Raw genomic sequence first — 57,671 nt, forward strand, 5'->3', positions numbered from 1 at the left:
GTCCGAGTTTTCAAAGATGTTCTCAATCTCCCGGCTGGCTAACAGGTCTTTTACGTTCTGTGTGATACCCGTAGGGATACCACCCCATTTACGGAAACGCTTCCAGATCTCCACACTGTATGCTGCCGTCTGCTCCTCTTTTAAGAGCAGATGGAACTCATCAATGTAATATCTGGTACTCTTATTCGCAGAACGGTTGACCGTTACCCTGTTCCACACCTGGTCCTGCACGATCAGCATACCCAGTTTTTTCAGCTGTTTTCCCAGATCCTTAATGTCAAAACATACGATACGGTTACTCAGTTCCACGTTGGTTCTATGGTTAAACACTTTTAAGGAACCATTGACATAAATCTCCAGTGCCGTTGCCAGACGCTGTGCTTCCTGCTCTTTCTGATTACGGAGAAGATTATATAAATCCTCTAAGATCGGCATTTTTTCCGGTACCGGGTCAGAAAGGAAATCCTGATAGACCAGCCTTACGCATCGGTCAATGACGGTCTTTTCAACCGGCTCCAGTCCGTTCTTTCCGCCTACTACCAGCTCACAAAGAGACAGGATGAAGTCCGATTTTAAGGAAAGCGGGTCATCATCGTCAGCGTAATCCAGGTTAATATCCATCGGATTGATATAATCGTGGCTGGTCGGGGAAATACGGATCACCTGTCCATGAAATGCCCGGACTAACGGATAATACTCCCCCTCCGGGTCACAGACGATAATGTCATCTTTCGTCACGATAAATGCATTTGCAATCTCTCGTTTTGCCGCAAACGACTTACCGGAACCCGGTGTACCAAGAATCAGTCCGTTCGGGTTCTTCAGTTTCTTCCTGTCTGCCATGATAAGGTTATTGGACAGGGCATTTAATCCATAATAAATAGATTCCCCAGCCATAAATAATTCCTGTGTGGTAAACGGGACAAAAATTGCCGTGGATGTCGTTGTCAGTGCCCGTTTGATCGGTACAAAATTCACCGCAAGCGGCAGGCAGCTCATCAGTCCCGTCTCCTGCTGGTAATCCAGCCGTTTCAATGCACAGTTATATTTCTGTGCGATACCGGCAGTCTGGAACACCACATTTTCCAGTTCCTGTCTGGTCGGTGCAGTATTTAAGAACAATGCTGTTACAAGGAACATTCGCTCATTTCTGGACTGTAGATCTTCCAGAAGCCTTTTTGCTTCCCCACCGTATGTATTTAAGTCCGAAGGGATAATGTCCATGTCATAGCCTGCCCGGACTGCTTTTTTCTGTTCCTCGATCTTCATACGGTTAATATCCGTCACCTTGCTTTTTACCAGCTTGATTGCCTTCATCTGGTCGATGGACTGGATATGGAAATTCACCATCAGGTTGCTGTCCATCTCCAAAAACTCTGCCAGCATCTTGTCGGTAAGTTCCGGTGCAAGGATCTGTAAATAGGAAACAGCTCCCATCGTGCCGCCCATCTCAAAATCTTTTCCACTCTTAAATACAAAACTGGTCGGTGCGACATAATCCTTGGTACTAAGCCCTGTCCGAAGCACATCATCATAAGAGAAATGGAACGGAACTTTGCTGTCCTGGTTAAAGGTTTCATACATGATCTGTAACCGTTCCTCCCCATTCAGCGGATAAGCAGATACCCCAAGAATCTTAAAATTGTTCAGAATATCCGACTCGATACGTTCCAGTTTTGGTCGTGCTTCCCGGATATTCTCCGCTTCAATCCCAAATGTGATATATTTGGTACGCATCAGCCCGTTATTTCCTTTTGCCAACTGATTATTAAGCATCTGGGCAAACTCCATACGCAGGTCATCAAATTCATCTTCCTGCGGATTGATATGGATGACTTTCTCATACTCTGCCATGTTGCTGTGCTGGTTGATAAAGGACAGCTGAAAATGAATTGTGCTGTCAAAGTAATTCAGGAAATCACACCAGTTTTCAAAGATGGCGTTCTTATCTTCATTCTGTGCCAGCTGATAGTTGATGTCATAAAAACGGATCGTCTTGGAATAAAACTTGTCCTGCACCCGACAGATACCGTCCCTTCCCATCTCATGGTATGGAATCGACTGCTGTGCAGTGATCCTCTTATCCCTGGCACTATCCGATGTTTTCTTTCCTGTTCCACTGCTTTTCGTTCCAGAAACCGCTTTTCCTGCCGGACGCTGCCCCGGCGGTGCTGCGGCAGGTCTGTTCTTTTTCTTCTTCGCATTTTTCTTTGCGTCACGCACTGCCTGCTTTTCTGCTTTGGCTGCCAGTTTTGCTTCCTTTTTCGCATTTTTCTTATCCGCTTTTTCATGTTCCTTATGCAGTTTTTCTTCATATTTCTGTGCCCTTTTGAGGGCTTTCTTTTCCCTGCGTGTCAGTTTCCGGTTCGGTCTGCGGACACCTCTTTGGCGTTCCAGTGCTTCATACCCTGTCACCATTGGCTCATCGTGCAGTCTGCCGCTTACTGATTTCTTTTTCATTGCGGGGTCTGGAAGTTCTTCTTCTCCATCCTCCTCATCCAGCCAGTAATCATCCGGATATAATTCATCTAAGCTCTGTGGCGGCTGTCTATCGTTTTTTCTTTTTAACACCCTTCGTTCCCCCTTTCTTCTTTCTGACCACGGTATACTTTTTCTCGTACATATTTTCCATCTGGTACTTGCGTACCGGAGGACGGATAAATTTTACGGTGATCATGTTTTTTAAGACCTTTTCTAACGGAAGTCCATCCTTCTCATACATGGCAAACAAAAATGCCGGAAGCATAAGAAGGCACATCCCGGTCGCTGCGTTACTGGAACCAATGATTCCCCTGCTTAAGAAATAAAACGGAAGCCCTACTGCCGCCGCAATCCCAAAGCAGATCAGCTGCCGTTTCGTCAGGTTGAAAATGATCTTATTCTTGACCTTGGTTAAGTCTTTAGGCACAGATACAAATGCCATTGCCAGTTCCTCCTTTCTTAGTGGGCGTTAAAGATACTGCGGGCAAAGTTTCCTGTTTTCATCAGACTGAAACACAGGATCACCGTGTATGCCATCACGCCGAACAATGCAGAATGTATGTTATCTGACATCTGGATGTTTGCGACCAGGACCGCATAGATTCCCACGCAGACCATCATAAAAAATCCCTGGAATGCCAGTGCAAACAATCCACGAAGATAGTTGTTCCCGATCTGCCCCCATTCCCGGTTGGACATGGTTGCAAACGGGATCGCTCCAACGGACGAATAGAGATAAATCTCAATCATACGTCCATACAAAATCACTGTAATAAAGACTGAGATAATCTTCATACACAGGCTTACAAGCATCGTTTCCAGTGCCAGTATGACAAGTTCACCAATCTCCATCGATTCCATCGCTGTCTCCATCGTAGAGATCATCGTATCTATATTGATCGCTGTATCAGAACTGATAACCCCAGCTGCCCGGCTGACTACGGACTGCCCGACATCAAATACCGCCATCGTGATCGTAAAGGTATGGCTGACAATCCAGACTGCCACCCACATCTTGAAAAAGTATTTAAAGAACATCCAGGTGTCGATGTCGTGCATGTTGTTCTTTTCCGTCAACATGGAGATCAGCTCATAACAAAGTACAAATGTGATAATCATACCGGCAATCGGTACAATGACCGACTCGGAAAGATTCTGTATCATGCTGTAAATGCTGCCATTCCAGCCCTGCGGTGTCTGCCCAACCTGAGCAGCAATCTGACCGGTCTTTTCATTGACATCGGTATACATTGTTGTCAGGTTGGAACTTACCATGCCTGTCAGAAGATTCCTCATCCATTCTTCAATCGCTTCAAATATCCGATCCATGAGTCATCTCCCTCCTGCTTCTCTCAGCTGAACAATCCGGACAGTAACGGTACCAGCTGGGTGCCGATCAGAACGACACCGCCTCCTGCCATCAGCTGCTTGATCCCCTGGGACTTTGCACCTGGGTTGTCGTTTCCATATCCTTCTAACAGGTTGATAACACCCCATACTGCAAGTCCGGCTCCAATCGCCACCACAAGTGTCTGTAAAATATTGATTGCCTGATTAAAAAACGCCATATTCGTTGTCTCCTTTCAAATCTCTGTATTTCTCTGGTTTCTATCTTTAAGAAGTCTTTTCCGGCTCTGCCCTTACGGGCGGCCTTTCATGATCTCTCAAATCCATCACCTCCCAAAAGGGTAAAGAAAAAAGAGCTATGTGTCTGAATCTTTCACATGCTCTGCTTCCTTGTTTTCTGTATTTAATTCTTCTGCCAGACTCTCTTCCGAAAACTCATACAGGTCAAATTCCTGTGTCCTCGTCAGTTTCACTTCCATCCGATGCCGCATATACGCTTCCACATCAAACTCATTTTTCTTATCGTAGTCTGACAGCTCCTTATACCGTTTGTGTCTGGTAATATCGAACTTGTCACTGAAAAATGGTCTTACACCCCGAAGCTGCAAGATACATTTGCTGCCATCCATGACCGCAAGTTCGTCCCGGCTCATCAATTCCTTTCCTGTTTTCTGATAGTTCATCCCGTAAGAACGGCTCTGTCCACGGGTGTCCGAAGTGTTATATAAATCAATCGTTTCTTTTCCCAGCGTCTCGGAAATCTCCTTTAAGGTCGAACTTTCCTTACCGCCAAGGAATAACATCGTATCGCAGTTGCCTAGGATTGTCTCAGCTGCATCTTTGTAGATCGTCTTTAACTGGGACTGCGACTGGAGGATAATGGATGCAGAGATTTCCCTGCTACGGATGGTTGCGATCAGCTTGTCAAACTTTGGAATCTGACCGATATTTGCGAACTCGTCACAGAGGATTCTGACGTGATATGGCAGTCTGCCATGATGTACATCGTCTGCCCTGTCACATAACAGGTTGAATAACTGGCTGTACATCATCGCCACAACAAAGTTAAAGGTATCATCCGTATCGGAAATGATAATAAACAGTGCTGTCCTCTGGTCACCTACCATATCCAGTTCCATCTCATCATAGCTCATGATCTCACGAAGCTCTGCAATGTCGAACGGTGCAAGCCTTGCACCACAGGAAATCAAAATACTCTTTGCTGTCTTTCCTGCCGCCAGCTTATATTTCTTATACTGACGTACTGCAAAATGCTCCGGTTCTTCCTTTTCCAGTTCCTCAAACAGCATATCTACTGCATTTTTAAATGTCTCATCATCTTCCCTTGTTTCGGAAGCGTTGATAAACTCAAGCAGGGTCGCAAAGTTCTGTTCTTCTTCCGGTGCTTCATACCAGATATAGCCGATCAGGGCACAGTACAGAAGTCTCTCTGCTTATAGTGATAGGTAAGGTTTTGATATTATCTCCACCTTTTCCCCCACTTCACACCGGACATGCGACTTTCACCGCATCCGGCGCTCCATCGATTGTCTTCACGAGACATTTAATCAGTCACCAAATTTAAGTTTTATATTATTGCTGACAGGTTCGCCTGCTCTCGCAGACTATTGATTTTCACGAGCATCTTTTTTGTGATATTGAGTGTTTTTATCAGGTCTTTTATTACTGCTTGGGGCAGTTCTTGTAACAGAATCAGATATTTTTTGTGAATCAGAACCATGTTTTTATATCTTTCAAATCCACCAAGTGCTCTTGGTACTTTGAGCCATACAGCTACATGTTCCGCATCTGCGAATTCTTCTCCACTGATTGCACATTTTCCCTTTTGAGCAGAAAATAAAGATATTTTACTGTCATGGTATTCTGTGCTATGACCAACGGATATTTTTTCTCTCAGTCCTTTCAGAACATACTGATTAAGGTTAAGTTCTGTATGAATCGGAGCACGACCTTCTTTTGTATAACTACAAACGATTGATCGCTTCGCCATCGGTATTTTATTTTTGATGAATGCAATCGGATAGATCATCTGGTCAATTCCTGAAACATATCGAATCATTTTTGACTGTCCGAATCTTTCCTTTTCTGCTTGGGTGATAGTTCCACCCTCATGTTTTAGCATACTTCCTGTTTCTGTATTTAACCTGTTCGTCAAAACTGTCATTACTCGCCTATGGAGTTCTCTGCAATCAATACTGATACAGGTGGCAAGCTGATAGTAATTCTGTATGCCTAACACCATAGAGTTATATAGCTGAATTTCTGATAAACAACTTTTTTTCTCTCTGGGTTTTGCGATGTTTTTCGCTTGTTCCACTAGCTTTGCTCTTTCAATTTCAACCTTTTTGTCACAGATTGCCGACTGCACCACATATTTATGATGCTTCAGCCTTACCCTTATTTTGAATCCAAGAAACTCTGACCACCGTTTTCTGGTGTTCACAATCCTTGTTTTCTCAGGGGACACCTCTAATTTCAACCTCTCTTCAATCCACGCCGTAGCCGCTTCTTTTGTCCTGACTGCGTCCTCTTTCGTTCTACAGAAAATCCTAAAATCATCCGCATACCGAATGATATGCATTTCTTTCATTTCTGTGTTTTTCATAATCCTATAACCATGGCTTTTATCAAAAACTTTAGTTTTTCCGATTATTCTTTCTCGCCCTCTGCTTATAGCAATCGGATTTTCCTCCCATTGACTAGCTATCCACCAATCCAATTCATTTAGAACGATGTTTGCCAGTAGTGGTGAGATAATTCCTCCCTGTGGTGTACCCTTGTTGGGCAGTACCGTTGTATTATCGGGCATTTTAATTGGAGCTGTTAGTATTCGCTTGATAATAAAAATCAGCGTTTTATCATGGATACCCAGCGACCATATCTGTCTGATTAACTTGCTATGATTTACGTTATCGAAAAATCCTTTAATATCAAACTCAATAACATAATGAAGATTCATCATTTGAAGCATGGTGTAGGTTCTGTTAATGGCATGTTCAACGGATCTATTCGGACGAAATCCATAACTATTATTGCAGAACTTTGCTTCGCAGATTGGTTCCATGATCTGCTTGATACATTGCTGTATCAACCTATCCCATATGCATGGGATTCCCAGCGGACGTGTTTTTCCGTTTGGTTTCGGGATATCTTTCCGTCTTACAGGCTTTGGTCTGTAGCCGTGTTCGCTTCCCGTAACAATAAATCTCACTCTTTTTACCACATCATCAGGAGTTTGACTCCCAATATCTGTGATGTTCTTTTTGTCTGTTCCTGCCGTGTAGCTGCCTTTGTTCGCTTTGATGTTTCGGTACGCAAGTAAAATGTTATCCCTGCTCAGTATCAAATCCATAAGATTCTCAAATACTTCACCGTTCTGACTTTTTTGATATAGTTCATCAAAAGTACCTTGCATTCCGTAGTACTCCGCATGACGCAGGTCATCTACACATAATGTTTTACTTTTCTTTGGCATAAGGCATCACCTCCTCTCGAAAGTGACCCTTTTGGTCTTACTCGTAATCCTTATCATTAGACTGAATAATGCCTGTTTATTTCAACCGACTTGTGACCATTCCTCCGAGTTCCTCTTTTTCGCAGAACTCATCATAAGTTCGATCACGGCTTTTCAGCACCAGTTCACCTGCTTATTTTCTTCGTCAGGCTATCCTCTAATGGAATCTGGTGCCTTTCCACGTTCCGATAATCCTATCTGTACATATATCCTTAGATCTCTGCTATAGTCCTGTCAGCTTGGATGTGCCTGTAACACAACATGGTCGTTCGTAGGGCGAATTTCTACTGAACCACACTGACTGCGCTTTAACGCACCCATACATTTCTATATGGTCTTCTTTTAGAACCGTACATTCGCAGTTTTCGTCAGTTTACTCGCCAAAGTAAACATTCTAATCATAGATATTTTATAGATCCTAGACCTATAGGTAGCGCACCCCACCTCTGGGGCGTTTTCGAGAATCTTTTGGCAGATTCCTACGACTACTCTCGGTCGTTGTCACGGAGCTTCTCACCCCAACCATTACAGCTGACGCAAGTCCGTCAAGGATAGACGTTTCAGGGCGTTACCCCATCATTCCACCTATCGGATTACCAGTTCACAGACTGGTTATGATTTAATAAACCAACACTGTGCGCAGACTTTTTACCGCCTGCGAACGTGTCGCACTCGTCCAGAAATCCTCACTGGACTTCTCGCCTTCCCCTTTTGTGTTTACCATAATCGTATTTACCAGTTTCAAAATATCCTTTTCTGAATGGATATAGTGGAAGGGGTTATAATGCATACTCTTGGAAAAATTGATCGTATTCAATACTTTCACTTTATATCCATGCCGTACCAGCATCTTTCCGCACTCAATGATGATCGATAGCGATAGGTAAGGCTTTGAAGTAATCTCCACCTTTTCCCCCGCTCTACACCGTACATGATGCTTTCGCATCATACGGCGTGCCATCATACTCAAGTAAATTTATAAGTTATCTTTTCTTAATTGGTAGTAATCCATAATTTTCACGCAATCGGTTGAATCTCCGTCTTTGCTTGTCGTCCATATTGAATTTCTTCATTATTTTGATAGTTTCTGAAATATCCTCTGTCATAACAGCTTGCCATATTCCCTCTGAAATAAATGCGATATTAGTATGCTTATCTGTACCACCTTCACCTACTGGAATTTTCCTTATACATTTCATTTGATGTACATTCAGCCTATTTCCCATGACATAGCAGTTCCCCTGTTGCACGAGGTATGCAGAAATACTATTATCATTAAATTCAATGCTTTCATTAGGATTCCTATACTTCATCACATTTCGTAATTCCTGTATTTCTACACATTGGACAGATTTATGAATCTTTTCTCTTCCTTTTGCTGTATAGCTGGTAATATCTTGTGAGAAATTTATAGGATGTTTGTGATGAACTCCTGTAAGTGGCAGTAGTGGCATTTTGCCTACTGTTATAATTTTGGTTTCTTTCTTGATTCCTACAGTTTTCTGTTGAAATTCATAGGGCGTTTCCGCAAACGGAATTGTACTTCCAATACATGATAATCTGGTTCTAAAGGTTGGTAAGAGAGCGTAATTAACATCCGTTAGATTGTTATATATGTTGGTAGCAATACAGTAATAATTCTGTATCCCTATCACTGCCATGTTATAGGCATTGATTCTACCAACAGTTGTGTGTTTCCTTATATTAATCACTTTTGCCTTTAATTCAGCAGTAACCTTTTTGATGGCTTTATCGCTCATATCAGTTTTAGCAATGTATCCATATCTGGTCTTGCCTTTTGGCAGGACTTTAATTTTGAATCCCAGAAAATCAGAAGAGTTCTTTCGGAGATTAACAACTTTGGACTTCTCCGGACTAATGTCGAGTTTTAATCTTGACTTTAAAAAGTCTATTGTCGCATGATAATATCTTTGTGCATCAGTATAACTTCTGCACATAATTTTAAAATCATCAGCGTAACGCACCACATACCCATCTTTTAGATTTGTATATTTTCGTGCATAACTCAACCAGCCCTTACTTCCTTTCATGTTGCCTTCCTTCACTCCATTTGGTGTAAAAGTCTCCCACTGGCTACTTACCCACCAATCAAGTTCATTCAGCACAATGAGCGAAAGTAGCGGACTAATCAGCCCACCTTGCGGTGTACCCTTGTCCGGTATTCCTTCTCCTTCAATTTCTGATTTTAATATTTTGCTAATGATACATAGCAATCGTTTATCTCGTATACCTAATGTCCATATCTGTTTTAGCAGCTTTCCGTGGTTTACATTATCAAAGAAGCCCTTGATGTCCACATCCACACAATAATAATGTTTATACATATTTACCATGCTGACAACTCTGCTGACCGCATGGTGGGCATCTCTATTCTGCCGGAATCCATAGGAGTGATTATGAAACTTAGGTTCACAAATCGGCTCTAACACCTGTAAGATACACTGTTGTATCAATCTATCCCAGATACATGGAATCCCTAACGGACGCTTTTTATCGCTTCCGGGCTTAGGAATAAAGACCCTCCTGACTGATTGCGGATGATAATCTGCTAATTGTTTCCTGACAGTTTCAATTACTTCCCTGCCCGATAGACCTTTGATATCCTCGATTGTTTTACCATCTGTACCAGCGGTTTTACTTCCGCTATTGGTTTTTAGGTTTCGGTATGCCAGGCAAATATTCTGCTCTGAACCGATAATTTCTAATAACTTATAAAAGTTGTTACCATTTTTGCTCTGCTGATACAACTCATCGAATGCTTTCTGCATATCGTAATATTCGTTGTACCGGAGCTTAGCTTTCTTTTGTATGGTCTGTAACCTCCTATCTGGGAGTTATTACATCTCTTAGTCTTACTCGAACCCATACCATTTGTAACTTATTTACTCTAATGTATGACTAGTGGCTATCCCTCCACCGCTAGTTATCACGGTTTCATCGGTACTATGCCACCGCTTTCACTGACATTATCTCCCTTATATCATCGCTAATCTCACGATGACTTTCCCGTTCGATACGTTTCATAGACAGTAAAATCTCCACGCTGTCAGCTTACGACGTTCCGAATGCGTTATCTGTTCATATATACCCGTAGGTTCCCATCTCTGAGCCTGCTACCACATCAATGCCTGTAACATTGCACGGATTTTCATAAAGGCAGAAGTCTTACTCACCCGCAGTAGCAACACTAGTTGTGTTACTAAGCATTTCTACTTAGTCCCGATATAGACCCGTACATTCGAGGGTTCGTCAGTGGATTATGTAACATCCACCATTCTAACCATAGGTATTTTTTAGACTCCCGGCATATAGGATACACCATCCACCTCTGGACAGCTTTCGTCAACTACTATTGTTACGGTATCTCTCTGCCGACTTCACCGGGCTTCTGACATTTCAATGTTTACTCATTTCCCTGCCAGCCGGAGTATTAGAGTAGCCTTTCAGGGCGTTACCCCTTCATTCGACTATTCACGCATTCAGTTCTCCAACTCGAACTAATTTCATTACAATAAACAATGATTCAGTTGAGATGTGCCAGTCCTTTTCAGACTGGAACGTCTCGCACTCCCTTTCGGGTCCGTGACCACATAACTGATGTATTTTCCCATCTGCATCAAGTTGGGCTTTACATAAAAACGTGTCTTTCCTGAGCCAGATCCGCCAATCACGATCACGTTCTTGTTCCTCGCAAATTTCGGATTCTTTGGTCTGCCATTCATGGTCAGCCGTTCCGTCATAGTCAGCAGGATATTGTTCTCAAATACCGGGTCGATAAAGGGTGCAATGTCTTTTGCCGTCCCCCATCTTGCCGAACCATACTCCACTCCCTGCCGGAACTTTTTGGCATTTTTCCCTTTCATATAGACCAAGAGCTTCACCGCCACGGCTCCTGTAATCCCAACCAGCAATTCATTTTTATGCATACTTGGAAGAATCCTGCTGAATGCCATCTGGAAATTTAAGACCAGTACCATCAGTCTTTCTATCATAGAATCACCCACACAGTATTGATATAACCATGCCAGCTTATTTCCCACATAAAAGATTACGATATACGGAAGATTCATCAGAACAATCCGAAGCAGCTTATGTACATCCACCGGCGGTAACCTCTCCAGGTATCCTTTTCCTACACCAAGCAATTTCTGTAATCTGCTCATAATGACGGCTCCTTCTCCTTTCCTTTTGTTTTCTCCAGTTCTCTGTGCTTTGCAAGCGATTTGGTGATTGCCTGCTGTAACTTCTTCCTCACGGATGGTTTTTTGTCCTTATTGAGAGACTTGCCCGTGTATTCCTTAAAAGCGGCAGTCATCACATCGGCATCCCTTGCCTTAAAGAACACATAGTATCTTGGCGGGTCAGCAGTCACATCTTTTTTCAGACTGAAATCAATGCTGTACTTCTTTGCTACCTGTTCAAAAGACTTGATGTTTCCATCTGTGATCTCAATGTTGGACAGCTGTACATTCTGCTTCATCAGCTTATCAAGGCTCTGTTTTCCCTTGTAGGTCTTATCCTCCTTTTCCTTCTGGGACTGTTTCTGGTTCGTTTTCTGTCCCTGCTGCTTTTTCTCCTGCTCCATCTTTGCAAGAGCCTTTACCATGGCAGATTTCAGCAGGTTGGCAGTGACCTTGCCACAGCGGATACAAAGTGAGACTGTTTTCTCATTCACTTCATCCTGCAATCACACCACGCCCTTTCTTCTCTCACTGCTGTCTTATCCTTATTTATCACATTGCTGCTCCTTTCCTCTCTTTTCTGCCAGTTTCATATATTCTTTTTCTGATTCCGCCCCCACTTTGATACAGCACCAAAGGACAAATCCATATACCAGAAATACTGCAGCTGCAGCAACGATCAATACTGTTTTTGTCATCTTCTTTTCTCCCTTCACTTCTCTTGAAATTTTATAAGAGGGCATCTATGAATCCTGTGTCCATAAATGCCCTCATCCATTACTAAGAAATCTTATGCTTTCTTATTTCTTCTTTTTGCGAAGAATCACTGTTCCACCAAGACCAGCCATTCCAGCCCCTGCAAGCAGAATCCAGAACAGAATCGGAGTATTATCTCCTGTCTTTGGTGAAGTCGATTTCTTTGTTTCTTCTGTGGTTTTCGTCTCCGGTGTTGATGTGGTTTCTGGTGTTTCCGTCGGTGTCTCTGTTGGAGTTTCCTCCGGTTTCGCCTCATCCTTCATCACAACCTTCTGGATTTCTCCAGTATCTTTGACCGTAAACTTCACATCTTCTGCAACCAGATAACCGTCTGGTGCAGTTTCTTCACGGAGGGTATATTTCCCGATTGGAAGCATCTCAATGTAGTGTGGTTTTTTCTCAGATGTCCAGCTTTCTACGGTCTTTCCATCTTTATCAAGGATCGTCAGTTTCGCTCCTGGCAGCTCCTTACCGGAAATATCGGTCTTGGAAATCTGCACTTTTGTCACATCATCCTTCATTTCCACTTTCTGTACTTCACCGGTATCTTCCACCGTAAAAGTGATGCTCTCTGCTGTCACATAACCGTCCGCAGGAAGTGTTTCTGTCATGGTGTACTTCTTGCCAGCGGTCAGTTCTTTGATGATATGTGGTTCTTTACCAGAAGTCCATTCATCCACAGTGTTTCCACTCTCATCTGTAACTTTCAGTTTTGCTCCCTCAATCTCCTTTCCGTCTGTCAGGGATGTTTTGGTAAACTCTACGGTTGTCGGCTCATCTTCAAAAGTAAACACATAAGACAGTGTTTCCTTATCTGCCCCACCATATTCAAAAGTAAATTCCTGTACCTGGTCTGTTGTCGCAAATCCCGGTGCCGGAGAAGTTTCTTTCACATAGTAGGTATAGCCAAGTGGCAGATCTGCCGTAAAGGTCAGTTTTCCTTCCTTATCCGTAGCCTGCTCCTCAATAACCGTATCCGCTTTCAAGATCACATCGCCCTTTGCATTGACAATATTTTCTTTATTGCACAGGGCAAATACAGCCCCTTCCAGTACACGGTCGGAATCTTTTTCTTTCTTTAACACGTTTACTTCTGCTCTCTGGCGTTTGTTCTGCCAGTCAGCAGAATAAGTAACAACTGCGGTATTCTGGTCACGGTAAGTCAGATCCACTTCACGAGCTTCTCCATCCAGGACATATCCATTTGCTGTCTCTTTCTCTTTGACACAGTATTTGCCAAGAGGAAGGTCTGTCAGTTTCGCCACTCCTGTTTCATCCGTCGTGATCGTTGCTACCAGTGCATCCTTTTTGTAGTAATCTTCACTCTCACCATCCGCCGCTTTTATATCTTCTAAGGCATAAACCTCAAAAGTAACGTCTTTCAGGGAACCGGAAAGATATTCAAACAGATGCTTCATCCATCCGCCAATGGAATCCAGTGCAGATATTTTCTCCAGGAACTCACCTTTTTTATTGATGATAAGTGTTCCGGTTGGCACTGCATCTTTCATCTCTACCTTCTGGATTTCAGCAGTATCGTCCACAGTAAAGGAAACTTCTTCCGCCATCAGATAGCCATAAGGAGCCATTTCTTCACGAAGAGTATATGTCTCCCCGGCTGTGAGTCTTTCAATCAAGTGTTCCTCACCCTTTACAGACTTCCATGTATCTACCACATTTCCATCCTTATCAAGCACCGTAAGCGTTGCCCCGGAAAGTTCCACGCCTGTCGTAATATCGGACTTCGTAAAGGTTACTTTTGTCGGCTGGTTCTTAAATACAGCTTCCAGCTCTACCATTTTCACATCCTGTCCCTGATATTTGGCAGTCACTTCCAAAGTCTCAAAAGAAGAGACATACCCTGCCGGAGCTGCAAGTTCTTTGATATAGTAAGTACTAAATGGAAGGTCAACGTCAAATACTGCCTTTCCATCTTCCCCACTGACTGCTTTTCCAAGTAAGGTATCTGCCTTCACAATCACTTCTTCATGTGCCAAAATATCTTCTTTTGCATAGATACCAAACTCTGCACCCGCCACAACCGTTTTTGTCTCTGCATCCTGTTTGACTACGGACACTTCCACTTTCTGGCGGTCATTCTCAAAGGTTGCTGTCTGCTCAATAACTGGTGTTTTCTGGTCTTTGTATTCAAATGTTACTGTCTGTGCTTCTTCATTTAACACAAAGCCCTCTGGTGCTATCTTTTCAACAATCTTATAGGTTCCAAGTGGAAGGTCAGCGATCTGTGCCTTTCCATCCTTATCCGTGGTAACAGTTCCTACCAGTTCCCCAGAAGCATACTCCAGGATACGGTTTCCATTATCATCTTTCTGGAAATCTGCTGTATAAATATCTTCGGCAGCATATACCTCAAAGACTGCTCCCTCCAGAGTTTCTTTCTGATAAGTAAAGTCATCTTTATAACCATTTAAGACCTCACCCTGTTTTACGATGTTCAGTTCTCCCTTAACCGGATGATTCTCGTATGCGATCTCAATGATCACATCGCCGGAAGTTCCGTCCATCTGATATGCTGTATTGGAATCTACATCTACCTCATAGTAATTCTCATTGAGCGTATATCCATAAGGTGCGTTCACTTCCTCAATACGGTAATGTCCAATCTTCAGATTCTGTGGAAGGATTAAGTATCCCTGCTCATCTGTAAAATAAGATTTGTGTTTTACCGTCGTCGGATACGTTGTTACCTGCTCCACATACTTTTCTGTATCCAGGTTAAAAATCTTAAACTCCGTATTTTTCTGAAGGACTGCTTTCTTTGTCTCATCGTCCTGTTTGATGATCTTCAGCTTCGCTTCAAACTCTTTGTCAAGCAGCACCCTCCATACCTGCGGTGTAGTCGGATGATTCTCTGTAATCTGTACGATGAAATCATTGACCGGAGTGTAATTATGTGGTGTGGTTGTTTCACGGACGATGTAAGTTCCATACGGAATCGCAATACTGCGGGCATACCCTTTCTCATCTGTAAAGATCTCTGTTGCACCATTTTCTCCGATCACTACCGGCTTGGCAGAACCAAAGTCATAGCTGCCATCTTCTTTTACTGTCAGGGAAGATACCAGATAAGCGGTAAATCCTGCACCTTTCAGTAAATCGGCATCTGTCTTTCCGTTGTTCGCTGCCTTGATGATTTCAAATGGCTGCTTCATTACCTGTTCCAGAGACAGACAGTCACGTTTTACTTCCGCTACAAAATCACCCTCATAGTTGCAGACCAGATCATGTTCTTCTTCATCTGCCAGGTAACCCGTTGGAGGAGTAATCTCTTTTACATAGTAATTGCCAAGATATAATCCATCTACAGAAGCCTGTCCATTCTTATCTGTTGTAAGAGTGGCAACCTGCTCACCCGCTTCGTAGATCACACCAGTTGCTCCATCCGGATGGACAATATCCTCGCGGGCATATAGTCCATAGACTGCCTTTTCTAAAGTAGCATCTCCCTGTGGAACAGCCTTCTTTGTTTCTTTGTCCTGCTTCTGTAAGGAAATCTTTGCTGTCACACGCTCGTTTTTGAAGGTATGCTTAAATGTCAGTTTCGCTTCCTTATCGTTTGTATAAGAAAAAGTAAACGTATAGACATCATCCGCATTTCTCAGATAGCCTTCCGGAGCCTGTACTTCCTTTACATCATAGGAAAATCCCAGCGGCAGATCTGCGGTAAACTTCGCCGTTCCATCATTTCCAGTTGTCACTTTCTCAATCAGAGTGCCTTTCTTTACAACAACCGTTCCATCTGCATTTTTAATGTCACTGGCTGCATAAAGTCCAAAAATTCCTCCATCCAGAGGATTTTCTGTATCCTTATCCTGCTTTGTCACAACTACTTCTGCTTTCTGTCTGTCATTCGTAAAAGTTGTCTCAGAAAAAACAACATCTACATTCTGTCCTGCATAAGAAAGAGTGACTGACTTTTCTTCCCCGGCATTATAAAATCCGGTCGGAGCCTGTTTTTCTTTGATGATATATGTACCAAGATGCAGGTTTTTCAGAATGACTGCCCCATTCGAGTCTGTTGTCAGATTCTCTTTGACCAGATCACCCTTGCTGTAAACCTTGGCACCATAAGCAGTTTTAATATCTGCTCCGGCATACACATCATAAATCGCACCTTTCTGTCTGCGTTTCTCATACTTAAATGTTGTTCCATTCTCGGTGACATCTGCACCTGTCAGAACCTGACCTTCTTTATAAACAGTCAGCTGTCCCATCTGTTCTTCATCCGGAACAGTCACAGTCGTTGTTTTGCTGACTTCCAGTTTTACATTGTAGGCAGTTGCATTGATACGGTATCCTGTCGGAGCTGTAATCTCTTTCAGATATACAGTGTCCTGTGTCTTAATGATCTGTACGGACGATTCCCCGTTCGCATCGGTTGCCGGTAACTTTGTGATCAGCTTTGTACAGTTTGCATCACTGTATAAACCAAACACTGCACCAGACAGCTTTGCGTCTGCTTTTGCATCTTTTTTAATCACCTTCACACTTGCGTGCTGCACCCAGGTTACTTTGAAGTCCACATATTTCTCATCATCAACACCTTCACCAAATACCAGGGCCAGGTCCTGTGAACCAGATCCGGTACTGATCTTATATGCAGAATAATCTTTTGTTACACTGCCTTTCATCGTTGCCGACCAGCTTCCTGCGACATCCTGTACCTGTGTAAGAGGTGCAGATAAGTAAAACTTGGTTCCACCACTGATTTCCACTGCTTCACCAGCTTTGCTTGTCTTTCCGGTTGTCACGTTGTGAAGTTTCACACCACTTGGAAGTTTCATTGTGATACTCTGCAGTTCATCTGCTTTAAAAATGATTTCCTTTGTTCTCTGGCTGTTGCCATCTACATAAGCTGTCACATCCGCATCTGAAAAAGACATTGCCACATCCGGAATATCTGGCTGAGAAATACAATAATTATAAAGTTTTTTCGCAAGATTCTGTGCAGTAGCGTTTGCACCAGAAAAAGCATCTGAACTGCCATTCGCATATGACGCAGCAAGATGTACCAGAATAAATCTGGCTCCTGCACTCAGGTTTCCATAGCCATTTTCTTCTGTAAAAAATCCATCATCGCCAGAAGCCTTTGTGCCATAGTAACATACTTTAGCCAGTGCTTTACCATCTCCAACCTTATTGATTGTATATGTTCCTGTGCCAGGTCCCGGTTTGGACGGCTGTACACAATAAGCTGTGGCGGACACATTACCGAATTTTACGGTATACTGATACGTCAGATAAGTTCCATAACCATAATCCGCATATCGGTATTCGGCACCTCTTGTCACTGAAACCTGTTGTGAACTTCTTGCATTTCCTGCTGCCGCCATAAATGTCACTGTTTCACCCGGCTCCATCTCATACAAGTCAATTCCTTCATTTTCTGCCTGATCCATTACTTCTGAAACAGTCAGACCAGATTCTTCATCTGTTGTTACTTCCTGTCCATCTGTAAGATCAGTTACAATCTCTTTTGACCCGTCCGAATCAACATCTTCCTCCGCATTACCGGAATCTTCTGTTTCACCGGCATTTCCTTCACCAACTGTATTTTCAGAAGAACTCTTTGTCTGTGCTTCTGTTTCCGGCTCTTTTACCGTAATGTTTCTGCTTACTCTGTAAGCTGGGTGACCGCTGACTGGTTCTACTGCATAGACAGCTTTGTAGGTATCCGGTGTATGTGCATCAAAATCTGTACCGGCTTCACTCTTTGCTTCATGGAATAAAACTTTCACCTTTTTTTCATTCACGCCCTCTATACCGGACAGATCGACTTCCACCTCAAATTCTTCTCCATAGGGAATCTCAATATCCTTTGCTTCCACAATTTCGTCTTTGTCAAGAGTATCCTGCACATCCTGCAGTTCCGGATATTGCTGTTCAAATGAAGTTGTCTCCGGTTCTAATTCAGAAGCAGAAACCGTGACTGGTTGAACGATAACAGACGCCAAAGTTGCAACTGCCATAAATCCCGACAAGAATCTTTTAAATCGCATTTTCATTTTGACTGAGTCCTCTCTTTCTTCGATAATTTACTCCACTTTCGTTCAGGCTTACACCTGCATGAATCAATCATAGAAACCACCTCCCTTGTGTCTTGGATTGACTTTTAAATAAAAACAGGATTGAGCTATTAAGCCGCAAGAGGTAATTCGTAATCATTCCTGCCAAGGGTGCCTCTCATCCATTGCCCTTCACGTTGCCACCGAATACCCGCCGCCAGATGCGTAGCTGGGAAATTCAGGTATCCTCTTGCTGCTGATATGAAATTGTCAAGGTTCACTTTTAGGAGGGAATTTATTGTTTTGAATTAAAATAGACATTTGCCCCTCCACTAACCGCATGTGTGAAAGGGCAAAAATTAACCTGTTTGAAATTTTTTTAGAAAATTTTTTGAAACAGCAAAAACTTACAAAGTTTCCAGCCTGTCTTTTAGTTTCTGCAATACTTTGTTTTTCCTGTTTCTGATTGTCTTTGTACAACACCCGAAATACTGTGCTGTTTTTTTAACTGTGTACTCTTCAAAAAATAATAGTCTTATCAATTCCATTTCTTCTTCAGACAAATATTTCAGTGCTTCCTGCAGCTCTTGTATTTCTGACACCCTGATGACTATTTCTTCTGGTGATAATATATGCAAATAACTGTTGTAACTCGTTTCTCCTACTTTTTCTATTCCGCATACACCATTTTTCTGCATTTTTTCAAGCTGGTATCTTTCTTTTCTTCTTGACTGGTACCATGCCAGATATACGTCTCTGGTAACTTCTACGAGAGTTTCATTTACACGCAGCACATACCGTTGTCTTTCCTTTGGTTTTTTACCACGCATCTTTTATTCTCCCTTCTGAAGCACTCCGGTCAGTCTGCCTGCATTTCTTCTCATTTTCTGCTTTGCCTGTGAAATACATTTTGATACTGCCGGTTCTGTAATTCCAAACACCCGTGACACTTCTCTTTGTGTCCGTTGCTGAAAATAAATTTGATGGATCACCTGTCTCTGCCGGTCAGTCAGCAGATCCATGAATTCTCCAATAGCTTCTTCTATAATCAGTTTTTCAAGTACATTCTGCCTTTTATCCACCAATTCGCACCAGCCTTCTGAAATATGGCTGTATGAAATGCAATTATTATGTTCTCGTACCTCCCTGTTCCTGCACAGCCGATCTTCACCTTCTAATATCAACCGCACATACCAGGGCTGATTATCAAAAAAATCTTCCTTAACAACTGTTATTTTTCTTCCTGCTTCATATACATAATCTCGACAGGTAAATAAAGGAAAAACCGTTCCATAATCACCTGCACAATAGAAAACATATCCTGTCTGATACGCAATAATTTCCGCACCATCTATCAGTCTATGCTTTACAACTGCCACATCGTTTTCTCTCAAATACCTGGCGGACGGAACCTTTCTTTTTTCTTTCCTGTTACCTACAACCTGTTTCAATTCCTGCAATGTCAGCATAATTACCACCTTTCTGCCTACTGGCAACAGGAGCCCATCAGCAGAAAGGATAGGATTATTACTGATTTACTGGCAAAAGGGCAGTAAAAAACAGCTTCCGGCACACCCGTTTTTTTTAACGAGAGCCTGAAACTTCCTTACTGCCCTTTCTGCTAATTTACAGCATCCTCTATTTTATTTTCCGTCTGATGTCCCGGTCAGACTTCTTTGCATTTCTTTCCGTTTTTATGTTCTTTTCATTTTCCATCAAAACAGAATAGTCTCCCATTGCATCATAGGGACACTGCTTCCGATAGATTAAATTTTCTTGTCTGGTCATCAATCCTGTCTCCCTTCCTTGTTTCTGTCTCTTTCTCTCTGTTTGCTATTTTAACAGCACAAAAAACTATTATCCTTAGCATATATGGGGAGTTTTTTTGTTTTACACCCCATATATGGTGAAATTTCACCTGTACTCATTAAAACTGTCTATCAGCGAATCTATTGTCTGCATAATAATTTTCTGCTCTTTCCATTCCATCTTCTGAATACGATAAAATACTTCCTCAAACTGCTTTCTTTTTTCTGCATCGTCCCCCTCTTTTCCCATCAGGATATTGGCATCTGTTTCCAGGATCTCAATCATCTTCCTGAAAATCTCAACAGACATTGCCGTTTGCCCTCCTTCTATCCTGCTGACCGTATTGACACTGATACCTGCTTTTTCCGCAAAAGATTCCTGTGACAACTTCATTTCCTGCCTGCGTTTTCTGATCCGTTCTCCCAATTCAATAAGTTCTGTGGAAATTGCACGATTGCTCAATACGGTGTCTCCTTTCCTGCAATTTATCCCAGCTTTACGACATTGTGTCGCAAAGTTTCCAGAAAAAAAGCAGCTAATTTTGTCTTAGCTGCTTTTCAAAAGATCTATTTCATTTTATTCTCGGTATTTTATGTATTCCTGTAATAACTGTGAGCAGGAAAACACTAAGATAAATGATTGCCTGTCCAATCATTGCCAGCAATACGACACTTCCTATCAATCCTCCGATCAGAAAATTCATTGTCCATACTGCCAGTGTTCCTCCAAGATCAAAACCTCTTGGAACCATCCAGACACACATTTTTCCAATTCCAAACGGTATCCCCATCAGAAGTAACAGCAAGAAATAATTGCACTTCCCATCCTGGATACAAAACGGTCTTAATACTGTAAACAATACTGTAATCACCAGCACTGGTGCTATCACTTTTTTAATCATCTTCTTCATGTTCCTTTATCCTCCATACATATCGTGATTAACTTCTGCCTGATAATAACTGTTTATCGTTGCCGGGGCATTATACAGGGCGGTCAGAAGATAGGCTTTAATATTCCCAACCTTGGTCGTATTCCGGTTCAGACAGAACAGCACATATTCGATATGCGAATAGTTCAGTTTCATAAACCTGCTTTTTACCAAAGCAACTGGTTTTTCTACTCCCGCAATGCGAATCATACTGTCCTCCGGCATCATCATAACTTCGATCATCAACTCCACCAGTTCATCTACATCTTCCTTGGCATGATATTGATAATCTATGTTTTCATGGATCACCTCACGATATGCTTTCATCTCCTCCATCACATCTTTTTTCTTTTGGAAATTACCTGATATGATTGGATAAGATTGATTTATCTCAGTTTCACTAATATCAGTCTTGTTAATATCAGTATTATTAGATTGTGATTTCGGACATTCTGGATTTGTGATTTCCACTATTCTGGAATGATGATTTTCACTATTTTTGAATTGTGATTCTGGAAATTCTGGATTTGTGGTTTCCACCATTCTTGAATTGTGATTTTCACTATTCTGGAATTGTGATTCCCCATAATCCTGAATTGTGGTTTTCACTACTCCTGAATGATGATTTTCACAATTCAGAGAAATGCCTGTTTTCCCCTTGTTTTCTGCTTCTTGTTGCAAATCTGCACATTCCTTATGTCTTTTCTGTTTCGATTGCAAATCTGCAATTTTTTTATGATCTTCCTGCTCAGATTGCAGATCTGCATAATTACCTGTCGGCTTTTGATCTGGAACCTCTCTGATCATAAAATTTTTCACATAAATAACATTCGGTTTTCCCAGTCCCAGACGTTTCTTCTCTATCAATCCAATCCCATTACTGCTGTCCAGCTCTTTCACCAGCTTCACTGCCTTTTGAGTTCCGCAGTTCATCAACTCTGCAATTTCTTCCACAGTGAAGATAATGTATACTCTGTCCTCTGAATCCAACCATCTATTTTTAATGCTCAGGCTCATACGGTCCAGCATCAGACCGTATAATACCTTTGCTTCGCAAGAAAGAGTTTTAAAGCAGGATTCTGTAAACAGCACTTTAGGGACACGATAGAAGCTGTATTGTTCCGCTTCCATCCCTGTAAAATAATCAAACTGTATCTTCTGCATCTGCTACTCCTTCTTTGTTTTCTTTCCATTTATCCAAAAGCATAAAAATGACTTCTTCTATCTGTTCTTTAGAATATGTCTCCGGAAAATAATTTCCAATTTTTTTTGCCGGAATCGTCACATTGATCTTACTGCTTTCCTTTTTTAATAAAACAGCATAGATATAACTCTGGTTTAATTTTCCATTTGCACTGCATTCTTTTAACTGTTCTGCCTGTTGTTTTGTCGGAAAAATGCTGCTGTTGGTAATCACTTCCAGAAGCCACCCCTGTTCCTCTGGCTTCAGATAAGACAGCTTTTCTCCCACAATCATAGGAATTTTATTATTGTCCACATATTCCAGCAAAGCATCTGATAATGCCGCCAGACGGATATACCTCTGTACGGTTCTCCCACTGTCCCCGGCAGCTTCCCCAACCATATCTGCTGTATATTTCTCACCTTTACTTCCCTGATGCTTCATTGCATCATATTTCATCTTATAGGCATGAGCTTTCTCACTTGGCAGTAGATTTTCACGCTGAATGTTGGAATCGACCATAATAATGACCGCTTCATCATCCGTATAATTTCGGACAAGAGCTGGCAATGTAGTCTTTCCACACAGTTCACAGCCTCTTTTTCTTCTATGCCCGGAAATCATCTCATATCCGCCATCTGGTCGAGGTCTTACCAGCGCAGGAGTCAAAACACCGTATGTTTTAATGCTCTCTACGGTTTCTGCCATTTTTTCATCATCATTTACATGGAACGGATGATTTTTAAAGGGATAGAGCTTTGCCAGATCTATTTCCACAACCTGGTTCATACTCTTTTCCGGTGTTTCCTCTAATCCCAGTAATTCATCATAAGAGGTAAGCTGAATATCTTTTTTCGGTCTACGCATGTTTCAACACCTCCTGAACCAGTTCCAGATAGCTGTCTGCCCCCTTGCTTTTTCCATCATAGGCAAAGATACTTACACCCTCCGATGCTGTTTCTGCAAGGCTTTCTGTTCTCGGAATCGTCTGCTCAAAAATCCTAATGTCACTTCCGTATGTAGTTTTGATTGCCTGTTTGTTTCTCTTTGCATTATTGTAACGGCAATTATCCATTGTGAATAAAATGCCTTCTATCTGTAAATCCGGATTGAACCTCTGATGGATTCCCTTAACTACTTTCAGTAATTCCATGAGTCCATCTGCCGCATAATATTGTGGCTGCACTGGAATCAGAACACTGTCCGCTGCACTCAAAGCATTGAGCGTCAGCATTCCCAGGGATGGCATACAGTCAATCAGAATATAATCATACTCATCCTTCAGCAGTTCCAGATACTCTTTCAGCACCTTTTCTCTGTCCTCTACTGTAAATAAAGACATATCCATTCCGGCAAGCAATTTATTGGACGGAATTAGGTCAACACCTTCTTCATGGTGCAGAATTGCTTCTTTCGGATCAAATTCCAGTCCCATGATAATGTTCTCCATCATGCTTTTTAATGTTACCTTGAGATTTTTAGGGAATCCCAATCCCATTGTCAAGTGCCCCTGTGGATCAGCATCTACCAGGACTACTTTTTTCCCTGACTTCACCAGTCCGGCTCCCAGATTGATTGTTGTCGTTGTTTTGGCTACTCCGCCTTTCTGATTTGCAATAGCAATTACTTTACACATATACTTTCCTCCGATTTACTCTTTTTCTTCTACTTCAACATAAACACGAAAATATTTGCTTGTTCCTTTGTTCGCATAAGCATCCGATACTTCCAGAACATCCAATTCTTTATGCTTTTCCAAAATACGACGGAACCATTGAATATCCTTTAAAGTACCCTGTAATCTAATTTTCAGCATACATATCCTCCCAGTCTTTGTAAAAACAATACTCTGGATAACGGATTTTAATGGCTTCCCAAAAATACCGAGCATATCCGCAGCAAAACAGATCTTCTACGGTATAATACTGACACTCTTTTAACTGATCTTCCTCTGCTTCATAATCTCCGACACTTGGTGTCCCATTGCAGTAAAGATTAAATGCCATGCGGACGATCCGTAAACTTCCACTGGTCTGCCAACCTTCCTGCAGGGATTCCGTTTTTACACATCCAGTTTTAAAATTATAGATTTTATTCACATTTTCTCTTGTGTCTCTGTCGATACCCAGGCAATAAACCAGAGCCTGATGATAAACATCCTGATATCTGCATTTTTTCAGATATTCCATATAAAATTTTTCGTGTTCCTTGCTCTTGAAAGTAATTGTGCGAGAATTGCTATTCTCTGCTCTTAACGCTGTGTTTGTCATTTTCATTTTCCTCCTGAATTTTTAATATTTTGGTATAAAAAAGACACTCCATTTCTGGAATGCCCCATAAAAAATAGGGACACCCGCTTTTAACAAGTATCCCTATAATCTATCAATGATCTGATAGCTCTCTATTCATTTTCATATTCAAGATTCTTTGTGTTCCCCGTACCGAGGTCTAAGGCAACAACTACGGTTACTCTCTGCACAAGTATCTTTTCCTTGTGATTTTCACCGATTTTGTTGAAACTGAAAAACTCTACAAAGTGCGTAAATTCAAGGATTTCTAGGTATCTTTCCTTTGTAGTCCCACCACAGTCTCCACATGCACCGTCTGACAAAACTGGTCGACTGCCACGCACTTTTCCATGCGGTAGCCTTTTGCCTCAAACATTGCCAGATCTCTTGCAAGACTGCTCGGTTTGCAGGAAATATAGACTATGCGTTCCACGCCGTAATCCAGAATCTTCGGCAGTGCTTTCGGGTGTACGCCGTCTCTTGGCGGATCCAGAATGATCAGATCCGGTTTTTCTGTAATATAATCGAGTGCCTTCAGCACATCATCCGCAAGAAAAGTGCAGTTTGTGATGCCGTTCATCGCTGCATTCTCTTTTGCCGCTTCCACTGCCTCCGGTATGATCTCCACGCCGATCACCTGTTTTGCAACAGCCGCTGCGATCTGAGCGATCGTTCCGGTTCCGCTGTAGAGATCAAAGACCACTTTGTCTTTGGTATCTCCGATGTACTCTCTGACCGTCTGATACAAAATCTCAGCTCCTCTGGAGTTTGGCTGGAAGAAGGAAAATGGTGTGATCTTAAAACGCAGTTCCAGAAGCTCCTCATAAAAATAGTCCTGACCATACAGAAGTCTTGTCTCATCGCTTTTTACGACATCTGACAGAGAGTCGTTAATGATATGCAGGATACCGACAATGCTTCCTTCCAGATCCAGTGCCAGAAGTGCTTCTTTTAATGGATCAAGGTCGTATTCTTCCTGGCTTGTGGTGACAAGGTTGACGAGTATTTCACCGGTCTTGCTGCCGCGTCTTAAAAGCAGATGACGCAGATAACCTGTGTGCTGCATTTTGTGATAATAAGAAACCCTGCGTTCACGGAAATAGTGAAGCACGCAGCTAAGGATTTTGTCCATGTCTTCGTGTACCAGCTTGCAGTCTTCTGCATTTAACACATCATATGTGCTGCCTTTTTTATGAAGTCCAAGTGACAATGGCCCGTCTTTGTATTCATCCCCAAAAGAAAATTCCATTTTGTTGCGATATGCAAACTCGATCGGGCTTCCTTTGATCGGCTCAAAAGTATATTCATAATCCACCGCATCATCAAACAATTTTTTGATCTGCTCTTCTTTCATTTTCAGCTGCTCTTCGTAGAGCATAGTCTGATACATACAGCCGCCGCATGACGGAAAAATACTACAGAGCGGATCTCTCTTTTCCAGCTCTGACTTTTCCAGCACTTCCAGAAGTCTGCCTTCCACACGGCCGCCGCGTTTTTTGTTGATCATAAATCTTACTTTCTGCCCCGGAATCCCATTTTTTACGGTGACCGTGGTATCTTTGATCTTCACACGTCCCTTATTCTGAAAATCAATCTTTTCAATCACGCCTTCGTAAATTTCACCTTTTTTCATCTTCGCTCCTTATGTTATCTGTTTTTGTCTGATTCATCGCCGGCTGATACTTTTCTGTTCTTGATTCACCAGCATTTCTGTGAAACATCTGTTTTATCTTTAACAGAAAACATGGAGGTACATTTTCTGCACCTCCATGCGATACACCTGTGTCATGTTTTACGGCCTTTGCAACAAGTGCTTCGACCGGTACGGAACCGTTATGATTATTCTTCCGTTTCTTTGTCTTCCTCGTCTTCATCATCGAAGTAGTTGTCGAAATCATCATCCAGATCGTCATCAAAATCATCCAGATAATCCGGTGTAAAGTAACGGTAAACTGCATAAGCAATACCTGCAACGGCTGCTACAGCACCAAGAACTGCCAGAACCAGAAGTACGGTATTTTTCTGTTTTTCTTCTTCTTTTTTCTGTAATGCAGTGATCAGATCTTTTAATTCATCCAGTTTGTTCATATGCACACGTCCTTTCCTGTCTGCCTTCTGACAGACACCTTTCTTTCTCCGATAAGTATATCACTTTTTCGGTGAAAATACTATAAAAATCTGAATAATTCTTCTTTTTTATAATTTCTTTAATTTTGCAAAAGCAGCAAACATTTTTTTGACGCCGCATTTTTCAAAATTCACCGTCACTTCATAGTCTCTGCCGCCGTCTTCAATCTTCTCTACGATGCCAACGCCGAATTTGATATGACGAACGGTATCTCCAACGGCATAGTCCAGACTGCCTGCTTTTGCCGGCATTCCTTTTTTCAGATCAAACACACTGTCATAAGCCTTTGTCTGAAAAATGCTCTTTGCCTGCATGAAAGAGGTCTGAACACGCGGCTTCGGCTCCTGCTCCTTTGGCTCTTCCCGTTTCTCTTTTTTCAACAGCTCTTCCGGAAGTTCGTTTAGAAACCTGGACGGACGGTTGTAATGTGTTTCTCCGTGCGTCATACGCTTTTTCGCATGTGTCAGAGTAAGATCCTGCATCGCTCTTGTGATGCCGACATAGCAAAGTCTCCGCTCCTCTTCCAGAGCATCCGGATCCTCCGAATCCACCGACATATAACTTGGAAAAAGCCCATCTTCCATACCGGTCAGATAAACCTGCGGAAATTCCAGTCCCTTGGCACTGTGCAGCGTCATCAGAATCACTCTTCCGGCATCGTCATCCATACTGTCGATATCGGCAACCAGTGCCACTTCCGAAAGAAAACCTTCCAGTGATGGCTCTTGTGCATCTTCTTCATAGGAAGCTGCTTTGTTGATCAGTTCATCGATATTTTCAATACGTGCCCTTGCTTCTTCTGTGCCTTCTGCTTCCAGTTCTTTTACATAACCGGTCCGGTCGATCACTTCCTGCAAAAGCTCCTGTACACTGAAATAATCTTCCTGTGTCCGCAGCGTGCGGATCAACGTCACAAAACTCTCAATTTTGGCAGCTGCCCTTCCGCCGCCCGGAATCTTTGAAATTTCAGAAAGTGCCTCATAAAAGCTGACATTCTGTTCCGTTGCATATTCCTGCACACGGTTGATCGTCGTCGCACCGATCCCACGCTTTGGTACATTTAAGATACGTCTTACGGCGATATCATCCCTTGCATTATCAATGGTTTTTAAATATGCCAGCAGATCTTTGATCTCTTTTCTGGCATAGAAGTTTACACCTCCAATGATCTTATACGGTATATTCGCCATCAGAAACTTTTCTTCAAATATACGTGACTGAGCATTGGTACGATAAAGAACCGCAAAATCTCCGTACTGGGCATCCTGATTTCGTACTTTTGCAGCAATCTCTCCAACAATGATCTCTGCCTCATCATACGCAGACATAAAACTGCGTACCCGGACTTTATCGCCTTCCCCGTTTGCCGTCCACAGTTTCTTTTCTTTTCGTCCTTTATTGTGGGCGATCACTGTATTTGCCGCATTTAAAATGTTCTGCGTCGAACGGTAATTCTGCTCCAGCTTGATCACTGTCGCATCCGGAAATGTTTTTTCAAATCCGAGAATATTCTGGATATTTGCTCCGCGGAATTTATAGATCGACTGATCATCATCACCAACCACACAGAGATTACGGTATTTTGCTGCCAGAAGGCTGACCAGCTTAAACTGTGCCGTATTGGTATCCTGATACTCATCCACCATAATATAACGGAAACGCTCCTGATATTCATTCAGAATATCGGAATTTGCCTGGAACAGTTCCACAGTCTTCATGATCAGATCATCAAAATCCAGAGCATTGCTGCTTTTTAACTGTCTCTGATATTCTGCATAAACCCTTGCGACCGTCTCCTGACGGAAATTTCCCTGTGCCCGAAGTGCAAACTCCTGCGGACTTACCAGTTCATCTTTCGCTGCCGAAATCGCGGACATCAGTGCCCGTTCTTTATAAAGCTTGGTATCCACCTGAAGCTGTTTGCAGACACTTTTCATCAGGCTTTTCTGATCTTCGGTGTCATAGATCGCAAAATTGGTGTCAAATCCGATCCATCCAATGTCCCGTCGCAAAATCCGGACGCATGCTGAATGAAAGGTAGAAACCCAAACCTTTCCAGCGGCATCTCCGACTAACTTATCCACACGCTCACGCATCTCACCGGCTGCCTTATTGGTAAACGTGATCGCCAGAATATTCCATGGCTTTACCTTCTTTTCTTCCATAAGACAGGCAATGCGATGTGTCAGCACGCGTGTCTTTCCCGAACCGGCTCCCGCCAGTACAAGAAGCGGTCCTTCCGTATGAAAGACCGCTTCTTTTTGTTTATCGTTCAGTGTGTCATATACACTCATAATTTCCTCCACCTAAATTAACTGATTTCGTACTTTGCTCCGCTCTGTTTCCGGATTCACACCATAGCAGAGTTTATCTGTAACAACGTACAGTGCCAGAGCACAGACTCCATCAAACATCGAATGTTGTTTCAAAAATACAGTAGCTAAAATAATCAGAACCGTCAGAATACCAGTGCCCCATGCCCAGCCTTTTTGTTTCCGGGCAAGCTTGCTTCTTTTGATCGCCATAAAGGCAGCAAGTGAATTGTATACATGAATACTTGGCAGTACATTGGTCGGTGTATCGTTCTTATAAACAAACTGCACCAGCCTGATGAAAATATTGTCCCTTTCAAACGTCACCGGACGCAGGTTCAGTCCATTTGGATAAATGGCAGATACAACCAGAAAAAGTGTCATACCAAGAGCCAGTGTCCCAGCAAGTGCATTAAAATTCTCATCCTCGTGCAACAGAAAATAAATCACCGTCGCCGCAATATAAACAAACCATAATAAATATGGTATGATAAAAATCTCCTGAAACGGAATCTTATAATCCAAAGCACAGGCAGTAATATGTATGCCGGAAACATGCCTGTTCTCCAGCCATGAAAAACCTGACAGATAAAAAATACAAAAGCCTAAAATCACCGCCACTCTGCAAAGCAGTGTTTTCTTCCTGGCTATGATCTCTTTTATAATGATTACCTCCCTTTTCACATTTCAAATTCTTTCTTACAAGTATTCTAAAACGGGTGTTTTCTCATAACAGATATAGTGCCAGCATGAATGCAAAATGTCAACCCAATTATTTTATTTTAAGAAAAATTAAATAATTCATCAGATTATCTTTTGATATTTTTTATCAAAGCCCTTGTCATCTGGTTTTAAAAACTATATAATGTAATACGATGATGCCAGGGTCATTATCTTGTACTACTTTTATACAAAAACATGAAAAAGAAGCCCGCAGGGCGGATTTTGGAGGATACTGCAATGACAATCAACACAGACCAGCTTCTGGAGAGTATTCTCGACAGTCTTGACCGTATTGATTACGTGAAGTCCGAGGATATTCCCGATATACAGTTATATATGGATCAGGTAACCACCTTCATGGATTCTCATCTGGCTTCCACCAGACGTTATCCAAGCGATAAGATCTTAACAAAGACCATGATCAACAACTATGCAAAAAATCATCTGCTTCCACCGCCGGAAAAGAAAAAGTATTCCAGAGAACATATGCTTCTGATGCTCTTTATTTATTATTTCAAATCTTTCCTTTCTATTACTGATATTCAGACTTTAATGGAACCTCTGACCGGAAAATATTTTCAGAAGGAAGACGGTTACAATCTGGAATCTATTTACAACGAAGTCATGGAACTGGAAAAATCGCAGGTGGATGTTCTGAAAGACACGGTACGTCGCCTGTACAGTACTTCTCAGAACAGTTTTTCCGATGCATCCGAAGAAGAGCAGGATTTCTTACGGCAGTTCTCTTTTATCTGCATGCTGAGTTTCGATGTCTACCTGAAAAAGCAAATGATCGAACGTCTGATCGACCAACTGCCTGCACCCGATTTTCTGAAGAAAAAATAAGAGCCGTACGGTTCGTGTCTTCTGACACGGACCATACAGCTCTTTTTGTCTCTTATTTGCCCATTCGGTCAAACACCATTTCGTAACCGTCATTTCCATAATTCAGAGAACGGTTCACACGGCTGATCGTTGCGGTGGAAGCTCCTGTCTTCTCTGCGATTTCCAGATAAGTACGTTTCTCACGAAGCATCTTTGCCACTTCAAATCTCTGTGACAGAGAAAGAAGCTCATTTACGGTACATACATCCTCAAAAAATGCATAACATTCTTCCTTATCCTGCAGACTCAAAATAGCCTCAAACAGACTGTCCACTGCCTCTGTTCTGATTTTCTTACTCATGACGTAACCCCTTTACTTTTTGCTCTTTTTGTGTTTTCTGACATAAGCCACACCTGAAATATCACTTTTTCCATTTTAGCACATTAAACTTGTAGTGTAAAGAGTTACCGTCTCTCCTGTACACGATTTCAGCTGATTTTATCTTTTTTTAATACTTTTACTCCTCCCAGAGCTTCTGCGGATACAGACCCTGATCCTTTAAAGACTGGATTGCCGCTACGACAAACGGTTTGTCTTCTTTATAGGTAACGCCATACCATTTGTCCAGTGATTTACGAACTTCTACCGTTGCTTTTCCCTCTGAAAGCAGGTTACTGACTACCTCCGGCAGGAAATATTCGCATTTCATCGGATTCACCGACAGATTTTTTTTCAGGAATACCGGAAAACGTTCTTTCAGTTCTTTCAGAATACTTGCAGAAAATCCCCACATATTCATGGAAACTAGAGAACCTTCCGGAATCACAGTCCAGGTCTGTCCATCGTCTTCTGTGTATTCCGTCTGATCACCACGTTTTTCAATATGCGTACGCTCATGGATCGCAACCAGATGATTCTGCTCATCTGTTGTGCAGACTCCTCTCGCCACATGACCGTTTTCTGTCAGAGTATTCTCGACTTTATATGCCACCATAGTATAACGATATTTATCATCATCCTGATGTGTGGACAGGAAATCATAAATCTCCTGAAATGCATGAACACCATAATAATCATCTGCATTGATCACCGCAAACGGACCGCTGATCGCATCGATACAACTGAGGATCGCATGGCCGGTACCAAACGGTTTCACTCTTCCTTCCGGCACTTCAAATCCTTCCGGAAGATTGGAAAGTTCCTGGTATACATAGGAGACCTTCATAATTTTACTCATGCGGTTTCCGATACTCTCTCTGAAGTCTGCCTCATTTTCTTTTTTTATGATAAATACAACTTCCTCAAATCCTGCTCTTTTTGCATCATAAATCGAAAAATCCATAATGATGTGTCCCTGTGCATCGACCGGATCGATCTGCTTTAAACCACCATATCGACTTCCCATTCCTGCTGCCATAATTACCAGAATCGGTTTTTTCATTGTATGTTCCTCCTTGCCTATTGTCGTTTTATTTTCTGATAAAATTTCAAACCCATGCTCCGGATGCCGAACCTGGAAAGCATTGATTGCGACACCTCTTTTCGTATTGTAACACAGGAGCTGAAAATCTTCAATCCGAATGCAAATGCACCTTTCTTTTTCTTTCTCATATATTACAGTTAGAAAAAGAAAGGAGTTTTTATGAAAAAGAAATCATTTCTCTTATCTTTCCTGATCCTTTTTGCACTGCTCGCACTTGTCGGCTGCAAAAAACATCCTTCCGGTGAAACGCTTTCCAAAGTAACCCTGAACGAAGTAGCACATTCCATTTTTTATGCCCCTCAATATGTTGCCATACAGGAAGGCTATTTTGCCGAAGAAGGAATAGATCTGAATCTTGTCACCGGGTTTGGTGCAGATAAAACCATGACAGCCGTACTTTCTGGCGAGGCAGACATCGGCTTTATGGGAGCTGAGGCAACGATCTATGCCTATGCTGAAGGAGCCAAAGACTCCGTTGTCAACTTTGCTCAGCTGACTCAGCGTGCCGGCAACTTTCTGGTGGCCAGAGAAGAGGATCCTGATTTTTCCTGGCAGGACTTAAAAGGCAAAAAAGTACTTGGCGGTCGAAAAGGCGGCATGCCGGAAATGGTTTTTGAGTATATTCTGAAAAAGAATAACCTTGATCCGGCAACAGATCTTTCCATTGACCAGAGTATCGATTTTGGTTCTACTGCTGCCGCTTTCTCCGGCGGACAGGGTGATTACACCGTCGAGTTCGAACCGTCTGCCACGGCTCTGGAACAGGAAGGCAGCGGCTATGTTGTTGCTTCGCTCGGCGTTGACTCCGGCTATGTTCCTTACACAGCTTACTGTGCAAAATCCAGTTATCTGAAAGAATCACCTCAGATCATCCAGGGATTCACCAATGCTCTGCAAAAAGGTATGGATTATGTGCATGCCCACACGCCTGCTGAAATCGCACAGGTGATCAAACCGCAGTTTGATGATACCGACATGGAGACACTGACCGCCATCGTCAAACGTTATCAGGAACAGGATACCTGGAAAGATTCTCTGATTTTTGAAAAAGACAGTTTCCTGCTGCTTTCTGACATTCTGGAAAGTGCCGGTGAGCTGAGTGAAAAAGTCCCTTATGAACAGCTCGTGACCACAGACTTTGCAAAAAAAGCCGCAAGTCACTGATTTTGACTGGATAGACTTGCACTTACGTGTTATAATTGTGCCAATATGATGTCTGTTTTTTCAAGTCGAACGCACGTAAGACCTGGCACGCAATTCTGGTCAGCTCTGCTGACATTTACCTGACAGAATCTCCGTGCATCCTGGCATACATCCAACTGAAACTGCAGACGTCAGAATTGATTTTGTACAGTACAAAGGAGTTTATATGACAACAGCAAATACAAAAACACAGGCAGAATCTTTTACCGGAAATTTATTTCTGATCGGTTTTATGGGAAGCGGAAAGTCCACGATCGCAGCTGAACTTTCCAGGATGCTTCACCGGCCGGTTCTTGAGATGGATGAGGAAATTGAAAAACGGGAAGGTATGTCCATCCCTGCTATCTTTTCTGAACACGGAGAAGCTTATTTCCGTCAGCTTGAGACAGATCTTCTGAAAGAAACTTCCGCTCTTGGCGGTTTTCTCGTTTCCTGCGGCGGCGGTGCCGCCATGCGGGAAGAAAATGTTCGTGAAATGAAAAAAAGCGGCATCATCGTCCTGCTCACTGCTCTTCCGGAAACCATCCTTGAAAGAGTGGCAGACGATGAAAACCGCCCGCTTTTAAAAGGCCGCAAAAACACAGCAGACATCGAAGCCCTGATTGAAAAACGCAGACCTGCCTATGAAGCAGCCGCTAATTACCAGGTGGCAACGGATCAGAAAACATCCGCAGAGATTGCAGAAGAGATTCTGGGAATTCTGGAAAAAGAAGGTATGATTTCCTGACATTTCTGCTTTTTTCGTAAATTGTTTACATTGTGTTGAAGATTTTCTGTCCAAAAAGCGATATACTGTTTACAAAGAGGAGATCAATTTATGGATACACAAGACAGAGAAAAATACCGTCAGCTGCGACAACAGCAGAGAGAACGGCAGCTTCACATCATACGCCTCAGTATTCTTCTTGGCGTTGGTGTAATCCTGATGTTTACCGGGCTTGGCCTTCTGACTTACGTTCATCAGCAGAAACAGACTGCCACTTCCGGTAACGTATCGGAACGTTTCTCTGAAGCAGCATCTTCTGCTGCTCTGGAAACGGCCAGTCGAAACGATCCGGACACGGAAACCGCAGCAGCAACCGAAAAAGCACAGAAAAAGAAAAAAAAGCAGTCCCAGACAACGGATGTATCTGAGACAACCCCTGTTTCTGCGGATGATTATCTTGGTCTGCTGCAGCAGCAGTCTGCGGATCTGCCCAAATTAAAAAAGATCTTAAAAGATCCTTCCCGTTATCCGAAATCGCTGCTGAAAGCACTTTCCAAAAACAGCGAAATGCTGGATTTTGTGCTGCATTATCCGAAAAAACATAAAAATGCCGCTGCCAAAAGCATCGGAGATGACTTTGTAACCGGTGAGATCCCTGCCCTGATCCAGTGGGATGAACGCTGGGGCTATGCCCCTTACGGTTCGGAAACGATCATTGCAGTCAGCGGATGCGGTCCGACCGCCCTTTCCATGGTGATCAGCGGTCTTTTGCAGGATGCTTCCATTACGCCTGCCGTCATTGCAGATTATGCAAGTTCCAATGGCTATCTGGATGAAAATCTGGACACTAAATGGGAATTGATGACCAATGGTGTAGAGCATTTTGGGATCAGCGGAAGCATTCTCGGGCTGGATGAAAATGCCATGATCAATGTACTTTCGGTCGGCTGTCCGATCATCTGCAGCATGGGACCTGGTATTTTTACCACGACCGGACATTTCATTGTGCTGACCGGTTATCAGGACGGTGCTTTTACGGTACATGATCCTGCCAGCAAAGTACGCACTTCCCAGACTTACACTTTCCAGGAGATTTCCGGTCAGATTAAAAATATGTGGTATTTTGCTAAAAATTAACCGCAGCTTCATTCAGCCAGGCAACCGCCTGGCTGATTCCTTCTTCTGAAAACGGAAAAACTGCGGCCGTTTTTTTCTCCTCCGGCACATACATGCTGGCATAAGGTCCTTCCCAGTACCACGCTTTCAGAACCGTTTCTTCGTTTTCTTCTGCTTTTCCGAGCAGATATCTCATTTTTCCATCACTTCCCGTAAACACGGTTTTCTTAAAATACGGAATGGACACACATCCTGTCAGATCAATCACTTAAAATCCCTCTTTTCCTGATCATCGATATCCTATCGGTGTACCGCAGCACATACCTCCGTTGCAGCAGCAGTTGCAGAACAGATTGAGCAGACACATCTTCATGCACCAGTCCTGACCGGAGAAATCTGGTCTTCCATACACGGTACTCTGTTTCTGATACCAGCCGGTACCGCCCTCCAGACGCTGTTTCAGGCTCTGATACTGGAAATTGTTCGGTTCCAGGCGTACTGCTTCACTGATATCTTCCTGTGCTTTTACATTATTTCCGACTCCGGAATTTGCAAGTGCACTTAAGTAATACCATCTGGCATTGCGGCTTGAGATCCCGCTAAGAACATTGAGTGCCTCCTGATAATACCCGTTATTGATATAGTTTGCTGCTGCCTGCATGTGCGTATCTTCCTGGGTTTCCTGCCTCTGCTGCGTGTTGAAGCCACCGTACTGCCAGAATCCGCCAAACGGATCTCCGTTATAGCCTCCTTGACCGTTTCCGTCTGCACTGCCGCCATAACTTCTCTCCTGCATGATCTGCTGGTAAGCCTGCTGTACTTCCTTGAACTTTTCTTCCGCCTCTTTTGGATCATCCAGATTGGCATCCGGATGATACTTTCGACTGAGGCTGCGATATGCTTTCTTTATTTCGTCATCGGTTGCATTCCTTGAAACACCTAAAATCTGATATGGATCATTCATCTGCTTTTTCTCCTGCTTTCTGTCTGCGTTTTTCTTTGATCATTTCGTATCGGCACCAGACACCGGAATATAAGATATTTCGCAGTATCTCTGCATTTTTCAAAATCGGAAGCTGTTCAAAGGCTCTGGACGCCTCTGCGATCATCATGGTCAGCAAATGCCCTGCAAATTCTTCAAAATCCGCTTTTTTGCTGTAAATCGCCAGAGGATTATAATTCTGCTTCTTTTTATCTTCTTCAACATCTTCATAAGCATCCAGAAGATAAATAAACTTGCCCATATAAAAGCCCATTTTTCGCAGCAGCGGCTCCCACGCATCTTTTTGATAAGCAAAAAGTTCTGCCATGATCTCACCAAAAAGCCCCGACATCGTATCGATATCCTGGACATTTTCCTTTTCTTTCTGCGAAAGACTTTCCAGACAGGCTTTGATCTTTTCTGCCTTTTCCGGATATGGATTCTTTTTTGTGCTTTTTACTTTCAGTACGCTTCCGTAAAGATGCCTGCCAAACTTTTTCTCATCCTGCCAGTCATCTTCACACTTATACATGGTAAGCAGAACATTCATATCGGCTGCGTATTCTGTAAAAATATTCTCGATCGCCATATGTCTGGACAGTGGATGTGCCACACACCTTTCCCGACTGCATGTTTCCTCCGGCTCATAAAGCCCACAGAGCAGCATGGCAAGAAAGGTCATGTCATAACTTAAACTGATCTGACCTGCCATACCATAACATTTCTTTAACGACCGGCACAACCCGCAGTAATATGCATGGTAAAGATCAAATTCTTTGAATTTCATCTCCGGCTTATTGACAATGATATATCCAAACAGTGACTTCACCTACTCTCCTGTTTCTTCTGAATCTGTTATCTTTTCTTCACTGACTGCATCTTCCGTATGATCATCTGTAGTTTGTGTCATATCCTCTGTATCTTCTGTACTATCATCGGCAGTTTCTGTCATATTCTCTGCATTTTCTGTGATATCATCTGCGTTTTCATTTTCCGCAAGTTCTCTTGCAGCCAGCTCCTTAGCCCGCAGTTCTCTCTCTTCCTGACGTTTCTTTCTTTTCTTTCTCCGGATGATACGGATGCGGATATAGAAGATCAGAAATGCTGCAAATGCTGCTCCCAGAAGGGCACATACCCAGAGATATTTCCATATGTATACAACCTGTATGTTGTGTGCACCGCTGATATCTGCAAAAGTATACGAATCCGTAAACTGCTTTTTATCCACTTTTACACCATCCACTTTGACTTCATAAAGCACATAATCTTTCTTTCCTTCAAATTGGATCGTATGGCTGCTGCCGCGGTACGCTTTGCGTATGCTGTCTGATATGGTTCCGTTTTTGACACTGGTACTGATCGCCCAGGACGGAATCTCCGTGTATTTCACACGAATATCATGTTTGCCCTGAATATTGGTAAACGTATAACTGTCTTTCGCATTTTCAATATTGATGCTTGTTCCGTCAATCCAGATGCTGCTCAGTTCATAGTGTTTCTTTGGTTTATAAGATACCGTCCAGTCTTCATCCCGGTAAACACTCGCTGTCTCATCAATCTTACCGTCAATCACCTTTGTTTTTATCTTATACTGTGGAATTTCTGTAAAAATCGCCTGCACCGAATGATTACCGGACACCGCATGGAACGTGTATTCTGTCTGTTTCGGATCACTTTCTACCTGTTCTCCGTCTACGATCAGCTGTGACAGCTCATAATGTTCATTCGGCTGAAAATTTACCTGATAGTCGGTTCCGCTCTCCACCGTCTCCTCACTGGCACTGATCGTTCCGTTTTTTGCCGATGCAGTGATGTCATAAGCTGCACGCAGCGTTGCCACATAAAGGCGGACTCTTCTTGGATTGCTAATCCCCACACCAAGCATAATTTTGCCCGGCTCGATCTCACAGAGGGATTCGATTTCCTTTTTCTCATCATCGCCCGGAAGATCCGCATAAAACGTATTCAGATATTCTCCCTGGGAAAGGGAATAGATAACAAAATAATTATCTACTTTACTCTCTCCGTCATAACACGGCGAGATAATATAATCCCCTGTCACACAGAAATCCTGATACGTTGATCCTGCCGGTTTGGTTCTCGGAGCGATGATTTTCAGAATCTCAAAATCCGAGTTCATCAGACGGAACTTACTTCCGTTTCCGCCTGATACCACGTACTGATCGGTACTTTCCAGATACTCGATCCCGCCGAAATTCTGCCCGCTGGAGGACTGAAAGGTCCGTTTCCAGTGCAGTGTATCCGCATCTACCACATAAATATTGCCTTCATTTTCCTTATCCAGACATGGTCCCGGCATCACATAGGTCTCATTGGTCTTACTATTGTAAGTCATGCCGTTTCCATGCTCATAATCTCGTTCCGTTACTTCAAACGCATAACTGTAATCGTCTTTGTTAAACGCGATCAGCGTATCCGGGATTGCTTCCGCTGCTGCCCCGTTGATCAGACATACAATATACTTGTCCGTAACACAAATAGACTGGGGCCATCCTCTTGCTGAAGAAATCTCCAGCTCACCGATTGCCTCCCAGTCTGCATAGATCAGATCTGATGCATCATAAATATCTGCATGAACGCTCAGCGGATGACATACCCCCCATATCACTCCGACTATCATGCAGTACCATATACAGAATCGCAACATTCTGCACAGGTTCCCCTTATTTTTTTTCATTTCTCGGTAACACCGCCTTTATTCAATCAAATACACGCAAAACCTGATACGTGCATTTCTTTTGCTTCACGAGTATAGCACATTTTTACACTCAATATCAAGTATTCTGCTTTTCTTTACAACTTTCTGCTTTTATGTTACACTCTGTTTAAGATTTGGGTGAACGCAATTTCCCCAGGATAACGACTATATCATAACCAAAGGAGTATATTATGTACGATTACCTGATTGTCGGTGCCGGACTGTTCGGTGCCGTTTTTGCTCATGAAGCAAAAAAACATGGAAAATCCTGCCTTGTTGTAGAAAAGCGAAATCACATCGCAGGAAATATTTACTGTAAAAATGTAGACGGAATCCATGTCCACCAGTATGGTGCCCATATTTTCCATACTTCTGACCGTAAAATCTGGGATTATATCAACCAGTTTTCCGAGTTTAATAACTACATCAACTCACCGGTAGCCATCTATAAAGATGAGCTTTATAATCTTCCTTTTAATATGAACACCTTCAGTAAAATGTGGAACATCCAGACACCGGCTCAGGCAAAAGCCAAAATTGCCGAACAGATCGCAGATCTTGGCATCACAGAGCCAAAGAACCTGGAAGAACAGGCTTTATCTCTGGTCGGAACGGATGTCTACGAAAAGCTGATCAAAGGATACACAGAAAAACAGTGGGGACGCTCCTGCAGGGAACTGCCTTCCTTTATCATCAGGCGTCTTCCGCTTCGTTTTACTTATGATAATAATTATTTCAACTCCCGCTATCAGGGCATTCCGGTTGAAGGCTACACAGCCATTGTAGAAAAAATGCTCTCCGGTGCAGATATCCGCTTAAATACCGACTATTTTGCCCATAAAGAAGAACTCTCCGCCCTGGCACACAAGACGGTATTTACCGGTATGCTGGATGAATATTTCGGATTCTGCTACGGATCTCTGGAATATCGTTCCGTACGTTTTGAGGAAGAACGTCTGGAATGTGACAATTACCAGGGAAATGCCGTGGTAAATTACACCGACCGTGAAGTTCCTTATACACGCATCATCGAACACAAACACTTTACATTCGGCACACAGCCATTCACCATCATCTCCAGAGAATATTCTTCGGAATGGAAACCAGGCATCGAACCGTATTATCCGATCAATGATGCCAAAAACTCCGCTCTGGCAGCCAAATATCAGGAACTGGCTGCAAAGGCAGAGCGTGTGATTTTTGGCGGAAGACTTGGCAATTATAAATATTACGATATGGATCAGGTCATCGCTGCCGCACTCGACTGTGCCGATGCAGAACTTTCCTGATATTTACTTAATAAAGCAGCAGTCATCGCTTCAAAGCAATGGCTGCTGTTTTTCTGTTTCTCCTTAAAGACCGGAAAGATCCTGCACCAGTTTGTCCATTCTTTTTGCAAAGGTATGCTTTTCCAGCACAAGCTGATGGCCTCTTTCAGCGAGTTTTTCTGCTTCCTTTGGATGTTCCATATAATAATCCACTTTTTCTTTCAGATCTTTGCAGTCTTTGTAAGTGACAACCGTTCCTTCAAAGATCTCCTCGATCTCCGGCATCTCATCACTGATGATAAACGCTTCTGCTGCCAGTGCATCAAACAGGCGGTTGGAGACAATACCGGTTTCTTTCATATCATCCCAGTGGTCATTGAGCACGATCTTCGCATCGCGGTATGCCTGACCAACCTGATCGTTTGGCATGTACGGTTCTCTGACACACTTCTGTGCTTCTTCAAATGCTTCCCAGTGTCTTCCGTAGATGGTGAGCGGATAATCCAGTGTCAGGGCATCCTGCACGATCTGACGGTAAACACGCCTGGAATTTCCGATAAAGAGCAGATCGTATTTCTTTTCGCCGGCAGTACTCTTCATCACATCCGGATCTGCACACTGCAAAAGCACATCGCATTTTGTTTTTAATTCGTTTTCCCATTTTCTGCACAGTTTTTCCGATGCAAAGTAGACCAGATCAAACCGTTCGTATTCTCCCTGTGGAATATCAGCCGGATGCGAAATGTTCCACATGATATTTTTCTGTACAATCTCTTCTTTCGGATAATATGGCCGGTTTCCACGCAGAGCAATCGTAACGGCACTGTCTGTGCTTTCATACCATCTCTGATAAGGGCGTACATCCACCTGATAGCCGTGCTTCTCCAGCTCCTTTTTCATTGCTAGGGCATAATGATAATCCCCCCAGAACTTTTTGTTTTCGTCATCCGGCATCGGAGCACAAATATCGATCTTTTTCGGATCCGGCACGATCGGCTTATCCTCTGCCTCAGAAAACATCCGTGTCAGACAGCTCTGCCATTTTCCCTGATAAACATAAAGATTATAAAGTCTTCGATCCTTTTCTGCCTGATCCGGTTTGCTCTTTTCTTCTGCACTCTGAAAAGCAAGTGCAGCCGGTGCCAGAAGATTCTGATATCCGGCTTTTGAAAGTTTCAGGCAAAGGTCTGTCTCTGAAAACTCATCTTTTTTTACATGGATGGACTGGTAAGCCGGATCAAAACCACGTACTTCCAGAAAACGCTCCCGCAAAACAAGCATCACATCCACACGGACAGCCTTCTGAACGGACGGCTGAAGATCCACCTCCAGAGTCTCCTCGCCTGCCAGAAGATCATACGGCTGCCAGTACCAGGTTTTGTTGCGGTTTTTTTTGTGGAAGGCAATGCCGCAGCTCTTCACCGAAGCGAACTTTGAAATGGCTTTCTCAGACTCAGGATAGAGAATCCTTGCTCCCACAGCCCCAGCCTTCTCGTTCTGTTCTGCTGCAAGCAGCATGGCATTCAGACATTCGGATGCCAACTGTACACTTTCATCCAGAAAAAACAGATACTCACCCGTTGCTTTTCTTGCGGCTTCGTTGCAGAATTCGGCAAATGAGGTGTTTTGTTTTGATTCAATGTCTGCCGCAAACACTTCAAACTCCAGGCCAGCTGCTGCTTCTTTAAAATTCTCTTTCAGCTTCTGCAGCTGCTCCTCTCCTGTATGATGATGCACAATGACAGAAATTTTCCGGCTGTTTTTATCCGGAGCGTTCTGCTTTTCACTTTTCAGCCATACTTTGATGCGTTCCTGCTCTTTTTGCAGTTCCAGCCTTTTTTTCTCCAGCTTTTGTTTCTGTTCTTCTTCCTTTTTTTCTGCCTGGACTTTCTTCACATAACTGCCCACAAAAGGAATCTTCTTAATGATTTTTTTGATTGAACCTGACAAAATGGCCTCCTATTTTCGCTTACCTGCTTTTTTTGAGATCAGGTATTTTGGTCTTCCTTTTACTTCTTCATAAATCTTGGAAATATAATAACCAATGATTCCAAGACTCATCATGATCAGGCTTCCGACGATCAGGATCAGAAGGATCACTGTCGTAAAACCTTCTACTGCATGTCCGGTAAAATAACGTACAAGAGATTCAATACCAAGCACGATCGCAAACAGAAAAGTAAAGATACCTGCCACCGTCACAAACTGCATCGGAGCTGTTGAAAATGCCACTACATTAGTCACTGCATATTTGATCAGAGACCAGGTAGACCATTTTGACTCACCTTCTGTACGTTCCTGCACATCAAACTCCACGCTGGTGCTGCGATAACCGATCCAGGAGGACAGTGCACGGAAAAATGCATTTTTCTCCGGCATCTCAAGCAGGGCATCGACTGCCTTGCGATCCAGAAGTTTAAAGTCGGAAGCACGTGACATATCAATCTTCACTGCCTTTGACATCATTTTATAAAACAGACCCGCACATGCCCTGTGAATGGTACTTTCTTTTCCACGGCTTCGTTTTACCCCTTCTACCACTTCGTATCCCTGCTCCCAGAGACGGTACATGGAAACCAAGACTTCCGGCGGATGCTGCAGATCGCAGTCCATTACTGCACAGCAGTCCCCTTCTGCATTTGCAAGTCCGGCAAAAATAGCAGATTCCTTTCCAAAATTTCTGGAAAAATGCAGTCCGTTTACATGTGGATTTTTCTTGGCTGCCGTCTCAATCTGCTGCCAGGTTCCGTCTTTTGAACCATCGTTTACAAATACGATCTCATACGGGACAGATGCCTCACTCAGGATGCGGTCCACCGTATCAGCCGTTGTCTGTATCATTTTTTCCTCATTATAAGCCGGTATGATGACAGATAGCATATTCTCCCCTCTTTTCTTTTGATTTGCGGACATCCGTGCCTACTCTTTAAAAAATCCCAGTTTTTTGCAGATACGGTATCCCATTTGTCCCCTTAATTTTTTTAATTGTTCTGTTTTGATATCTAATTTTTCCTTCTGCGTCTGGATTTTGACAGTCTGTCTCTGCACTTTCAGTCTCTGCATACAGAGTTTTTGGCGATGTACTTCCAGATTTGTATTTTTCTGTTCCTTCAGTACGATCAGTGTGTCAACTAAAGAACCGGTCAGCATCGTACGGTACGCCTGATATACCTTTCTGGAATAATAATAGTTCTCATAGTCTTCGATTCCAATCTTCCGGAATCCCTCCTGAAGCAGCATATCAAACAGTTCTCTTGCAGATGCTTCGTTTGTCTGAAGATCGATACTCTGAACCAGAAGATTTAAGGTTTTGTTATCAAAACTCTGTTTTACCTTCTCATTTTCAAAAGCTCCCCGCTCTTTCAGAATATTATGTGCTGCCAGAAATGCATCGTACGTGCTGTAAAGATCTTTGGAAAGACCTGAGGTAAGATTATTCGCATTATTATAGCGATAGTCGATCAGTCTCTCATCTACAACGGTAATACGTTTTGCCAGATAAAGTGCCTGCATGACAAACACGACATCGTTTGCTCTCTGGCGATGTTCGAACTTCAGATCGTTGTCTGTGATCAGAGAACGGCGGTACATTTTGTTCCATGGAATATTCGTTGTAAAATTAAAAATATACTGCGGAATATCTTCTTTTGAAAATGGCACTTTCTCCGGCATATATTCTTTTCGCAGATAGTTGGACGGCAGTACGTAACGATCCGTCGTGTGATCCCATTTGCAGATATCACAGACACAAAGATCTGCCTCATCTGCTTCTGCTTTTGTATAAAGCTTTTCCAGGGCATCCAGGGCAAATCGGTCATCCGCATCCCAGAATACCACATACTTACCGCGACATTTTGCAAGACCTGCGTTTCTCGCCGCTCCGGCATACTGATTCTTCTGACGGATCAGAGAAAGGCGGAAATCTCTCGATGCGTAATCTTCGATGATCTCTGCCGAACGGTCAGTTGATCCGTCATCCACGCAGATTACTTCAATGTCCTTTAACGTCTGTTTCAGAACATTTCCAAGGCTGTCAAACAGATAATTTTCTGCATTGTAAACCGGCATAACAACGGAAACTTTGATCTCATCATCTGTTCTTTCATGACTCAGTTTCAGACTGTCATAACGATCCGCAAAAACCATATGCAGAATACGGTCTGTCGCATGGCCATCGCAGGACCGCATAAATTTCTCTTTGAAATCAATGACTTTCTGTTTGTCAAAACGTTCATCCAGATGGCTGATATAATCGATCATCTCATCGTTTGTCTTGCAGACCGGTCCCGGTGTCAGCTCATTGTAATCGTAATAGAAGCCTCTCCAATCAAAGTATTCATCCAGGTCATAGGCAAAGAACAGCATCGGACGCTCAAACAGAGAATATTCAAATACCAGTGACGAATAATCCGAAATACAGATATCGCTGACGCAGAGCAGATCCTCGATCGTCATGGTTTTTGTTGCATCAATGGCAAAGGTTCCGTTTAATTCTTCCGGAATCTGCGGTACATTCTTTACTAACGGATGGTGCTTAAAAATCACTACATATTCATCTTTGAAATGCTCGGCAAACTTCTCCAGATCAAAGCAGTCCGGCGTTTTTGCCCTCGCCACACGACCGCGGAATGTCGGTGCATATAAGATGATCTTTTTTCCTTTGGCTTTTGGAAATTCTTTGTACAGGTTCTGGAATGCCTGAGCGATCGTCTCACTGCGATAGAAAATATCCGTACGGCTCGTTCCGACCGGGCGGATTGCATCTTGACGGTCCTTCATATCCATGGCTTCCGCATATGCCCACACGATCTCCGGACTGGATACGGTAACATAAGTATAATTCTTGTTGTTCGGATGGCGTTTCAGCTCTTCTGCATTCGGTCCGAAGATCAGCTCCGCAGTGCTCATACCAAACTTTTTGAAGGCTCCGCATGCATGCCACAGCTGGGTAACGATCGTTTCCGGCCGCATATCCACGCAGCTGAGTACGTCGGAAGCTTCATTTACAAAGATGTATTTTGCAGTTGCCGCATCGGCCAGCATCTCTTTACAGCGTCTGATGTATTCTTCTCTTGGGACAAAAGAATTTCGCAGCAGATGTACATGGATATCCAGGTCAAAATCTCTTTGCAGCTCATCATACAGAATGCGGAAACTGTTGCTTACGTCCGGCAGACGAAGCTCAATAAAAATGACTTTTCGTTCATCGACCGGCTCATTCTTATGTGCATTGTATGCAGCCGGCAGTGTCTCATAGAGAAGCTTGTCTTTTCTCTTTCTGCCCATATATTTCTTTACTGCTTTTACCGGCGGAAGTTTCTTAATCTTCTTTCTTCCTTTCCAGTAAACCTTTTTCATTGCTCTTATCATCTTACTCATCCGTTTTCTCCTTCTTGATCATTTCCAGCAGTCGCTCTGTTGCATGTCCGTCGCAGGCACTCATAAATTTCTCCTTGAAATCCGCGACCTGTTTTCTGTCAAAACGCTCCTTAAGATGGAGTACATAATCAACAATCTCCTGCGTGGTGTGTACAACCGGTCCCGGTGTCAGTTCATGGTAATCATAGTAAAAACCACGCCACTCTCCATATTCTTCAAAATCGTAGGCAAAAAACAGCATCGGACGCTCGAATAATGAATATTCAAATACCAGCGACGAATAATCCGAAATACACAGATCACTGACACAGAGCAGTTCTTCGATGACAAATGCATCAGAAACATCATACGCAAAGCTTTGACACTCCTTTGGAACCTCCGGTCTCTGTTTCACAACCGGATGCTGTTTAATCAGCAAAATCCAGTCTTTTCCAAGCTTCTCCTGCATCAGACAGAGATCCATGGCATCCGGTGCCTTCGCTCCCCCCACACTTCCGCGGAACGTCGGGGCATAGAGCATGACTTTCTTTCCTTTTGCTGCCGGACAGATGTCATGCAGTTTTTTCTGTGCTGCCTTCTGAAATTTTTCCCGGAACAGAAGATCTGTGCAGCTGACACCGATCGGTACAACACTTTTGTCCTCTTTCGGAAGGTTCATGGCCTCCTGATAAGCCCAGATAACCTCCGGGCTTGATACAGTTATATAGTCATAGTTCTTATAGTAATTATATTTCAGATATTCTTCTCTGCTTCCGCCGAAAAGCTCCTCACAGGTGCTGAAGCCAAATTTTTTGAACGCACCGCATCCATGCCAAAGCTGCGTGATCACCGTCTCTTCTCTTGGCTCAATGCAGCTGATCACCCTGGAACCCTCACAGAGAAAAATATAATGTGCATCGGCACAGTCCTTCAGACATGCCATCGCATTCTGAATAAATTTCCATTTGTTTCCGGATTCCATTAGATAGTGGACGCTCACTTCCATCTCTTCTTCGCTGCATAATACCTGATACAAAAAACGTAAGCTGCCGGAAAGCTGTGTCAGATTGGCTTCAATGAACACCGCTTTCCACTTTTTTAAAGGCAGCTTACGAAATCTCCTGTATTGCCAGGGAAAAAGAAGCTTTAAGGTCAGAAAAAGATAGAGTCTCTTTATCTTTTTACTCATTCCAGATCATCACCGTTTTTCCCATCAGTTTGTGTATATCCATTTCAAATGCTCTGGTTATATCCTTCACATCTCTTACTTCTACTTCCGCACCCATGATATTCTCCAGATAAGATACTACTTCCGGATGCTCTTCATATAATTGCAGCAGACCTTCGTAGTCACTTCTGCCGCTGCGGCTGCTGCCGAAAATACGCAGTCCCTTTTCCAGAACCATGCGGGTATTGATCGGTGCCGGATCTTCGCTGACACCCAAAATACTGATCGTACCCTCCGGATGGATATAATCAATGATCTGATTGATCGCTTTGGATGCCGCTCCGCCTCCAACGCATTCAAACGCATGATCGATCTGCATATCTGCCGGAATCTCATTGACACAGTAGGTACCGTCTGCAAAAGTAAAATCCGACAGTTTGTTTTCCGTGACACCGAAAATATAGATTTTGGAATCCGGAAGCATCTTTTTCAGAAGCAGTGAGGTAATGTAACCCAAATTGCCATCGCCCCACACACCGATCACATCACGTCTCTCATGTGAAAAACGTAAGAAACGGTTGATCGCATGAAAGCTCACGCTGACAAGCTCTGTATAGGCAGCTACCGTCGGATTGATTCCCTGCGGCAGACGTACAAAACGATCCGGCACAGCCTGAACATATTCCTGCAGAAATCCATCCATGCTGCTCGCACAGAATTTGCTGGATCGCAGATAATTTTCTGCAATGATATCGTCTTTTTCTACCGGTCGGTTCGGGATCATCACAACCTCTGTTCCGATTTCAAAGGTTCCGGTCGGATCATAGATCACTTTGCCGATCCCCTCGTGGATCAATGCCATAGGCAGTTTCTGACGCAGAATCTCTTCCGCCCTTGCACCCTGATAGTAACGCTGATCCGCATGGCAGATAGACAGTCTGGTCGGACGCACGATCACCTGTCTGTCATCGATCTCCATTTCCTTAAATGCGACTTCAAACTGTCTTGGACGTTTCAGCTGATACACCGTATTTAGCATACGCCATTTCCTCCTAAAATAGACTCTGCAACACGCAAATCGTACGGATACGTAATCTTAATATTGAAAACTTCACCTTCTACCAGATGGATCGCATCCCCTTTGAGAACGAGGATCTTGCAGGCATCGGTCAGGATCGTCTTCTCTTCCTCACTCAGTTCATCGAAAACTTCACGCAGACGCTTTGCATGAAAACTCTGCGGTGTCTGTCCCTGATACATTTTGGAACGATCCGGAATATTGCTGATCTTCTGATTATCCATGCTCTCCACAATGGTATCGGTCGCCGGGATAACGGTATCGCAGGCTCCGTACTCTTTCGCATAGTGGATGTTATCTTCCAGAATACGGTGTGTCACAAACGGACGAACGGAATCGTGGGTGACAATAATGGTTTCTTCATCCAGTCCGTAAAATTTTTCGATATGACTGATCGCATTCATGATCGTATCATTGCGGGTCGCACCGCCTTCGATCACATCGATCTTATCTGAAAGCAGAATATATTTTTTAATGATATCCTGGGTGTAGGTGATCCACTGCTTCGGTGACAGAACGATCACACGCTCAAACTGCGGATTGACCACAAATTTCTCCAGTGTATGGATAATGATTGGCTTGCCGCCAACTTCCATAAACTGTTTCGGTTTCTCAACATTCCCCATACGTGTTCCCTTGCCCCCCGCAAGTACAACGCCGTAAACATTTGTTTTTTCCACGATGCTGCCTCCTATTTCATAAATTCCAGATAACGTGGAAGAACCTCATCCGGTGTTCCGATCTCGATCAGTTTTCCTTCATGCATCCACATGACTTTGTCGCAGAGATCTGCGATCGTATCCAGACTGTGAGAAACGATCACAACCGTACGCTCTCTGTTTGAGATCAGGCTCTTCATCTTTTCATAACTTTTCTTTTTAAACTTTTCATCACCAACGCTGAGTACTTCATCGATCAGCATGATGTCGGTCTCCAGAACGGCTGTGATGGAAAATGCCAGCTTGGAATACATACCGCTTGAGTAAGTACGCACCGGCATATCAATAAATTTGCCAAGTCCGGCGAATTCAATGATCTCATCCATCTTGGAACGGATAAACTCTTCCGAAAAACCAAGAAGCATACCGGAAAGAATGATGTTTTCTCTTCCGCTCATCTCTTTTTCAAATCCGACACCGATCGACAGAAGGGAAACGGAATGGTTTTTCAAGTCAATGCTTCCCGTATCCGGTGAAAAAATGCCGGCCAGTGCTTTGAGCATGGTGGATTTTCCGCTTCCGTTCTTTCCGATGATTCCGAGGATCTCTCCTTTTTCTACTTCAAAGGATACATCCTTTACTGCCTGGAATACATCGGCCTGTACTTTTTTGAAATGTAATAAACTCTGCTTGATGGAAAACTTCTGCAGGTTTCGATAACTGATATATAAATTTTTTACTTCGATTGCAATTTCGCGTTCCATTATATCACCTTCACATAACTGTTTTCGTATTTATAAATAATCTTTACTCCGATCGCTGACAGGATGAAACTTAGCACCATCCACAGAAGCAGGAATTTTCTTGCCGGTGTCTGGTCATAGATCATACATTTTCTTGCAGAAGTCAGAAGCAGTGCCAGTGGATTGCAATGAAGGATCACTTTATTCCACGGTGCAAATTTTGCAAGCCTTGTTTCTACATTATAAAAAATACCGGTAATATAAAACAGCAGACGCAGTACGATATTGATCACGTTGGACAAGTCTTGTACAAATACGCCAAAATGTGCCACGATCGTACTGCATCCGAACGTGAACAGAAACAGGGTCAGCATGATCGGGATCATGTACAGAATATTAAAGCTGACCGGCACGCGGTAAATGACCATCATAATGATCACGATGCCAAAAGAGACCAGCATTTTAAAGCCGTTTACAAACATGCGGACCATAACCAGAATGTATTTCGGCAAATATACTTTTGCCACAATGGACTTGTTGTTTTTGACGATTTTTACGCTCTGCTGAAGGGTCTTATTAAAGAAATCCCACATCGTCAGACCGATAAAAATGAAGATTGTAAAATACTGCTCTTTTGCATTAAATACCACACCAAAGATCAGGGTGTAGATCAGCATGAAACAGATCGGGTCCAATACCCACCACAGCCAGTTCAGGTAGGAACTTGCCACCTCAGACTGCAATTTCGATTTTGCCGAATAGATCGCGTACTTGTAGTACTTTTTCGTGTCTTTTAGAAATCGACTCATTTTATGCGTTCTCCTCACAAATACTTTTTTGCTTTATCCAACTGCAGACCGCCTCGCAGGCATGTCCGCTCTCATAGCTTCCCATTTGCTGATGATGCTCCATGATCCTCGCTCTGTTCTTTTCTTCATCGAAAGAGCGGATCTGTTTTTCCAGATCTTCCATATTTTCACAGATTGGAAACGGCCACTCATGAATATCTACATAAAAACCGGTCTTTGCAAGATATTCCCGCAGATCCGGTGTATACAGAAAGCATGGTCGGTATAAAAAAGAATAATCCCATATACAGGAGGAATAGTCCGTGATCAGCATATCTGCTGCCGCTAAAAGCTCCTGCATATCAGGATAGTCCGTCACATCCGCTGAGCATTCCGGATCCAATCCTGCAGAATCGTCCTCACTGTAGCGATGTGCCCGGTATAATACATACCACTTTTCGCCATTTTCTTCAAGTACTTTTCGAAGTCCTGTAAAATCCGGCATCTGATTTTTCCCATTTGAACGATAGGTAGGTGCATACAGCAAGATCCGGTATTTACGGTCTATCTGATAGGTCTGCCTTACTTTCTGATCCGCCTGCTCTGTGTTCCCACAGACCAGAAAATCATTTCGCGGCATACCGCATTTTAAGATTTCTCCATGGTAAAGAAATGCACGGCGAAACAGCCTGTCACTTGCCGCCTGACAGCTCGATACGATCAGCTGTATATTTTTCGCACAGAACTCTGCACGCTTTCTGGTCGCCCAGTTGGCATCCGGTTTGTCATTTTCAATTTTCTTATAAGCTCCGCCGCCATGCCAGGTGTTGATCAGATACTGCTTTTTGCGAAACGGAAACCACGGAGCATAAGAGCCGTTCGTGATGATCACTTTCGCCGTCAGAAGATAATAAAAACTTCTCAGCGTAAAATGTTTCACAAAATGCAGATCCTTCTCTTCTTCGTCACGATACCGCTTTGGATCTGTAACCATCCAGTATATCTCAAACGTGTCCTTCTCCTGCTCTCTGATATAGTCCGAAAGATATCGCGGATTGCAGGAATAATCATATCCTTTGCCGCCTGTAAGCCCGGTAAAAGCCAGCCGGTTCTTCCGGATCGGGAAGAGGCAAAATGGAAACAGCAATATCTGCAGACATTTGCTGTACAGATATTTGATAAAACTTTTCATATCCTATCTCCTCTGGTTTTCCGTTGTCTTTTTATGCTCTTTCCCGGAAAATCCATAATATTTCCACACACCATGGAGAGCATAGGAAGCAAAATAATAACAGGATTTCAAGATGCCAAAACCCAGGTAACGATATACCATAAAGGTCATTCTCGCCGACTGCAATTTATTTCCTGATTTTCCCTGATTACTTAGCCTATATTTTAACAGAGGTTCCCGGATACCACAAGCTTTTTTATATTTTTGCAGGATTTTCAGCCAGGTAATGTAATCTTCGTGGCTGTCATCGTGCTCCATCGGATAGTTTTTCGCAACTTCCGTTTTCAAAACAACGGAAGAACAGTTGATGCTGTTATGATGCAAAAGGTCACGGTAGGTGATTTCTTCTTTTACCGGAATGATCCGTCCGGTCAGTTCGCCCTGAGGAGTCATCAGCTCTCTTGCCGTACAGCTTAAAACACAGCCTGTCCTTTCCATAGCATCTGTCTGCTTTTTTAATTTCCCGGCTGCCCAGTAATCATCGGCATCCAGAAACGCGACATATCTGCCTTTCGCCATGGCCACACCTTTGTTCCGGCTTCCGGCCGCACCCAGATTTGTCTTATTTTTAATAAAAGAAAACGCAGGGTTATCCCGATACGTCTCCAGCACCTGCTCCAGGTTGTCACCGGAGCCATCGTCTATAACGATGATCTCCAGCGATACCTCCTGGATCAACACGGACTCGATCGCTCTTGATATCAACCCTGCACAATTATAGGCCGGTATGATCACGGATACTAACGGTCTTTTTTCCATAAATACGGTTCTCCTATTGCTGTTTTCCGGTTTCTTTCATTTCCTTTTCTTCCTCTTCTTTGATCTGCTCCAGATTTTCCCTGGTAGCAGCCGTCACCTGCCATTTTTCCACGCCTTCGGTATTTTCTTTCTGGAACAGGATCTTAAAGGTCAGAAACATCAGTTTTATATCCAGCACAAAACTGTAATTCTCAATGTAGGTCAGATCCAGTTTTAATTTATCATACGGTGTTGTGTTGTATTTTCCATAAACCTGTGCAAATCCGGTCAGTCCCGCCTTCACCTTCAGACGGTAATCAAACTCCGGTATTGCTTTTTTGTACTCTTCTGCGATCTGCGGACGCTCCGGTCTCGGACCGACCATAGACATATCGCCTTTGAGGATATTGAAAAGCTGCGGTAATTCATCTAGGTGAAGATTTCGTATCACACGTCCAACCGGTGTGATACGATCATCATGCTTCATCGCCAGCCTTGCTCCCTGTTTTTCCGAATCCACACGCATGCTGCGGAATTTCATTACATAAAAGACTTTGCCTCCTTTTGTCAGTCTCGCCTGTTTATAAAGTATCGGACCTTTGTCATACAGTTTCACCAGAATGGCAATAACGATCATAAACGGCGATGCCACAATAATTCCAAGCAAAGAAGTTACAATATCAAACGCCCGTTTGAAGAACTGCTGCTCGGCTGTCAGTCCGCGATGGCGGAACAAAAGCAGAGAGGTATCAAACAAGTGAATATTTTCCGCACTCATGATCATAATATCCGATATCTTCGGAATGCTGTAGCAGCGGATATCTTTTTCAAAGCAATATTTGAGCAGGATATTTCGCTCGGATGCCGGAATATCTCCAAGTACCACTGCATGATACTCATCGATCCGCCCTTTGATCGCATCCATCCCTTTGCTGATATGGATCTTCTCGCAGATGTTGTATTTATCCTCACGGCTGGAAATCTTCTGGATCAGATCCTGCGGGCTGTAATCTCCATATACCAGCAGCATCTGTCTCGGCGGATAGATTTTTGTATAGATCCACCTCATAAATACGACCCAGGCTACGACGATCACCAGATCGACTCCTGTCATTTTCAGAATCGGCTCTATGAATTTCGTAAACTTCCAGCGTCCGATCAGTGCCAGCTGCAGATACGTGATCGCATTTACACAGAGCACGGAAAGAACCTGGGAATACAGTACTTCAAAAACCCGCAAATATCCTACTTTGAAGCCACCGTAAATACGGTAGAAGAAGTACAGCATCAAAGCATATTGTGCAATGACTACATAGTTTCCGCGTTTCCAGAAAGCTTCTCCGATTGCTCCGGAAAATGCATAATCCTTAAACCATACATAAGCGAACACGCCTGTCTGGAGTGTCAGAATAAATGCAGATGCCAGAAACATGATCAGTCTTTTATAACGTTCTCTGTTTTCCATATACTTATCCTCTTCATATAAAATTCCATACTTTTACATCGCCGATAAGTTTACAACACTTTCTCCAAAATTACAATAGCAAAGTCTGTGGCAATGCATGGGATTATGCTTACCATTTATCTTTATAGACCGAGTAACCCCCTACTTTTCCTATCTTTTCAAATCCATTTCTCTGAATTTTAGCATCCTGCTGTTCATCTGCAAGAAAAACCAGATAATTCACGCCCTGCTGTCTTATCCTGCGGATCAGCTTTTTGATCTTCGGCTGTTCTTTTCGCATCTGACGGCGGATTTTCCGCACTGGTTTCTCTGATTTGGAACGCCTTCCGTAAAGCAGCCGGATCGATGCATCATACTGCCGCACATAACCGACCAGATCTTCTGGCATCACTGCAAGAGCCGTCTCACCTTCTGCTCTTGTGTCGGCTATCAGGTTACTGATCTGACACACATCCGCCGGAAGTTTCTGCATATTGACTGATTTCTGATAGATGGCCTGACCGCCCACATAAGGATTCTTTCCGGTCACGATGATCAGTGCCATCAGCAGAGATGCACATACAGCCTGAATCGTTTTTTTCTTTCCTGCTGTACATACGCTCACTGCCACATAGGCTAAAATCACGGACGTTGGCAGAATCCAGAACATTCTCCAGTAAACAAATCCACCAATGCAGTATTTCATAATGATCCTTGCCGTAAGCGGACAGATATAAACGGCTGCAAATAACAGGGTATACCCCACCAGCCATTTACGGTTTTCTTTGTCATCACGTTTCAGGATCAGAAAGAGGAGTGCTGCTGCAAACAACAGATAATGCCATCCACTTCCGATGTACCAGCCTGCCCTTTCTATGGCAATCTGAAATGCTGTTATCATGATTCTACCCTTTCTTCTAGCGTATGATCACATATGCCGCCGCACAGATAACATTCGGCAGGCAGCATATCACTGCTCTTTTTATGTTTCCCCGGTTTCTGTCTTTCACCGCATACAAAAGTGTCATAAGCCCCAGCATGATCGGTGCCAGCATAATACCCATGCCGGACACCAGACATGCCGATGTCATCATCAAAAACAATGTCACCCATGCATCGCACATCCGATTCATTTCCATACATTCCTTTGCCTGCAAAAAGATCGCCGGAAGCACAAACGATGCCAGAAGAGCCTTTCCCTGCCAGATACGGATCGACAGAAATGTTCCCTGCGTGTAGACTGAATAATAAGAAAACATCTGGATCAGCACCAGAAACAGCAGAAACAGTCCCACTTTCCGATCATCTTTATCAAACAGCTTCCTTCCGATCTTCCAGTAGACAAGATAGGAGATCAGAAGAAAGAAGACCGGTTCGACCGTATGTGCCACAACCGCCGCATGCATATGCACCATATCACTGTAGAATGCAAGCAGGATCGGAAAGGGTGCAAACACATATCTCGCCGGAAGATACGATGCCAGCATTCCAGTATAGGCATCGTACGTGAACATCCCGTTCGTCTCCAGGGTCGTGGTTGCCGTTGCCACATAAAAGGCGTCATCCAGATCCGTTGCCATGCCAAAAACATAAGCTCCCATCTGTATGGCGACCAGCAGAAATGCAAGCCACATGGCCGCTGGAATTTTTTTTCGTGAAAGGCTCTTTTTCCGTTCTGCTCCATCTGCCCTGTTCTTTTTATTTTTCCAGGCAAAGATGACTCCTGCCAGAGCCAGCACACAGGCAAGTATCTCATAGCTGTATTTCAGAACTGCAAATGACTGCCTGGTAAAAATGAGCGGCAACGCCAGCAGCTCAAATACTGCAAATAGCAGAACATAACCGCAGATCAGAGCATCTGTCATTCGCACGAACCAGTCTTTCTCCTTCCCTGTCTCAAAAACAGGAAGATTTCCTGCTGCAAGCGGAATGATAAGAAACCACAGCAGAATCTCGAATCCTTTGATCGCCATCCGACTTTTTCTCCTTTATTCCGAAAGTGCTTTCGTTTCCGGTGTCACCTGTTCTGCCTTCTGTCTGGCTGCCTCTGCTCTTGTCTTCTTTTTGCAGATGCCATTTGCATCAAAACGATACTTTTTGCCGTCGATCACTGCCTTAGTGCCGGTAAGGCGGACACCTTTCCTGTCCAGATAATAATAGTTTCCATTATATACTACCCAGCGTTTTTTCATTTTGGCTCCGGTTTTCGGATTCAGATAATAATATTTGCCTCTGTATTTGAACCATCCGCTTCTTCTCACACCGGTAGACTTTTTAAAATAACAGGTTCTGGAACCGACTTTTACCCAGCCGGTCTGCATACGTCCTGCCACATCAAAATAATAATAGTTTGCTCCGATCTTCTGCAATCCGCTAAGTGCTGCTCCGGTTTCTGGATCAAAATAGTATTTGTAACCTTTGCGTACCTTAAATCCACGATACAGTTTGCCGCCCTTTGCTGCATAGTACTGTTTCTCGCCTATTTTAAACCGGCCCGTCATCACCTGACCGCCGTTTTTCACATAGTACAGGGCACCGTTTGCCTGAAGGAATCCGCTGTAGGCACTTCCGTCTTCATTAAAATAATATTTTTTATCATTAATTTTTACAAATCCGGAAACTTTATGCCCTTCCTCGTCCAGATAATATTCTTTGCCTGCATCGGTAATCCATCCGGTTTTCTTATTGCCGTTCTTATCCAGATAAATCCATTCACCTCCGATCTGATTCCAGCCACGCATTTTCGTGATACCGTAATGGCGTGCGATCGCAGTTGCATCTGCAACAGCCACCGCTTTGATCTTGTCATCGCTTCCATAATATTTCAGACAGTCAGAAGGATTGTTCACAAATCCATGCTCTATGATCATGGTCGGGATCTTCCACTGCCTTCCATAATAGATAATGCCAAGTCCTTCCCCTTTCAGATAGCCGAGATTCTTCATTCCGACCGTTGAAAGATTGCTCACAATATCCGCAGCAAGTGCTCTTGCTTCCACAGCATAATCTGCTTTGTTGGTTGAGATTGGCACATAGGCAAGTGCTCCGGAAACGGTATCCTGCTGATTTCCGGTTGAATTGATGTGCAGGCTCACCAGTGCATCTGCTCCCAGATCTTTTGCCACTTTTACACGGTCATAGCGATCCATGTCCACATTATTGCTGAACCTTGTCATATAAACAACGATACCGGAGTATTTTTCCAGCTCTTCTTTACAGTACTGTGCCATTTTTAAAGTAATGGTCTCCTCCGCATAAGTCACACCGTTCCAGGTACGTCTCGCACCTGCATCGTGTACATCATGTCCGGGATCCAGTACCAGAACAACGTTTCCATTCGAAGCATGTGATGTGACCCCCGTGCAGAACACAAGTCCCAGTATCGCAGCTGCTGCCAGATTTTTTAATATTTTCTTCATCTTTTCCTCCTGATTTCGAAATACTCTCGTAATTTCTTCTTATTTTTACAACCACAATGTAAAAATCACTTCTTATTTTCGTTCATTTTTGTGATACACATTACTTTATATAGTACCCTAAAAAGGTCTGCCTGTCAATCTCTTAAACCTCTGTTAATTTTTCTTAATTATTATTTAATTTTTTGTTTCGGATTGCACCGGAACTACCTCAAACTCCCATAAAATGCCGCATACACGACATTTTATTACGTTTTCGGTGTTCGGTGTGTCAATAAGTCTAGATTGCTCATTTGTACAAGCCTGATCGCAATTTAGACTTTTGACACTTGCATCATTTTATAGTAAAGTAATGGTAACCGAATTATCTTTTATAATCCATGTTTTATTTGACTGCAAATTTGCAGGGAATGGAGGAGTTTATGCATTTTAAGAAAATATTGTCTGCCAGCATTTTGGCATCTGCCCTGATTTTCTGTATCCCGCAGGCTATTTATGCTGCACCAGATGCGAAAACGGAAACACCTGTCACATATGGCTGGAATTCAGATGCCCTGGGGCGTTTCTTTCTGACAGAGAACGGTTCCCGTGCCACAGGATTTTGCAGCATTGATCAGAAAGTATATTATTTTGACCCGGACGGCTATCTTTTTACGCCATCCCAGGAAGGTGTCATGTACCTCGCCCAAAAACCTTATTATTTCCTTGCGGACGGATCTGTAAAAACAGGTCTTTTCTCCATAAAATCAGCAAGTGGTATCTCCTGGTATTATGCCGGAGCCAATTATCAGCTGTTTACAAACCGTACCATTACCCTTGGCGGCAAAATTTACTGTTTCGGAGCCAACGGAAAATCACTTCCAAAGGGACTTCAGGCTTTAAATGGAAAAAAATATCTGATCAGTGCTTCCGGAACCGCAAAGACCGGCCGTCGGAAATATAAAGGAAAGACTTATTTTTTCGACAGCACCGGAGCAATGATGATCGGAAAAGTTACTTACAAAAACAAAACTTATTTTACAAAAGC

At 43.2% G+C, this 57,671-nt stretch carries 48 protein-coding genes and 3 pseudogenes (2 of these 51 cut by a window edge); 6 read left to right on the top strand and 45 right to left on the bottom strand.

Annotated elements, in window-relative coordinates; translation table 11 throughout:
* The 25 genes and pseudogenes from LKD42_RS00520 to LKD42_RS00640 form a co-directional block, all read right to left on the bottom strand.
* Positions 1-2,571 carry the 5' portion of a VirB4-like conjugal transfer ATPase, CD1110 family gene (locus LKD42_RS00520; RefSeq protein ID WP_005338479.1) on the bottom strand. It extends 249 nt beyond the left edge of the window, so only the first 2,571 of its 2,820 coding nucleotides appear in the window; its start codon is at positions 2,569-2,571; the stop codon falls past the left edge of the window.
* On the bottom strand, positions 2,549-2,923 hold the full coding sequence (locus tag LKD42_RS00525) for a PrgI family protein (protein ID WP_005338480.1): 375 nt from the start codon (positions 2,921-2,923) through the stop codon (positions 2,549-2,551). The genes LKD42_RS00520 and LKD42_RS00525 overlap by 23 nt, the downstream gene beginning before the upstream one ends.
* Before the next feature lie 17 nt (positions 2,924-2,940).
* Complete coding sequence (locus LKD42_RS00530) at positions 2,941-3,810, bottom strand: VirB6/TrbL-like conjugal transfer protein, CD1112 family (RefSeq protein WP_004612759.1); 870 nt, start codon at positions 3,808-3,810, stop codon at positions 2,941-2,943.
* A gap of 23 nt (positions 3,811-3,833) precedes the next feature.
* Positions 3,834-4,049 carry a Maff2 family mobile element protein gene (locus LKD42_RS00535; RefSeq protein ID WP_005338487.1) on the bottom strand — a complete coding sequence of 72 codons (216 nt, stop codon included), beginning with the start codon at positions 4,047-4,049 and terminating at the stop codon, positions 3,834-3,836.
* Between the two features lie 135 nt (positions 4,050-4,184).
* A pseudogene (locus LKD42_RS00540) lies at positions 4,185-5,282 on the bottom strand (VirD4-like conjugal transfer protein, CD1115 family); the annotation flags it as partial.
* 134 nt (positions 5,283-5,416) lie between these two features.
* Positions 5,417-7,324 (bottom strand): group II intron reverse transcriptase/maturase, encoded by a 1,908-nt coding sequence (ltrA, locus tag LKD42_RS00545; protein ID WP_227567348.1) that lies wholly within the window; start codon positions 7,322-7,324, stop codon positions 5,417-5,419.
* A gap of 700 nt (positions 7,325-8,024) precedes the next feature.
* Positions 8,025-8,237 (bottom strand): annotated as a pseudogene (locus LKD42_RS00550) (type IV secretory system conjugative DNA transfer family protein); the annotation flags it as partial.
* A gap of 109 nt (positions 8,238-8,346) precedes the next feature.
* Positions 8,347-10,194 (bottom strand): group II intron reverse transcriptase/maturase, encoded by a 1,848-nt coding sequence (gene ltrA, locus LKD42_RS00555; RefSeq protein ID WP_227182464.1) that lies wholly within the window; start codon positions 10,192-10,194, stop codon positions 8,347-8,349.
* Positions 10,195-10,950: 756 nt separating this feature from the next.
* Positions 10,951-11,547, bottom strand: a pseudogene (locus LKD42_RS00560) (type IV secretory system conjugative DNA transfer family protein); the annotation flags it as partial.
* Positions 11,544-12,071 (bottom strand): PcfB family protein, encoded by a 528-nt coding sequence (locus LKD42_RS00565; protein WP_055149764.1) that lies wholly within the window; start codon positions 12,069-12,071, stop codon positions 11,544-11,546. The gene LKD42_RS00565 and the pseudogene LKD42_RS00560, both read right to left, overlap by 4 nt.
* 39 nt (positions 12,072-12,110) lie before the next feature.
* Entirely contained in the window at positions 12,111-12,263 is a 153-nt protein-coding gene (locus LKD42_RS00570) for a hypothetical protein (protein ID WP_004612794.1), read from the bottom strand.
* A gap of 102 nt (positions 12,264-12,365) precedes the next feature.
* Positions 12,366-18,347: a SpaA isopeptide-forming pilin-related protein gene (locus LKD42_RS00575; RefSeq protein ID WP_227567346.1), complete on the bottom strand. Its 5,982-nt coding sequence runs from the start codon at positions 18,345-18,347 to the stop codon at positions 12,366-12,368.
* 407 nt (positions 18,348-18,754) lie between these two features.
* Positions 18,755-19,141: an RNA polymerase sigma factor gene (locus tag LKD42_RS00580; protein ID WP_248834504.1), complete on the bottom strand. Its 387-nt coding sequence runs from the start codon at positions 19,139-19,141 to the stop codon at positions 18,755-18,757.
* Positions 19,142-19,180: 39 nt separating this feature from the next.
* A complete protein-coding gene (locus LKD42_RS00585) occupies positions 19,181-19,816 on the bottom strand; it encodes a sigma-70 family RNA polymerase sigma factor (protein ID WP_055149770.1) in 636 nt (211 codons plus the stop codon).
* Positions 19,817-20,261: 445 nt separating this feature from the next.
* Positions 20,262-20,618 carry a helix-turn-helix domain-containing protein gene (locus LKD42_RS00590; RefSeq protein WP_005338503.1) on the bottom strand — a complete coding sequence of 119 codons (357 nt, stop codon included), beginning with the start codon at positions 20,616-20,618 and terminating at the stop codon, positions 20,262-20,264.
* Positions 20,619-20,727: 109 nt separating this feature from the next.
* Positions 20,728-21,066 carry a DUF6050 family protein gene (locus tag LKD42_RS00595; protein WP_147567427.1) on the bottom strand — a complete coding sequence of 113 codons (339 nt, stop codon included), beginning with the start codon at positions 21,064-21,066 and terminating at the stop codon, positions 20,728-20,730.
* A gap of 6 nt (positions 21,067-21,072) precedes the next feature.
* A complete protein-coding gene (locus tag LKD42_RS00600) occupies positions 21,073-22,248 on the bottom strand; it encodes a replication initiator protein A (RefSeq protein WP_227567345.1) in 1,176 nt (391 codons plus the stop codon).
* The gene (locus LKD42_RS00605) at positions 22,229-23,134 is read right to left on the bottom strand and encodes a ParB/RepB/Spo0J family partition protein (protein WP_002594290.1); all 906 of its coding nucleotides are present in this window, start codon (positions 23,132-23,134) and stop codon (positions 22,229-22,231) included. The genes LKD42_RS00600 and LKD42_RS00605 overlap by 20 nt, the downstream gene beginning before the upstream one ends.
* Positions 23,127-23,903 carry a ParA family protein gene (locus LKD42_RS00610; protein WP_002594291.1) on the bottom strand — a complete coding sequence of 259 codons (777 nt, stop codon included), beginning with the start codon at positions 23,901-23,903 and terminating at the stop codon, positions 23,127-23,129. The genes LKD42_RS00605 and LKD42_RS00610 overlap by 8 nt, the downstream gene beginning before the upstream one ends.
* A gap of 15 nt (positions 23,904-23,918) precedes the next feature.
* On the bottom strand, positions 23,919-24,083 hold the full coding sequence (locus LKD42_RS00615; RefSeq protein ID WP_002594292.1) for a hypothetical protein: 165 nt from the start codon (positions 24,081-24,083) through the stop codon (positions 23,919-23,921).
* Positions 24,070-24,537: a DUF6075 family protein gene (locus LKD42_RS00620; RefSeq protein ID WP_002594293.1), complete on the bottom strand. Its 468-nt coding sequence runs from the start codon at positions 24,535-24,537 to the stop codon at positions 24,070-24,072. The genes LKD42_RS00615 and LKD42_RS00620 overlap by 14 nt, the downstream gene beginning before the upstream one ends.
* 286 nt (positions 24,538-24,823) lie before the next feature.
* Positions 24,824-26,188, bottom strand: a complete 1,365-nt coding sequence (gene rlmD / locus LKD42_RS00625; protein ID WP_248834505.1) for a 23S rRNA (uracil(1939)-C(5))-methyltransferase RlmD — start codon at positions 26,186-26,188, stop codon at positions 24,824-24,826.
* 206 nt (positions 26,189-26,394) lie between these two features.
* Complete coding sequence (locus LKD42_RS00630; RefSeq protein ID WP_022119821.1) at positions 26,395-26,643, bottom strand: hypothetical protein; 249 nt, start codon at positions 26,641-26,643, stop codon at positions 26,395-26,397.
* Positions 26,644-26,751: 108 nt separating this feature from the next.
* Positions 26,752-28,977 (bottom strand): DNA helicase PcrA, encoded by a 2,226-nt coding sequence (gene pcrA, locus LKD42_RS00635; RefSeq protein ID WP_248834506.1) that lies wholly within the window; start codon positions 28,975-28,977, stop codon positions 26,752-26,754.
* A gap of 12 nt (positions 28,978-28,989) precedes the next feature.
* On the bottom strand, positions 28,990-29,679 hold the full coding sequence (locus tag LKD42_RS00640; protein WP_022119819.1) for a phosphatase PAP2 family protein: 690 nt from the start codon (positions 29,677-29,679) through the stop codon (positions 28,990-28,992).
* 276 nt (positions 29,680-29,955) lie between these two features.
* Here LKD42_RS00640 and LKD42_RS00645 point away from each other — a divergent pair, with 276 nt between their 5' ends.
* Positions 29,956-30,564, top strand: a complete 609-nt coding sequence (locus LKD42_RS00645; protein ID WP_022119818.1) for a DUF1836 domain-containing protein — start codon at positions 29,956-29,958, stop codon at positions 30,562-30,564.
* 52 nt (positions 30,565-30,616) lie between these two features.
* Here LKD42_RS00645 and LKD42_RS00650 read toward each other — a convergent pair whose 3' ends face one another.
* The gene (locus LKD42_RS00650) at positions 30,617-30,904 is read right to left on the bottom strand and encodes a YerC/YecD family TrpR-related protein (protein ID WP_022119817.1); all 288 of its coding nucleotides are present in this window, start codon (positions 30,902-30,904) and stop codon (positions 30,617-30,619) included.
* A gap of 157 nt (positions 30,905-31,061) precedes the next feature.
* Positions 31,062-31,985 (bottom strand): nucleotidyltransferase family protein, encoded by a 924-nt coding sequence (locus LKD42_RS00655; protein ID WP_173865876.1) that lies wholly within the window; start codon positions 31,983-31,985, stop codon positions 31,062-31,064.
* Positions 31,986-32,186: 201 nt separating this feature from the next.
* On the opposite strand from LKD42_RS00655, the gene LKD42_RS00660 reads away from it, so the two are divergent.
* The 3 genes from LKD42_RS00660 (at position 32,187) to LKD42_RS00670 (ending at position 35,073) form a co-directional block, all read left to right on the top strand.
* On the top strand, positions 32,187-33,191 hold the full coding sequence (locus tag LKD42_RS00660; RefSeq protein WP_173896321.1) for an ABC transporter substrate-binding protein: 1,005 nt from the start codon (positions 32,187-32,189) through the stop codon (positions 33,189-33,191).
* Between the two features lie 205 nt (positions 33,192-33,396).
* Positions 33,397-33,957 carry a shikimate kinase gene (locus LKD42_RS00665; protein ID WP_248834507.1) on the top strand — a complete coding sequence of 187 codons (561 nt, stop codon included), beginning with the start codon at positions 33,397-33,399 and terminating at the stop codon, positions 33,955-33,957.
* Positions 33,958-34,047: 90 nt separating this feature from the next.
* Positions 34,048-35,073, top strand: a complete 1,026-nt coding sequence (locus LKD42_RS00670) for a C39 family peptidase (protein WP_248834508.1) — start codon at positions 34,048-34,050, stop codon at positions 35,071-35,073.
* Here the strand turns inward: LKD42_RS00670 and LKD42_RS00675 are convergent.
* The 4 genes from LKD42_RS00675 to LKD42_RS00690 are packed head-to-tail and all read right to left on the bottom strand — an operon-like array spanning position 35,063 to position 38,702.
* A complete protein-coding gene (locus tag LKD42_RS00675; RefSeq protein ID WP_022119674.1) occupies positions 35,063-35,320 on the bottom strand; it encodes a hypothetical protein in 258 nt (85 codons plus the stop codon). The genes LKD42_RS00670 and LKD42_RS00675 overlap by 11 nt on opposite strands.
* Before the next feature lie 21 nt (positions 35,321-35,341).
* Entirely contained in the window at positions 35,342-36,016 is a 675-nt protein-coding gene (locus LKD42_RS00680) for a DnaJ domain-containing protein (RefSeq protein WP_022119675.1), read from the bottom strand.
* Entirely contained in the window at positions 36,009-36,863 is an 855-nt protein-coding gene (locus tag LKD42_RS00685) for a DUF5685 family protein (RefSeq protein WP_331464733.1), read from the bottom strand. Before LKD42_RS00685 ends, LKD42_RS00680 begins: the two co-directional genes overlap by 8 nt.
* Positions 36,864-38,702: an InlB B-repeat-containing protein gene (locus LKD42_RS00690; protein WP_248834509.1), complete on the bottom strand. Its 1,839-nt coding sequence runs from the start codon at positions 38,700-38,702 to the stop codon at positions 36,864-36,866.
* Positions 38,703-38,941: 239 nt separating this feature from the next.
* On the opposite strand from LKD42_RS00690, the gene glf reads away from it, so the two are divergent.
* A complete protein-coding gene (gene glf, locus LKD42_RS00695) occupies positions 38,942-40,042 on the top strand; it encodes a UDP-galactopyranose mutase (RefSeq protein WP_248834532.1) in 1,101 nt (366 codons plus the stop codon).
* A gap of 63 nt (positions 40,043-40,105) precedes the next feature.
* On the opposite strand, the gene LKD42_RS00700 is transcribed toward glf, so the two are convergent.
* The 14 genes from LKD42_RS00700 to LKD42_RS00765 form a co-directional block, all read right to left on the bottom strand.
* Positions 40,106-41,971, bottom strand: a complete 1,866-nt coding sequence (locus LKD42_RS00700; RefSeq protein WP_248834510.1) for a glycosyltransferase family protein — start codon at positions 41,969-41,971, stop codon at positions 40,106-40,108.
* A gap of 9 nt (positions 41,972-41,980) precedes the next feature.
* On the bottom strand, positions 41,981-42,934 hold the full coding sequence (locus tag LKD42_RS00705; RefSeq protein WP_283094939.1) for a glycosyltransferase family 2 protein: 954 nt from the start codon (positions 42,932-42,934) through the stop codon (positions 41,981-41,983).
* A 6-nt stretch (positions 42,935-42,940) separates the two neighbouring features.
* Positions 42,941-45,400: a CDP-glycerol glycerophosphotransferase family protein gene (locus LKD42_RS00710; protein ID WP_248834512.1), complete on the bottom strand. Its 2,460-nt coding sequence runs from the start codon at positions 45,398-45,400 to the stop codon at positions 42,941-42,943.
* Positions 45,393-46,568, bottom strand: a complete 1,176-nt coding sequence (locus LKD42_RS00715; RefSeq protein ID WP_147632574.1) for a CDP-glycerol glycerophosphotransferase family protein — start codon at positions 46,566-46,568, stop codon at positions 45,393-45,395. Before LKD42_RS00715 ends, LKD42_RS00710 begins: the two co-directional genes overlap by 8 nt.
* Positions 46,561-47,586, bottom strand: a complete 1,026-nt coding sequence (locus LKD42_RS00720; RefSeq protein ID WP_022119683.1) for a zinc-binding dehydrogenase — start codon at positions 47,584-47,586, stop codon at positions 46,561-46,563. Before LKD42_RS00720 ends, LKD42_RS00715 begins: the two co-directional genes overlap by 8 nt.
* A complete protein-coding gene (locus LKD42_RS00725; protein ID WP_147632572.1) occupies positions 47,580-48,305 on the bottom strand; it encodes an IspD/TarI family cytidylyltransferase in 726 nt (241 codons plus the stop codon). The genes LKD42_RS00720 and LKD42_RS00725 overlap by 7 nt, the downstream gene beginning before the upstream one ends.
* 11 nt (positions 48,306-48,316) lie before the next feature.
* Positions 48,317-49,048 (bottom strand): ABC transporter ATP-binding protein, encoded by a 732-nt coding sequence (locus LKD42_RS00730; RefSeq protein ID WP_022119685.1) that lies wholly within the window; start codon positions 49,046-49,048, stop codon positions 48,317-48,319.
* Positions 49,048-49,836 carry an ABC transporter permease gene (locus LKD42_RS00735; RefSeq protein WP_248834514.1) on the bottom strand — a complete coding sequence of 263 codons (789 nt, stop codon included), beginning with the start codon at positions 49,834-49,836 and terminating at the stop codon, positions 49,048-49,050. The genes LKD42_RS00730 and LKD42_RS00735 overlap by 1 nt, the downstream gene beginning before the upstream one ends.
* Before the next feature lies 1 nt (position 49,837).
* Positions 49,838-51,007 carry a CDP-glycerol glycerophosphotransferase family protein gene (locus tag LKD42_RS00740; RefSeq protein WP_248834515.1) on the bottom strand — a complete coding sequence of 390 codons (1,170 nt, stop codon included), beginning with the start codon at positions 51,005-51,007 and terminating at the stop codon, positions 49,838-49,840.
* A 3-nt stretch (positions 51,008-51,010) separates the two neighbouring features.
* On the bottom strand, positions 51,011-51,805 hold the full coding sequence (locus LKD42_RS00745; RefSeq protein ID WP_147632569.1) for a glycosyltransferase family 2 protein: 795 nt from the start codon (positions 51,803-51,805) through the stop codon (positions 51,011-51,013).
* A gap of 13 nt (positions 51,806-51,818) precedes the next feature.
* Positions 51,819-53,249 (bottom strand): sugar transferase, encoded by a 1,431-nt coding sequence (locus tag LKD42_RS00750; RefSeq protein ID WP_147632568.1) that lies wholly within the window; start codon positions 53,247-53,249, stop codon positions 51,819-51,821.
* Positions 53,250-53,358: 109 nt separating this feature from the next.
* Positions 53,359-54,129 (bottom strand): hypothetical protein, encoded by a 771-nt coding sequence (locus LKD42_RS00755; protein WP_248834516.1) that lies wholly within the window; start codon positions 54,127-54,129, stop codon positions 53,359-53,361.
* Positions 54,130-54,145: 16 nt separating this feature from the next.
* Positions 54,146-55,201, bottom strand: coding sequence for a DUF6077 domain-containing protein (locus LKD42_RS00760; RefSeq protein WP_248834517.1), 1,056 nt, complete (start codon positions 55,199-55,201; stop codon positions 54,146-54,148).
* 15 nt (positions 55,202-55,216) lie between these two features.
* Positions 55,217-56,647 (bottom strand): N-acetylmuramoyl-L-alanine amidase, encoded by a 1,431-nt coding sequence (locus tag LKD42_RS00765; protein WP_248834518.1) that lies wholly within the window; start codon positions 56,645-56,647, stop codon positions 55,217-55,219.
* Between the two features lie 419 nt (positions 56,648-57,066).
* Between LKD42_RS00765 and LKD42_RS00770 the strand changes: the two genes are divergently transcribed.
* A protein-coding gene (locus tag LKD42_RS00770) for a L,D-transpeptidase family protein (protein ID WP_248834519.1) crosses the window boundary here: on the top strand, positions 57,067-57,671 show its 5' end (the start). 1,066 nt of this gene lie beyond the right edge of the window; the window shows 605 of its 1,671 coding nt (coding positions 1-605); the start codon lies at positions 57,067-57,069; its stop codon lies beyond the right edge, outside the window.

The organism is Hominisplanchenecus faecis (assembly GCF_020687205.1).
Taxonomy (GTDB): Bacteria; Bacillota; Clostridia; order Lachnospirales; family Lachnospiraceae; genus Hominisplanchenecus; species Hominisplanchenecus faecis.

Coding starts and splice junctions, on each gene's coding strand:
- LKD42_RS00570 (WP_004612794.1), bottom strand. CDS start 12,263: ATGACAAAAACAGTATTGATCGTTGCTGCAGCTGCAGTATTTCTGGTA.
- rlmD (WP_248834505.1), bottom strand. CDS start 26,188: ATGAAAAAAGGTGAAATTTACGAAGGCGTGATTGAAAAGATTGATTTT.
- LKD42_RS00630 (WP_022119821.1), bottom strand. CDS start 26,643: ATGAACAAACTGGATGAATTAAAAGATCTGATCACTGCATTACAGAAA.
- LKD42_RS00615 (WP_002594292.1), bottom strand. CDS start 24,083: ATGCTGAAAATTAGATTACAGGGTACTTTAAAGGATATTCAATGGTTC.
- pcrA (WP_248834506.1), bottom strand. CDS start 28,977: ATGAGTGTATATGACACACTGAACGATAAACAAAAAGAAGCGGTCTTT.
- LKD42_RS00575 (WP_227567346.1), bottom strand. CDS start 18,347: ATGAAAATGCGATTTAAAAGATTCTTGTCGGGATTTATGGCAGTTGCA.
- LKD42_RS00710 (WP_248834512.1), bottom strand. CDS start 45,400: ATGAGTAAGATGATAAGAGCAATGAAAAAGGTTTACTGGAAAGGAAGA.
- LKD42_RS00760 (WP_248834517.1), bottom strand. CDS start 55,201: ATGGCGATCAAAGGATTCGAGATTCTGCTGTGGTTTCTTATCATTCCG.
- LKD42_RS00690 (WP_248834509.1), bottom strand. CDS start 38,702: ATGTTGCGATTCTGTATATGGTACTGCATGATAGTCGGAGTGATATGG.
- LKD42_RS00715 (WP_147632574.1), bottom strand. CDS start 46,568: ATGAGTAAAAAGATAAAGAGACTCTATCTTTTTCTGACCTTAAAGCTT.
- LKD42_RS00765 (WP_248834518.1), bottom strand. CDS start 56,647: ATGAAGAAAATATTAAAAAATCTGGCAGCAGCTGCGATACTGGGACTT.
- LKD42_RS00750 (WP_147632568.1), bottom strand. CDS start 53,249: ATGGAAAACAGAGAACGTTATAAAAGACTGATCATGTTTCTGGCATCT.
- LKD42_RS00660 (WP_173896321.1), top strand. CDS start 32,187: ATGAAAAAGAAATCATTTCTCTTATCTTTCCTGATCCTTTTTGCACTG.
- LKD42_RS00605 (WP_002594290.1), bottom strand. CDS start 23,134: ATGCGTAGACCGAAAAAAGATATTCAGCTTACCTCTTATGATGAATTA.
- LKD42_RS00680 (WP_022119675.1), bottom strand. CDS start 36,016: ATGAATGATCCATATCAGATTTTAGGTGTTTCAAGGAATGCAACCGAT.
- LKD42_RS00585 (WP_055149770.1), bottom strand. CDS start 19,816: ATGCTGACATTGCAGGAATTGAAACAGGTTGTAGGTAACAGGAAAGAA.
- LKD42_RS00665 (WP_248834507.1), top strand. CDS start 33,397: ATGACAACAGCAAATACAAAAACACAGGCAGAATCTTTTACCGGAAAT.
- LKD42_RS00755 (WP_248834516.1), bottom strand. CDS start 54,129: ATGATAACAGCATTTCAGATTGCCATAGAAAGGGCAGGCTGGTACATC.
- LKD42_RS00620 (WP_002594293.1), bottom strand. CDS start 24,537: ATGACAAACACAGCGTTAAGAGCAGAGAATAGCAATTCTCGCACAATT.
- LKD42_RS00670 (WP_248834508.1), top strand. CDS start 34,048: ATGGATACACAAGACAGAGAAAAATACCGTCAGCTGCGACAACAGCAG.
- LKD42_RS00720 (WP_022119683.1), bottom strand. CDS start 47,586: ATGCTAAATACGGTGTATCAGCTGAAACGTCCAAGACAGTTTGAAGTC.
- LKD42_RS00735 (WP_248834514.1), bottom strand. CDS start 49,836: ATGAGTCGATTTCTAAAAGACACGAAAAAGTACTACAAGTACGCGATC.
- LKD42_RS00705 (WP_283094939.1), bottom strand. CDS start 42,934: ATGTCCGCAAATCAAAAGAAAAGAGGGGAGAATATGCTATCTGTCATC.
- LKD42_RS00740 (WP_248834515.1), bottom strand. CDS start 51,007: ATGAAAAGTTTTATCAAATATCTGTACAGCAAATGTCTGCAGATATTG.
- LKD42_RS00530 (WP_004612759.1), bottom strand. CDS start 3,810: ATGGATCGGATATTTGAAGCGATTGAAGAATGGATGAGGAATCTTCTG.
- LKD42_RS00650 (WP_022119817.1), bottom strand. CDS start 30,904: ATGAGTAAGAAAATCAGAACAGAGGCAGTGGACAGTCTGTTTGAGGCT.
- LKD42_RS00655 (WP_173865876.1), bottom strand. CDS start 31,985: ATGAAAAAACCGATTCTGGTAATTATGGCAGCAGGAATGGGAAGTCGA.
- LKD42_RS00610 (WP_002594291.1), bottom strand. CDS start 23,903: ATGTGTAAAGTAATTGCTATTGCAAATCAGAAAGGCGGAGTAGCCAAA.
- LKD42_RS00535 (WP_005338487.1), bottom strand. CDS start 4,049: ATGGCGTTTTTTAATCAGGCAATCAATATTTTACAGACACTTGTGGTG.
- ltrA (WP_227567348.1), bottom strand. CDS start 7,324: ATGCCAAAGAAAAGTAAAACATTATGTGTAGATGACCTGCGTCATGCG.
- LKD42_RS00645 (WP_022119818.1), top strand. CDS start 29,956: ATGACAATCAACACAGACCAGCTTCTGGAGAGTATTCTCGACAGTCTT.
- LKD42_RS00730 (WP_022119685.1), bottom strand. CDS start 49,048: ATGGAACGCGAAATTGCAATCGAAGTAAAAAATTTATATATCAGTTAT.
- LKD42_RS00600 (WP_227567345.1), bottom strand. CDS start 22,248: ATGCAGAAGATACAGTTTGATTATTTTACAGGGATGGAAGCGGAACAA.
- LKD42_RS00525 (WP_005338480.1), bottom strand. CDS start 2,923: ATGGCATTTGTATCTGTGCCTAAAGACTTAACCAAGGTCAAGAATAAG.
- LKD42_RS00745 (WP_147632569.1), bottom strand. CDS start 51,805: ATGGAAAAAAGACCGTTAGTATCCGTGATCATACCGGCCTATAATTGT.
- LKD42_RS00595 (WP_147567427.1), bottom strand. CDS start 21,066: ATGAAGAAGATGATTAAAAAAGTGATAGCACCAGTGCTGGTGATTACA.